Source organism: Streptomyces sp. NPDC091416 (assembly GCF_044756845.1).
Lineage (GTDB): Bacteria > Actinomycetota > Actinomycetes > Streptomycetales > Streptomycetaceae > Streptomyces.
This window is the reverse complement of the sequence record NZ_JBIVTU010000023.1, coordinates 1-57,671: the sequence shown is the minus strand read 5'-3', so window position 1 is coordinate 57,671 and position 57,671 is coordinate 1. Positions and strand designations below refer to the sequence as shown.

The 57,671-nt window shown below is 65.5% G+C and carries 39 protein-coding genes and 5 pseudogenes; 26 read left to right on the top strand and 18 right to left on the bottom strand.

Annotated features, from left to right (window positions below):
• Position 1 precedes the first annotated feature (1 nt).
• Positions 2–2,140, top strand: coding sequence for a hypothetical protein (locus ACIQMX_RS39285; RefSeq protein ID WP_402485640.1), 2,139 nt, complete (start codon positions 2–4; stop codon positions 2,138–2,140).
• Between the two features lie 41 nt (positions 2,141–2,181).
• On the opposite strand, the gene ACIQMX_RS39280 is transcribed toward ACIQMX_RS39285, so the two are convergent.
• Positions 2,182–3,228, bottom strand: a complete 1,047-nt coding sequence (locus tag ACIQMX_RS39280) for a TniQ family protein (RefSeq protein WP_402485638.1) — start codon at positions 3,226–3,228, stop codon at positions 2,182–2,184.
• Positions 3,229–3,322: 94 nt separating this feature from the next.
• Between ACIQMX_RS39280 and tpg the strand changes: the two genes are divergently transcribed.
• The 3 genes from tpg to ACIQMX_RS39265 all read left to right on the top strand — a co-directional run bounded on the left by tpg (position 3,323) and on the right by ACIQMX_RS39265 (position 5,301).
• Entirely contained in the window at positions 3,323–3,898 is a 576-nt protein-coding gene (tpg, locus tag ACIQMX_RS39275) for a telomere-protecting terminal protein Tpg (RefSeq protein WP_385353052.1), read from the top strand.
• A 37-nt stretch (positions 3,899–3,935) separates the two neighbouring features.
• On the top strand, positions 3,936–4,880 hold the full coding sequence (locus ACIQMX_RS39270) for a hypothetical protein (protein WP_402485635.1): 945 nt from the start codon (positions 3,936–3,938) through the stop codon (positions 4,878–4,880).
• Positions 4,881–5,118: 238 nt separating this feature from the next.
• On the top strand, positions 5,119–5,301 hold the full coding sequence (locus ACIQMX_RS39265) for a hypothetical protein (protein ID WP_402485634.1): 183 nt from the start codon (positions 5,119–5,121) through the stop codon (positions 5,299–5,301).
• A 116-nt stretch (positions 5,302–5,417) separates the two neighbouring features.
• On the opposite strand, the gene ACIQMX_RS39260 is transcribed toward ACIQMX_RS39265, so the two are convergent.
• Positions 5,418–6,008, bottom strand: a complete 591-nt coding sequence (locus ACIQMX_RS39260) for a hypothetical protein (RefSeq protein ID WP_402485631.1) — start codon at positions 6,006–6,008, stop codon at positions 5,418–5,420.
• A 198-nt stretch (positions 6,009–6,206) separates the two neighbouring features.
• On the opposite strand from ACIQMX_RS39260, the pseudogene ACIQMX_RS39255 reads away from it, so the two are divergent.
• The 7 genes and pseudogenes from ACIQMX_RS39255 (at position 6,207) to ACIQMX_RS39225 (ending at position 10,763) form a co-directional block, all read left to right on the top strand.
• Positions 6,207–7,062 (top strand): annotated as a pseudogene (locus ACIQMX_RS39255) (IS5 family transposase).
• The gene (locus ACIQMX_RS39250; RefSeq protein WP_402485628.1) at positions 7,059–7,208 is read left to right on the top strand and encodes a hypothetical protein; all 150 of its coding nucleotides are present in this window, start codon (positions 7,059–7,061) and stop codon (positions 7,206–7,208) included. Before ACIQMX_RS39255 ends, ACIQMX_RS39250 begins: the two are co-directional and overlap by 4 nt.
• Positions 7,209–7,280: 72 nt before the next feature.
• Positions 7,281–7,457, top strand: coding sequence for a hypothetical protein (locus tag ACIQMX_RS39245; protein WP_402485625.1), 177 nt, complete (start codon positions 7,281–7,283; stop codon positions 7,455–7,457).
• A gap of 371 nt (positions 7,458–7,828) precedes the next feature.
• Complete coding sequence (locus ACIQMX_RS39240; RefSeq protein WP_402485622.1) at positions 7,829–8,329, top strand: hypothetical protein; 501 nt, start codon at positions 7,829–7,831, stop codon at positions 8,327–8,329.
• On the top strand, positions 8,329–9,042 hold the full coding sequence (locus ACIQMX_RS39235; RefSeq protein ID WP_402485620.1) for a helix-turn-helix domain containing protein: 714 nt from the start codon (positions 8,329–8,331) through the stop codon (positions 9,040–9,042). Before ACIQMX_RS39240 ends, ACIQMX_RS39235 begins: the two co-directional genes overlap by 1 nt.
• A 175-nt stretch (positions 9,043–9,217) precedes the next feature.
• Positions 9,218–9,784, top strand: a complete 567-nt coding sequence (locus tag ACIQMX_RS39230) for an RNA polymerase sigma factor (protein ID WP_402485618.1) — start codon at positions 9,218–9,220, stop codon at positions 9,782–9,784.
• Positions 9,777–10,763, top strand: a complete 987-nt coding sequence (locus tag ACIQMX_RS39225; protein WP_402485615.1) for a hypothetical protein — start codon at positions 9,777–9,779, stop codon at positions 10,761–10,763. Before ACIQMX_RS39230 ends, ACIQMX_RS39225 begins: the two co-directional genes overlap by 8 nt.
• A 65-nt stretch (positions 10,764–10,828) precedes the next feature.
• Here ACIQMX_RS39225 and ACIQMX_RS39220 read toward each other — a convergent pair whose 3' ends face one another.
• On the bottom strand, positions 10,829–11,392 hold the full coding sequence (locus tag ACIQMX_RS39220) for a peptidase inhibitor family I36 protein (protein ID WP_402485612.1): 564 nt from the start codon (positions 11,390–11,392) through the stop codon (positions 10,829–10,831).
• A 473-nt stretch (positions 11,393–11,865) separates the two neighbouring features.
• Between ACIQMX_RS39220 and ACIQMX_RS39215 the strand changes: the two genes are divergently transcribed.
• The 3 genes and pseudogenes from ACIQMX_RS39215 to ACIQMX_RS39205 form a co-directional block, all read left to right on the top strand.
• Positions 11,866–19,314, top strand: coding sequence for an RHS repeat-associated core domain-containing protein (locus ACIQMX_RS39215; protein ID WP_402485659.1), 7,449 nt, complete (start codon positions 11,866–11,868; stop codon positions 19,312–19,314).
• Positions 19,315–20,081: 767 nt separating this feature from the next.
• Entirely contained in the window at positions 20,082–21,143 is a 1,062-nt protein-coding gene (locus tag ACIQMX_RS39210) for a Dyp-type peroxidase (protein ID WP_402485610.1), read from the top strand.
• A 676-nt stretch (positions 21,144–21,819) separates the two neighbouring features.
• Positions 21,820–22,613, top strand: a pseudogene (locus ACIQMX_RS39205) (IS5 family transposase); the annotation flags it as partial.
• Between the two features lie 32 nt (positions 22,614–22,645).
• Here the strand turns inward: ACIQMX_RS39205 and ACIQMX_RS39200 are convergent.
• Positions 22,646–23,047, bottom strand: a complete 402-nt coding sequence (locus ACIQMX_RS39200; RefSeq protein WP_402485607.1) for a hypothetical protein — start codon at positions 23,045–23,047, stop codon at positions 22,646–22,648.
• A gap of 1,369 nt (positions 23,048–24,416) precedes the next feature.
• On the opposite strand from ACIQMX_RS39200, the gene ACIQMX_RS39195 reads away from it, so the two are divergent.
• The 3 genes from ACIQMX_RS39195 (at position 24,417) to ACIQMX_RS39185 (ending at position 27,319) form a co-directional block, all read left to right on the top strand.
• Entirely contained in the window at positions 24,417–24,680 is a 264-nt protein-coding gene (locus ACIQMX_RS39195) for a helix-turn-helix transcriptional regulator (RefSeq protein WP_327170101.1), read from the top strand.
• 155 nt (positions 24,681–24,835) lie between these two features.
• Complete coding sequence (locus ACIQMX_RS39190; RefSeq protein WP_402485603.1) at positions 24,836–25,702, top strand: DUF6083 domain-containing protein; 867 nt, start codon at positions 24,836–24,838, stop codon at positions 25,700–25,702.
• Positions 25,703–25,852: 150 nt separating this feature from the next.
• Positions 25,853–27,319, top strand: a complete 1,467-nt coding sequence (locus ACIQMX_RS39185; RefSeq protein WP_402485656.1) for a UvrD-helicase domain-containing protein — start codon at positions 25,853–25,855, stop codon at positions 27,317–27,319.
• A gap of 53 nt (positions 27,320–27,372) precedes the next feature.
• Here the strand turns inward: ACIQMX_RS39185 and ACIQMX_RS39180 are convergent.
• Positions 27,373–27,627 (bottom strand): annotated as a pseudogene (locus ACIQMX_RS39180) (DUF6207 family protein).
• 119 nt (positions 27,628–27,746) lie between these two features.
• Positions 27,747–27,878, bottom strand: a complete 132-nt coding sequence (locus ACIQMX_RS39175; RefSeq protein WP_402485600.1) for a hypothetical protein — start codon at positions 27,876–27,878, stop codon at positions 27,747–27,749.
• Positions 27,879–28,550: 672 nt separating this feature from the next.
• Here ACIQMX_RS39175 and ACIQMX_RS39170 point away from each other — a divergent pair.
• Positions 28,551–29,126, top strand: coding sequence for a hypothetical protein (locus ACIQMX_RS39170; RefSeq protein ID WP_402485598.1), 576 nt, complete (start codon positions 28,551–28,553; stop codon positions 29,124–29,126).
• A gap of 259 nt (positions 29,127–29,385) precedes the next feature.
• Complete coding sequence (locus tag ACIQMX_RS39165) at positions 29,386–30,726, top strand: hypothetical protein (RefSeq protein ID WP_402485595.1); 1,341 nt, start codon at positions 29,386–29,388, stop codon at positions 30,724–30,726.
• Positions 30,727–30,762: 36 nt separating this feature from the next.
• On the opposite strand, the gene ACIQMX_RS39160 is transcribed toward ACIQMX_RS39165, so the two are convergent.
• The 3 genes from ACIQMX_RS39160 to ACIQMX_RS39150 form a co-directional block, all read right to left on the bottom strand.
• Entirely contained in the window at positions 30,763–31,152 is a 390-nt protein-coding gene (locus tag ACIQMX_RS39160) for a DUF6193 family natural product biosynthesis protein (protein WP_402485592.1), read from the bottom strand.
• Positions 31,153–31,167: 15 nt separating this feature from the next.
• Positions 31,168–31,494, bottom strand: coding sequence for a hypothetical protein (locus tag ACIQMX_RS39155; protein ID WP_402485589.1), 327 nt, complete (start codon positions 31,492–31,494; stop codon positions 31,168–31,170).
• Between the two features lie 196 nt (positions 31,495–31,690).
• Positions 31,691–32,365 (bottom strand): HNH endonuclease family protein, encoded by a 675-nt coding sequence (locus ACIQMX_RS39150; RefSeq protein WP_402485585.1) that lies wholly within the window; start codon positions 32,363–32,365, stop codon positions 31,691–31,693.
• 608 nt (positions 32,366–32,973) lie between these two features.
• Here ACIQMX_RS39150 and ACIQMX_RS39145 point away from each other — a divergent pair.
• Positions 32,974–33,450, top strand: coding sequence for a hypothetical protein (locus ACIQMX_RS39145; protein ID WP_402485582.1), 477 nt, complete (start codon positions 32,974–32,976; stop codon positions 33,448–33,450).
• A 109-nt stretch (positions 33,451–33,559) separates the two neighbouring features.
• On the opposite strand, the gene ACIQMX_RS39140 is transcribed toward ACIQMX_RS39145, so the two are convergent.
• From ACIQMX_RS39140 to ACIQMX_RS39120, 5 genes are all read right to left on the bottom strand, one after another.
• Complete coding sequence (locus tag ACIQMX_RS39140) at positions 33,560–33,793, bottom strand: hypothetical protein (protein ID WP_402485579.1); 234 nt, start codon at positions 33,791–33,793, stop codon at positions 33,560–33,562.
• Positions 33,794–34,069: 276 nt separating this feature from the next.
• Positions 34,070–34,420, bottom strand: a complete 351-nt coding sequence (locus tag ACIQMX_RS39135) for a hypothetical protein (protein WP_402485577.1) — start codon at positions 34,418–34,420, stop codon at positions 34,070–34,072.
• A 275-nt stretch (positions 34,421–34,695) separates the two neighbouring features.
• The gene (locus tag ACIQMX_RS39130) at positions 34,696–36,774 is read right to left on the bottom strand and encodes a LamG-like jellyroll fold domain-containing protein (protein ID WP_402485574.1); all 2,079 of its coding nucleotides are present in this window, start codon (positions 36,772–36,774) and stop codon (positions 34,696–34,698) included.
• Between the two features lie 601 nt (positions 36,775–37,375).
• Positions 37,376–38,959 carry an FG-GAP repeat domain-containing protein gene (locus ACIQMX_RS39125; RefSeq protein WP_402485571.1) on the bottom strand — a complete coding sequence of 528 codons (1,584 nt, stop codon included), beginning with the start codon at positions 38,957–38,959 and terminating at the stop codon, positions 37,376–37,378.
• A 405-nt stretch (positions 38,960–39,364) separates the two neighbouring features.
• Entirely contained in the window at positions 39,365–42,691 is a 3,327-nt protein-coding gene (locus ACIQMX_RS39120) for a hypothetical protein (protein ID WP_402485568.1), read from the bottom strand.
• A 352-nt stretch (positions 42,692–43,043) separates the two neighbouring features.
• On the opposite strand from ACIQMX_RS39120, the gene ACIQMX_RS39115 reads away from it, so the two are divergent.
• Together ACIQMX_RS39115 and ACIQMX_RS39110 are read left to right on the top strand one after the other, a co-directional pair.
• On the top strand, positions 43,044–49,628 hold the full coding sequence (locus ACIQMX_RS39115; RefSeq protein WP_402485565.1) for an RHS repeat domain-containing protein: 6,585 nt from the start codon (positions 43,044–43,046) through the stop codon (positions 49,626–49,628).
• A gap of 12 nt (positions 49,629–49,640) precedes the next feature.
• Positions 49,641–49,835 carry a hypothetical protein gene (locus ACIQMX_RS39110; protein ID WP_402485562.1) on the top strand — a complete coding sequence of 65 codons (195 nt, stop codon included), beginning with the start codon at positions 49,641–49,643 and terminating at the stop codon, positions 49,833–49,835.
• Positions 49,836–50,232: 397 nt separating this feature from the next.
• Here ACIQMX_RS39110 and ACIQMX_RS39105 read toward each other — a convergent pair.
• Positions 50,233–51,016: pseudogene (locus tag ACIQMX_RS39105) on the bottom strand (IS5 family transposase).
• Between the two features lie 497 nt (positions 51,017–51,513).
• Positions 51,514–52,023, bottom strand: a complete 510-nt coding sequence (locus ACIQMX_RS39100) for an ATP-binding protein (protein WP_402485559.1) — start codon at positions 52,021–52,023, stop codon at positions 51,514–51,516.
• Positions 52,024–52,202: 179 nt separating this feature from the next.
• Here ACIQMX_RS39100 and ACIQMX_RS39095 point away from each other — a divergent pair, with 179 nt between their 5' ends.
• Positions 52,203–52,436, top strand: a complete 234-nt coding sequence (locus ACIQMX_RS39095) for a DUF397 domain-containing protein (protein WP_327170068.1) — start codon at positions 52,203–52,205, stop codon at positions 52,434–52,436.
• A gap of 93 nt (positions 52,437–52,529) precedes the next feature.
• Positions 52,530–53,462, top strand: a complete 933-nt coding sequence (locus ACIQMX_RS39090) for a helix-turn-helix domain-containing protein (RefSeq protein WP_402485556.1) — start codon at positions 52,530–52,532, stop codon at positions 53,460–53,462.
• 16 nt (positions 53,463–53,478) lie between these two features.
• Here ACIQMX_RS39090 and ACIQMX_RS39085 read toward each other — a convergent pair whose 3' ends face one another.
• Positions 53,479–54,300, bottom strand: a complete 822-nt coding sequence (locus ACIQMX_RS39085; protein ID WP_402485553.1) for an SAM-dependent methyltransferase — start codon at positions 54,298–54,300, stop codon at positions 53,479–53,481.
• Between the two features lie 539 nt (positions 54,301–54,839).
• On the bottom strand, positions 54,840–55,901 hold the full coding sequence (locus ACIQMX_RS39080; RefSeq protein ID WP_327170065.1) for a helix-turn-helix transcriptional regulator: 1,062 nt from the start codon (positions 55,899–55,901) through the stop codon (positions 54,840–54,842).
• 1,437 nt (positions 55,902–57,338) lie between these two features.
• Between ACIQMX_RS39080 and ACIQMX_RS39075 the strand changes: the two genes are divergently transcribed.
• Positions 57,339–57,467 (top strand): hypothetical protein, encoded by a 129-nt coding sequence (locus ACIQMX_RS39075; protein WP_402485550.1) that lies wholly within the window; start codon positions 57,339–57,341, stop codon positions 57,465–57,467.
• A 109-nt stretch (positions 57,468–57,576) separates the two neighbouring features.
• Positions 57,577–57,671: pseudogene (locus ACIQMX_RS39070) on the top strand (Mu transposase domain-containing protein); the annotation flags it as partial.

Here is a 57,671-nt window from a genome sequence, read left to right as displayed (position 1 = left end):
CGTGGATGCCCTGTTCGACTCCGATGAGGTCTTCATCGCCAAGCCGCGTCCGAGCATTCCGGTCCCGGCCGAACGCGCCAGGTTGCGCGCAGCATTCGAACTGAATGCATGGCAGGTCGCCGACGCGTGCGGGATCACCGAGGAGACCCTGCTGGCCTGGGAGCAGGGCGCGTCATCCCCTCTCGGAGACGAGGCAGCCACCTACGGCTACCTCCTGGACACCCTGCAGGCACGGCTGACCGGCAAGGCACAACAATGGCCGGTGCCGACCCTGCTCCCGGACTGGGCCGCCCTGGGCCGCCTGAAGCTCGAACTGCCCAGCAGTGCCGACGGAGAGGAACCTTGCCGGCGCTGCCACGAGCCCACCACGCAACGCGTCGGCGGCCGCCCCCAGCACCTGGGTACCCGCTGCCCCGCCCCGGGCTCCCAACGTCCGCCCGCCCCTGTCGTACCCGCCGTAGTCCCACAGCAGCCCGCCCCGGCCGCCCCTTTCTCCGCCCCTCACGCCGCTCAGCAAGGACCACCCGCGCGGTACCTGTGCTATCCGGCGGCGCGAGGACGCCACTACAGCGACGGACCTCTGGCCGTACTCGAAGCAGACGGCACCGGCCTGCTGGCCCACCTGGCCGACGGACGTGTCCGCCTCTGCCCCGTCAGAGACCTGCCCGGCCTGCTGGAATGGACCCTGCGTGCCCCGCTCGGAGCCGCACCGTTCCGCGCGGAGGGCCTGCCCAGCGGCCCCCTCCTGGTCCTCACCCCCACCGCCCTCACCCGCCTGGGGCTGCCCACAGCAGCCCCCGCCCAGGCTCAGCGCCACCCGCGCAGCGACCATGTCCTCCTGCGCCAACTCCGGACCGTCGGCTGGCAGAGCGACGACCAGGGCCTGGGCCCTTGGATGCGCCTGCACCCCAGCGCCGGGGACCCGGCCTGCGAGAGCGTTCACCTTGCGGTCACCGCCTGGGGAGCTCTGCACCACGACGCGTGGCAGCTGCCCGACGATCTCTCGCCCGCCCAACTCGCCCTCGTAATGGGCCAGTACGCGCACCTCGTACGCACCCCTACCGGAGAGCCCGGCGCCTGCGGCCACCGCCTCATGAGCGATCTACGGCCACCCGAGCACCGCCACGCCGTCACCCGCGCCCTGCTTGCTCGCGGAGTGCCCAGCGCCCTGACCGCCCGCACCGACCCGGCTCCCTGTGATGCCCCGACCGGACACCGATCTGCCGGCGAAGACACCCTTGCCGACATTGACATCGACTGGTGGCGGCTCCCCACCCCCGAGGAAGCCTCCTACCCTCACGTGGTGTGCTTCGCGGTCAACCTCCACCACTTCGCCGACAGCAACAACATCCGGGTCTCCGACGTGCCGGCCCGCCACGTCTACCACCCGGATTTCGACCCCAAAATTCCCGGCAGCTGGCTTGTCGACCTGTCCGGCACAGACCCAAACCCCCACCTGCCACCGGCCTTCGCCAGCAGCGGCCTGGCCTGGCACACCACCCCCGCTCTCGCCTACGCCACGATGCGCGGCATCAGGCCACAACCCGTCCAGGCCTGGCTGCGCCCCGGCAAAACGAATCCCTACTTCGATCCCTGGTACAAGCATGTGCGCCTGGCCCGACTCGCCGTCCTCGAACGTCTCGGCCTGACCAAAGACCCGGACACACCAGGCCTGCTCGCCGCCCTTCGCGATCTGCCCCGCGCCGACTGCGGGCAGCGGGCCCTGCTGAACGTCATCGACGCCACCGCGCAGGATGCCTTCACCGCCATGGCCCAGCCACCCACCCATCCCGACCAGGCGCTGCTGACCACCTGGCCCACCCCCGACGACCCCACCTGGCGTCCCGATCTGCGCGCCGCGGTCACCGCCAATGCCCGCGCCAACGTCCACCGCAAACTGAGCCGAACCGCCCGCGACGGCCACTTCCCCCTCGCCGTCGCCGACGGCCACCTCCTCTACGCCACTCGCTCCCCGGACCTGACCGAGATCACCGAGGCACCGAACTGCGATTTCAGGATCGGCCTCTCACCCGGCCAGATCAGGCCCGTCGCCGTGCGCCCCATGCACTGGTACCAGGCCCAGTGCACCGACAACGCCAACGCCGCACGCGCACTCAAGAACTCCTGCGCAGCCTGGTGAGCACCCCAGCCGTCCCGGGCACTGCAGCACTATCCCCGTACCTACTCCAGCGCGGAAACCGGGCGTCCCAGCCGCCACGGAAGGCAGGACGCGTCCTCCAACGGCCCCTGCTCGAAACCGCCCACGTGAGGCTCGAGAACCGGCAGCCGCTGAGAAAGGTAGTCAGGCGGCGGCGCCTGCTGACCCAAGCGCGCCACCACAGGCTCATCCACACCGTGCTGCAGCGTCCACTCCCGAAGCGCCCGGTACCCGCCGTACTCCATGGGCGCGCTCATGCCCAACCGCTCACCCACGAAGGTAATCCAGTGCCGCGACACCCACCCCGGCGCCCCGTTATCGAACTCCCGCCCCCACCGCCGCTGCCGCTCGTACACAGCCATCGCCTCAGCCACCACCACCGCCTCCGGGTACACCACCAGCGGCACCGACCACTCCTGCCGCCCCGTTCCCAACACCCCCTCACGCCGAGCCCACACGGTCTCGGACCCCATGAGCCTGCCCTGCCACCAACAGGCGGTCACCTGCAGCGCATCAGCCAGCAACACCCGCGCGTACGGCCCCACACGCTGCCGCATTCGCTGCCACCGGCGATGCGCACAGACCACCTCCTCAAGGCCAGTCAACCCGACCTGGGCGGGACCGCCCGCCGCACCATCACGCAGCCAACGCCCGTGGCGCACACACACCTGCCAGACCTCACGGCTGGCGCACCAGACCGGAGCCACAATGTCCTCACGCCGCGCCAGACACCCCACACACGGCTCCAGCACCGTCCACCGAGGCGGCCACGGCGCCACCCGCACAGGCCTGCTGCCGCGCTCCCTGACCGCCAACGTCGGCAGACTCCGCCGCAACTCTTCAGGGGTACGCCAGGCCATAGCGGCCAGCCGCTCAACACCTTGATCCCTCAAGAACACCTCATGCGCCCGGGGATCCACCCACTCCTCCACCCGCCCGCCACCCGCCGCCTCCCGTAAGAGCACACCGACCGGACGATCGTTCACCCGTGCCAGGCGACGGATGAACGACCCCGTCGCCTCACCCGGCACCGGCCGCAACCCCACCGGCTGCGGCCCCGCCTGCTGCATCCCGCCCCCTCAACCCACCACGCGCTCCTCACCACAGACAACGACCCACCACGCTCACGGCAACGCGCCCCCTCCCGCAGAAAACCACGCCCCCATGCCCCCACCGACGACCACGTCCATCACCCACGCACTCGACCTCGCCGACGCCCGCCACTGGACCCGCAAGCCGCCCACACGGCCTGCCACACGCCTGCGCTACCTCCTCACCGCCCAGGATCCCGACCTCCTGGCAGCCCGCATCTTCGCCTTCCCCGCAGCCGTCGAACGCTGGGCCCAAGGAGACGGCCTCGACAACCTCACCACCACCCACGCCCGCCTCATCGAGCGAGAGATCTACCGCAGCTGGCAGCCTCGCGCCCGCCGCCGAGCCCACCAACAGATCCTCGACCACGACGGCTCCGTCACCGCTCGACTCCACGCCCGCTTCACCTACACCACCCCCAACGGCGAGTTCCCCGATGAACGTCTGCGCAACATCACCGAGGACATCCCTGCCGCCCACGCACGCCGCCTTTTCAACGCCCGGCACACCGAATCCGACGACGACGAACTACGCCGCATCCTCGCCGACGGAATCGGAGAGGCCTACTTCTTCCGCGCGCTGCCCCACGACCAGCAGCAGGCCGCAGTGACCATCAGCGACCTGCACCTCATCCAGTTCCACTACTGACACCGGCGGCCTGCCTGGCCCGCCCCCGGAGCCAACCATGACCCACATCTACGCTTTCCAGGACGCCAACGGACAGTGGCACGGCGACCCCGACACCGCCCCGGCCAACCCCGCCGACAAGCCCTCCCGCGGCTGGCTCACCTACGAGCCCGTCCCTGGAACCCCCGAAGCCGACAGCCCCTTCGCCGGACAGACCCTCGCCGTCCTATACGGAGTCACCGACCTGGAACCAGGCCCGGTCACCTACCAACTCGACAGCGGCGGCCGCTTCCAGGCCACCTGGTACGTCCACACCCTGCTCGCGAAACCGATCGGCTCAGCCGCTATCCCTTTGCAGAGCCAGGCTCCCGCTCCCACACCCTGCCTGGAAGGCAGCCTCACCGAGAACGACCGCTACTACGCCCTCACTGCCACACGCGACGCAAGCGGCCACCTAACCATAGAAATCACCGTCACCAGCCACCACGGAGAAATCCAGGCCGAACTGCGCGGAACCGTCAACATCGCTGACCTCCACCCCCTTGCCCGACTCCTGCATACCAGCATCCCCAGCCCTGCCCCACCAACCGGCAACCACCGGCGTACCTGGAGCCCACCCGAATCCGCCAGGCTGACCGACCGCTACCGCGAGGAACGCGACTTCGGTGTCCTCGCCCAGGAGTTCAACTGCCGACGAGCCGACATCTACCTCCACCTACGCCACCTGGAACTGATCGCCGACCCCGCCCAGCAGCGTCCGCACCAGCCCACGCAACCCACCACCTCGCCCCTCCAGCAACAGCGGCGCCTCCAACACAGCAACTCCCACGCCCGCTGGACCGAACAGGAAGAAGCCCAACTGGCCCGCCGCTGCGCCGACGGAGCACCGGTCGCACAGCTGAGTAAGGAGTTCGGGCGCAGCGAACTGGCCATCGAGTCCCGCCTGCTGAAGACCGGGGCTCACGGCCCCGCAGCCGACCAGGCAAGACTCAAAGTTCTATGAGACCCACAACCGGGCCACCTGACGTGTACAGCACCGCGAGGCGTTTCACTCCCTGCGGGAGACGTCCACACACGCGGGGTGAGCAGAAGACCACGGCACGCTAGGGTGCCTTGAGAATCTCGTCCTCAAGGGAGCCGTCCGCGTGGACACGTCTTTGGCACACAGGTTGCGCGCCACCGTGGCAACGCTCTTGCACGAAACCGGCGAGAGCCAAGCAGGACTGGCTGACGCCATCCGCGTGAGCCAGGCACAGGTCAGCCGCCGCCAGAGCGGAACAGCCGCGTGGGGCCTCGACGACTGCGACGCCCTGGCAGCACACTTCGGCATCGACGTGATGGATCTGCTGGCCGGCCCCTCTCCCGCATTCCAGGCCCTCCAGCTGGTACGCGCACAGGAGGGGCAACAGAACGCGAACTGTTGAACACACCCTCAGTTGGCTACAGACCTCTTCAGCGCCGGCGCCGGGGGTTGCCGGGGCGACGGCAGCAACCAGCTGGCACTGCCAGGAGCGACTGCCCGACGGTGTCGCCGGCGGTTTTACGCGAATCTGCTGGGGTGGATTGGGGATGCCGCGGCAATCGCGTTCCTGAACGCCCACGGCACCGTGAATTCCGTCGGGGTCGAGAGGAGACATCCCTTAGCCTGGCGACACAAGCAGTAGTTGATGTCCACGTCGATACCGAATGCCGTCCCTGCGCAGATGGTGCCGTCGTTCACTTTCCCGTGCACCTGCAGAGTGAGACGGGCGTTCTCCCTTGCGGCTCGGGACAGGTCGTCGGCGCTCCGGTGCGTGAGGGAGCGTGCTATCTCGAGCCCATATTTGACCACCTGGGTGCGCTGGCGGGGCACGCTTGATGGATGGGTGAGGAGCATCAGTCCATAGACCCGCGCCTTGCCGGCGCCGACCGTAGTGGCCTTGGCCAGATCGTCTGCCATGTACCGGCTGTACTTCCCTACCGTCGCCTGCTCCTTCCGCGCGAAGTCGAACGTGTACGCAGCCTTCATCTCCACCAGGGCCAGTGGCTCGAGAGTTGTCTCATTGAGGACGGCGAGGTCGGTGCGCCCCTGGGCGCCGTAGGGGCTCCATTCACGGGCGGTGATGTGTCCGGGAAGCGACGTGTGCAGCACCCAGGCCAGGCGGTCGCGGATCGGGTGCTCAGGTTTTGACGTGAGGGCGAGGTAGGCCAGCTCATCGGGAGCAAAGGACGAGCATGCCCTCTTGAGAGGGCGTTAAGTCCCGTTCCAGATGCTGTGGTGTCGCTCGTTCGTGGGTGATGGGGCGATTCCGCCCTCGTGTTCTGGCGTGTGCATGATGGGGTCGTGGTCATGGAACGGATGCCGTACGCAACCGACTTGACCGACAGGCAGTGGGCGCTGATCGAACCACTGGTCACCGGGTGGAAGCAGGCGCGGGTGTCGCGGTCGGCGACCGGGAATCCGGGCTCCTGCGATCTGCGGGAGGTCGTGAACGCGCTGCTCTACCAGAACCGGACCGGTTGTCAGTGGCGGCTCCTGCCACACGATTTTCCGGCCTGGTCGGCGGTGTTCTACTACTTCACCCTGTGGCGCGAGGACGGCCTCGACCAGCGGACACAGGAGATTCTGCGCTGCCAGGTGCGGGAGCGGTCCAGACGATTAGAGGGCCCGTCCCTGGTGATCATCGACACTCAGTCCGTCCGTGCGGCGGCCGGGGTGCCGAAGGGGACGACGGGACTGGACGTGAACAAGAAGACGCCCGGCCGCAAGCGTGGGCTCCCCGTGGACGTCATGGGCCTGATCATCGGCGTGGTCGTCCTGGCCGCGAGCGCGCATGACAACGAGGCCGGCATCGCCCTGCTGGACCAGGCTGCCGAACGATGCGGGATACGCCTGGAGAAAGCCCTGGTCGACCAGGGTTTCAAGGACGCCGTGGTCATCCACGGAGCGGTGAAGGACATCACCGTCGAGGTGGTCCGACGTAACCCCGACGACCAGGGCAAAGGCTGCGTTCCGCAGCCGAAGCGATGGGTGGTCGAGCAGGTCAACGGCACCCTCATGCTCCACCGCCGCCTCTCCCGTGACTACGACCACCGGCCCGACAAACGCGGCCTCCCGCGTCTACTGGGCATCCACCGCGGGCATGCTCCGCCGCCTCACCACCCCCACCGCCGCCTGGCGCGACGACGTGGAGCTGGCCGCGTGAACGTCGCCGAACTCCTGCGGCTGCTGCAGACCGAACACGACGAGGCCACCGCACGAGCCGACCACCTGCGCGAGCAGATCGAGCGGCTCACCACCGCCCTCGCCGAGACCGAGGCCCGCCTGACAGAGCTCACCGCCACCCGATAGACCATCGACGACCTCGCCCCGCCCGGCCACGAACCACCCTCCGCGCAGAACGGCACCGTCTACCAGCGCATCGTGACTACCTTCAACGAGCACCCCGACAAAGTGTTCCGCGTCCACGACCTGCACGAACACCTCGGCCTACCCACCGACGAGCCCTCGATCAACGTCACCCGCTCCCGCCTGGGACGACTCGCTCGCCAAGGATTCCTCACCCAACCCGGACGTGGCCGCTACCAGAAACGGACTTAACGCCCTCTGAGACGCGGAACTTTCCTGCTTTGGGCAGCCACCTGAGCCGCTCAGCGTGGACCCACCGGGTGTTTGCGAGGAAGGCGCACCCGGACAGGCTGCTGAACATCAGCTTCTCGATCCGCTCAAAGCTCTTTTCGAACTCGGCTCGGGTACGAGGTCCGGCGCCATGACGGACCTTGTTGCGGAGAGCGACCAGCTGATCGAGGTCTGCGATCAGGCCCTTCCCGCCCTTCTTCCGGGCTGCCGCCTCGACCAGGCCGGCTGCAGGATCATTGTGCTGACGCGCGTTCTCGACTACGGCTTTGAAGGCGCCGACCCAGTGCCCCAGGGAAACGCCACCTCGCGCAACAGACTGCTTCCACTGACTGATGGCCGGCCGGGCCGTCCGCGCCATCCTTCTGTACGGCATCGGCGCCTTCGCCCAACGCCCCCGCACCGTCACCGGCACCACCCCCCGCACCATGGAGCGCGACGTCCCCGCCGACGCCGAAATCATCGGCTTCAACGATGAGACCATCACCTGGCAACGCCCCACCGGCTTCACCCGCGACCCCAACGCCCACCCCGAATGGGCCGCCCACATCTGGTCCTCCGCCCGCTCCGCCCTGCTCACCCAGCGCCACCGCGACGACGACACCTACGCCGGCGCCCTCCACGCCCCGCCCGGCACCGTCGTCGCCTTCCGCACCGACGCCGTCTACCTCACCCAGCCTCAGGCCTGGCCCTACCACGGCCAGCCCGGCGACTACCTACACAAGGGACACCTCACCGGCCCCCTCACAGCACCTGCCACCGAAGACGAACTCCTGACCATGCGCGACAAGGGCCGCACCGCCCTGCAGAGCGCATCCAGCAACGGGGAGTCCTGATGCCGCCCCGACGCCGAACCGCCCCCGCACCGCTCCACAACGAAGCAGCCCGGCTCGCCGACCGGCTCCAGGCAGTCGGCTACACCAAACGCGACATCGCCCGCATCATCAACCGAGACCCCTCTCTGGTCTCCCAGTTCTACACAAAGAACAAAGGCGCAGCCTTCGTACCCGCTCTCACCCACGTCCTCACCGCCATTCAGAGCGCAGGCATCACCGACACCACCGAACTCGCCACCATCGCCGCCCAGCACACCACCCGCCGCACCACCGCAGCCGGCGCCAAAGCCCGCGTCCGCACCAAAGCAGTCCTCATCACCTCCACCGGCACGGGCACCGGCCGCGCCGGCGCACAAGCCATCGCCTCCGGCTCCGCCCGGCTGCGCCCGCTCATCGCCGAAGCAGCCCGCCAAGGCCTGCGCCTCGCTTTCACCGTGCGTCTCGCGAAAGGCGGATACCTGCACGCTTCAGGCAGCCGCACCGACTCGCCCGGCATTCGCCGCGACGTCATACAACGCGCCGACCACACCGAAGAACGCTCCTACGGCTCAGCCACGACAGGCGGCTTCGCCGCCACCGACTTCGCCCAACGCGTCGACCAAACAGGCGGCGACGTCACCACAGCCGTCTACCAATGGCTCGTCGAGACCAGCCGCATCCGCCCCGAAGCCCACATCACGCACCTCGAGATCCGCACCTGGCGTCCCCGCTGACGCGGCCTAGCCACCCACCCACCTGGTGCTGGCGGCTGCGTTCAGACGAGGCGGCAACATGACGTTGTGAGTCCCTCTGGCTGTTGTAGGTCGTATGAGTGGGCAACGATCTCTGAAATCTTTTGCCACCTGTAAGTTCCTACCGTTCGTGGACACATACAGGCTGGAGGGGGATGTGGACTCAACCGATGAGCAATGCTTCACAGAGCTGTATCGCCAGCACTACGGGGCTGTTGATGCGTATGTGCGGAGGCGCGTGCACCCGGACCACGCGGTCGATGTCGTAGCCGAGGTATTCCTCGTTGCATGGCGGCGACTGAAGGATGTCCCATTTGGGATGGAGTTGCCATGGTTGTACGGTGTGGCCAGAAAAATTGTGGCCAATTCCTACCGTTCGGACGGACGTCGCCTGCGCCTCGTGGAAATGCTGGCAGCTCAGCCTCACCGTGATGTCGGGGATCATTCCGATGCCATAGCGCAGCGGCAAGCAATTTCCCATGCGTTCGATGGTCTGAAGAGGGTAGACCAGGAAGTGCTGCGCCTCACCCTCTGGGAGGGGCTCACTTTTTCTCAGGCTGCCACGGTGCTGGGTTGCACGGTTCCTGCCTTACAGGTACGTCTGCACCGTGCCAGGAAGCGGCTAAGGCGAGCAGTCGAAACTTTGGCCGACGATGAACCCGACCTGTCCTCGTCTTCGAAGTGGGGAAACAGTCCGGTGGAGTGGGGTGGTAGAGATGCGTGAAATTGAGGATTATCTTAAGGATCTTAATCCTGCTGATTCTGATGCGATGCCAGATGAAGCGGCGCTACAGAGAATTATTTCTAGCAAGCGAAAATCTAAGACCCCCGCCAGGTACGTCCCTACTTTGCGGCAGCGGTGGGCTCTGGCTGGAGCCGCGCTGCTAGTTGTGGCTGGAAGCCTCGTGATGTCTCAATTGGATGGGGTTCCGCCACAACCTGCCCTTGCGATGACGCCCGTCGCCTTGAACTACGAAGCCACTGATTGCTCAGCCACTGAAATGCTGAGTAAGACTGCAGAGCGGACGAAATCGCTTCACGAAAATCAAAAATCTGACGTGACACACCGGTTTGTCCAGGACAGTTGGTCCTTGTCGACGCGCATTGATGGTGTTCAGGTGACCTCGGCAGTGATTCCTGAACATCGGGAGACGTGGGTATCACCCGACGGATCCCAGAGATGGAAGGCTAGGACGCAGAAGCCGGAGTTTCAGACGGAAAAGCAGCGCAAGGAATGGCAGGACTCCGGCGCTTTGGGCGACACCCCGAAGGTGTTCTCTGGATCTGGCGAGCCGGCAGATAGACCAGCGCCAGCAGCGCCACCGTCATCAGGAGCGGAGGGCATGCGAAAATGGCTCGCGCAAGGACTGCCACAGTTTGGCTCTGGGGAACTCTTCAGCCGCATCCGAGAGGTATACCTTGATCACAACTTCTCCCCGCAGCAGCGAGCAGCGATCCTTCAGGTAGTGGGGGGCGCGTCAGACCTGACGTGCAGAGGCAAGGTGACCGACCGTGCCGGGCGTACGGGTATCGGCTATTCAGTGAATTCTGCATACCGCGGACTGGACACCCAGTACACCCTCATATTTCACCCCGAAAATGGAGTTCTCTTGAGCTATGAAGAAGAACTTACCGGGTCCGCCGGGGCGCTTAACGTGAAAACTCCTGCCATCATCTCCTACGTCACTTACATAGTGCACTAGAGGAGTACGCAAAGAGGGGGCGCGGATTTCCGCGCCCCCTCGTCGGCGGTCAGATTATCCTGCGGTCAGCTTGTGACGAAGTAGTCGGCTCGGTTATCATCAGCGTAATAGACGGAGGAGCTGCTCGAGTGGTTCTCTTCGGTCCAGAGATGTGTGGGATTGTTCACCCAAAAATCTTCGTACACTCTAATGGTCTTCCCTCCCTTGTTGGACCACGATGAAGTCTCGTTGTCAAAGTCATACGCTGAGAAGTAGACGCGTGACGTGTGTGCCGCATTCCACTGCAGACGCCGGCCCCCAAAATTGGTGTTCTGGTAGAAGCAGTACCAGTCGTTGCCGAACACTTGCGTCGGGCAATTATCCGAAGCGAGGATCGTGGCATCTCCCTGCGTGGCTTCGCTTTCGACGGTGCCCGTCGTCTTGCCGGCGACCTTAGCCTGTAGCCGCTGCGCGGCAGGGCTACTGATGGGAGCCTGGGTCTCTCCGGGCAGCGGGAAGGCCATGATTGCTTCCCCGCCTTCCCAGGCGATCTCATTCTGGCTTATCTGAACCCCGCCCTCGGTGCTCGCCAGGACTTGATTGATCTCTTGCTGCAGCGGAGTCAGGCTTTCCGCATTCGCACTGCTCATGGGCGATAGCCCAAGTGTCAAGGCTCCGGCAACCGCAAGCATTCGGAATTTTCGCATGAGTTTCCCCTCCCACGTTGAGCGCGTCCGCGTTCAACGATGGGTGACTTTACCCATGACGGTGGAGGCTGTGTGAAGGCCTCGTCGAGTCGAAGAATATGGCCGAATCGGGGAGCGGTTCTTTCTGCTGTTTCCTCCCTTCGCTGACGAGTGAGTGCTGTTCTATTTGTCATGGTTGGTGTAGTCCTGGAGCGTAGGTTTTTTAGTAGCTCTGGGCGCTTAGGTGCCCGCTAGGTGGCATTTGGTCTAGTGGTTCACCTTTGCCGGATAGCGGCGGGAAATGATTTCCGGTCATCAAGTCAACGGTGCTCATGTACATGACCGAATGTGTGTATGGTGTGACGCTCCGCGCGGGGAGTGTGGAGTTCATGCGCTAGCTATGGCTTGTGAGAGTGCTCTGGGGAGGGCGCGTGCGTATGCACGGCGAGCGGTCTGGTGTGTTTCTTGGTGCCCGTCGGCGACTGCTGACGGTGGGGGCGCTGGTGCTGGCACTGGCGGTTGGCACGGTGTCGGCGGAAGCCACGCCGCCCAAGCCCACGCCCAGCAGTTCTGGGACGCCTTCGGCGGCCGCTTCAGCACCTGCGCCCGCGGGCAGTTCTGCGCCAAGTCCTGTGCAGTCGCCCGCGTCTGAGCTTGCGGGAAAGTCCAAGCAACCCGCCAAGGCAGCCGCTGCGCCGGATGCGCCGACCGTTGCCAACGCTGTGTACGCATACGACGCGGTAGGCCGCCTGGTCGGGGTTACGGACCCAAGTGGAGAGACGGCTCGGTATCGCTTCGACGAAGCCGGCAACCGCCTGGGGGTGGACCGGTACGCCTCGAGCACTCTCTCGGTGCTGTCGATGGTTCCTGTGCGTGCCCCAGCTGGGGCAACGGTGACCCTGTCGGGGACCGGCTTCTCCACAACTGCCGCGGACAACTCCGTGTCCTTTGGCGGACATGCGGCCGTGGTCACCTCAGCGACGGCCACCCGACTGATCGTTACGGTGCCGGCGGCTGCGTCAGACGGGCATGCGTCGGTGAGCGTAGGAGGTTCGACCGAGCAGTCGCCGGAGTCGTTCACCCTCGCGTCCTCCGGACCAGTCGTGACGACGATGGAGCCGACGTCCGGGGCACCAGGCTCTCAGGTGGTGCTGTCCGGCTCAGGGTTCTCCTCCACTCCGACGAATAATCTGGTGCGGTTCAATACAATGCTGGCCGAAGTGGTCGGTGTCACTGCAACGTCGTTGACGGTGAAGGTTCCTGAGGCGGCGACGAGCGGCCGCGTGCGTATCGAGACACCTGACGGCACCGCAACCACGGCAGCAACCTTCCTCATTACGGCCGGCAGTGATGACGGCACATTCGAAACCACGGCGACTACCTCCGTCACGGACGACACTCCGCCGACGGTGGCCGTCACCACGCCCGGCAGGCGTGCGCAGGTCCTGTTCGATGCCGAGCAGGGCGACGACATCGGTTTCGGAATCAGTGCCTCGACGTTCAACACGAACATTCCGCTTCGCCTGTATGACCCGCAGGGTGTTCAGGTCGGTGGCTCAGGTTCGGTGAACAAGGAGGGCGGCTCCTGGCAGGTTCATGGCCTTGCCGCTACCGGTACGTACTCCTTGGTCCTTGACCCGGGGCCCAACAACATCGGTGCGGCAACCGTCACGGTCTCCAAAGCCTCTGGCGGCGTTCTGGACCTGTCTGCACCCACTGCCGACACGCCCATGCTGAGACTGGGCCAGGAGGGGCATTGGACGCTGACCGGCGCCCAAGGCGACTCGCTCAGTATTGGCATCGACGCGACCAGCATGGCGAAGAACCTGTCCATGCACATCGAACTTCTGGGGCCGGACGGACAGGCCGTGGACACCGCCTATGTGACGGGCGGCTCCAAGGGCCAACTGGACGTGGAAGCCCTGCCGTCCTCGGACCGCTACGACCTGTGGCTTGACCCGGCCCCCGGAGCTACCGGCACAACCAAGGTGACAGCTTCGCACTATGCGGACGCCGGACAGTTGGCGGTGACAGGCCCGGCTACAGACCTCACCATCGCCCGGCCCGGCCAGAACGGCATCGCCCACTTCACGGCACAGCTGGGCCAGCGCATCTCGCTGGGCTCCACATCCACAGGCTTCCCGTCGTACACGAGCATGGAAGTACACGGACCGGACGGCAAGATCGTCGACAGCAGCTTCATCGTCTCCGCCAACCAGAGCGATGAATGGGACAGTCCTGCCCTGACGACCAGCGGCACATACACACTCAAGGTCGTGCCCCAGGACAACGGCACCGGCACGATCACCTTGACCTTGTCCAATCCCACCACCGCTGAGATCACCACTACCGGCCCGACGAGCAGCGTCACTATCGACCGGGCCGGACAGAACGCCGTGCACACCTTCCAGGCCGTGGCAGGAGATGACCTGTCGCTGGGCTTCACCAGCAACACCTTCACCCTGCTCCTGTCCATCACTGTCCTCGCGCCCTCAGGCACGAAGGTCATCAACGGCCAGAGCCTGTCACCCGGGTACGCGGCCAGCTTCCCGCTGCCGGACCTGCCCGAGACCGGCCTCTACCGCGTGGAGATCAACCCGTACAAGGGGACCACCGGAACAGTGAAGGTGACCCTGTCGGCAGACGCCGTCACCGCAATAGCGATCGACGGCACAGCACAGACGGTCGGGTCCACCCGCCCTGGACAGCGCATCCGTGCCGAGTTCACCGCTCCTGCCGCCAAAGTGTTCGGCCTCGCCGTCACGGACAACACCCTTGCCTCCTCCGGTGAGGCCTACCTTGTAGGACCCACCGGCGGGAAGGGAACCTATCTCGGCTACATCCCTGACCACTCACCCGCAGCGCTGTACATATCCGGAGCCACACCAGGCACCAAATACACCGTGGTGATCACACCCGGCGACGCAGCAACAGGTGAGGCGAAACTCTGGCTGTCCAACCCTGTCGTGGCCGGTACCCTGTCAGCGGCCCAGCCCTCCGCCAGCGCAGAGATCACCCGGCCCGGCCAGCAACTCCAGTACACCTACAACGCCACAGCCGGAGACGGAGCCGCATTCCTGCTCAGCGCCAGCACCCTGACCAAGGTGACCAGGGTGGCGCACTGGGCGCCCGGTGCCAGTACAGACGTCCGCCTGGGCTACCTGTCCGGCACCACCTTCGACGCGACACTGCGCGCGCCCCTGGCTGCTGGCACCCACACCGTATTGCTGCAGCCCGATGAGCCTGCCACCGGTCATGCAACGGCCACCCTGGTGCCCGACACCGACGGCGGCACGCTGGCGATAGACGGCGGCAGGAGCAGCGCCTCCATCACCACGCCGGGGCAGAACGCCCACTACACCTTCACCGGGACCAAAGGTCAGAAACTTACACTCGGGCTCGACACGCCGCCGGGGCCCTGGGAGCTGTCCCTGTGGGATCCGACCGGAAAGTGGCTCTACAACGCCACATACATGGGCGCCACCACCGTCACTAAAGCCCTCTCGGCACTGCCCGCAGACGGCACCTACACCCTGACGGTGAACCCGGCCTCGATGAAGACCGGCACCTACAGCCTCGGCCTGACCACCACCCCCACAGCTGCCCCCGCCAAGGCTGCCGCTAAGCCCGTCTCGCATCCCAGCGACACAGCCACGACCAAGAGCACCACGAATCCAACACCAGGCATCGTGCCCACCGGCGCAGATGCCTGGCAGCCGGGCACAGCCAACATCAAGGGCCGCGACTGGGTCACCGGCCGCGGCGACGGGCCTAAGCCCCCTGCACAACTGCGTGCCCCGCCAGGCACGACAGCACTCAGCGGACACGTGCGGAAGCTGGACGGCAAACCGCTGGCCAAGGTCACCGTGCGCATCGGCAACAAACACGGGCACACGGACGCCCAAGGTCGCTTCCTTCTGACCGACATCAACGAGGACGCCACGACCCTGGTCGTCGACGGGGCGAGCGCCAACACCAAGAAGCGTCAGTACGGCCGGTTCGACATCCGCATCCATCCGAAGGCCGGCCAGAGCACCGACCTGGGATTCCCGGTGTGGCTCACACCGTTGGACACCAAGCACACCGTGTCCTTCGCCGCGCCGGCGAAGAAGAACGTCACGCTGACCACCCCGCAGATCCCCGGCCTTGAGGTCCGCATCCCCAAGGGATCGGTGGTGCGGGACGAGAACGGCAAGACAGTCACCGAGCTGGGAATCACCGCCATTCCGATCGACCGGCCGCCCTTCCCTCTGCCGAAGAACGGTGTGGTCCCGGTCTACTTCACGGTGCAGCCGGGCGGCACCTACGTGTTCCCCAAGGGCGCACAGATCGTCTATCCGAACTACACCCACGAAGCCGCCGGCACCCGGGTCGACTTCATGGACTACGACCCCGAGGGCAAGGGCTGGCACATCTACGGCCACGGTCAGGTCAGTGCCGACGGCCGGCAGGTCGTCCCTGACGCGAAGACCCGCGTCTGGTCCTTCCACGGCGCCATGTTCAACATCTCGGACCTCGTGCCCTGGGACCTGACCGGGCTCAAGGACGTCATCGACTGGCTGTCAGGGGACCCGGTCGACCTTGCCACCGGACTGCTCACCGACTCCCGCACCGACCTGGGCGTCACCGACCCGGTCGGATCGGCCGAGGTAACCCGGACCTACTGGCAGGGCGACACTCACCGGCGCGCTTTCGGCATCGGACGAGACCTGTCCTACAACGCCTTCCTGCACTCCGAGAAGCAGTATCAAGAAGTCGACCTGTATCTGCCCGGCGGCCAGAAGGTCCACTTCACCCGCACGTCGCCGGGCACCGGATACCTGGACGCGGTCTTCGAGCCCGTGGATACCCCCACGGGCTTCCGCGGCTCGAAAATCCTCATGAGTAAAGCCCAGTGGGAGCTCCGGCTGCGCGACGGCAGCGTGTGGGTCTTTCCCCTGTACTCGCCGCTGAAGGAGATTCGAGACCAGCACGGCAACACCCTCAGATTCACCCGCCGATCCGGCACCAAGGGCGAAATCACCCGCATCACCACACCCGGCGGCCGCTGGATCTCCCTCGCCTATGACGAATTGCACCGGGTGCGTGAGGCCCGGGACAATGCCGGCCGTACCACGTCCTACACATACGACACCGCAGGCCGGCTGGACACCGTCACCGACCCGGCGGGCAAGGTGAGTTCGTACACCTACGACGGCACGTCGAACCGGATCGCCACCGCGAAGGACGCCCGCGGCATCACGTACATGACCAACACGTTCTATGCGGACGGGAAGGTCAAGGACCAGGCACTCACCGAAGGCGCGAAGTACTCCTTCGCCTACACGGAAACGGGCACCGGCCAGATCACCTCCAGCGAGGTGACCCAGCCCGGCGGAGCAGTACGCCGGGTCGAGTTCGACACGGACGGCTACGGCGTCCTGGACACCGCAGCCTACGGCTCGTCACTCGCCCGAAAAACACAGTACGTGCGCGGCCCGAACCACCGCATCGACGCCGTCATCGACCCCTACGGGCAACGCACCGAGCTGACCTACGACGCCAACGGGTATGCGACGAAGTCTGTCGAGCTGGCAGGTACAGCCGATGCCCGTTCCTCCGGCACAGTCACGTACGACGGCCCCTACGACCAGCCGACCAAGGCAACCGACCCACTCGGCAACACCACCCTTTTTGGCTACGACACAGACGGCAACCTGCAGACGGCCACCGACCCCGAGGGCCGCAAGACCACCCTCACCTACGCCCCCGACGGCCAGGTCAAGACCGTCACCGACAACGCCGGGGCAGTGACGGAGTACACCTACCGCAACGGCGACCTGGTCTCGGCCAAGGACGCCGAAGGACGGGTGTCGACCCAATTCACCGACGCCGCCGGCAGAGCGACCGCCCTCACCGACACGGCCGGGTCACTCACCACCATCGCCTACGACAAGCTGAACCAGCCCCGCACCGTCACCGACGCCCTGGGACAGACCACCGGCTACGACTACGACGACAACGGCAACCTCACCACCCTCACCGACGCCCGCAACAACGCGGTCAGTTGGTCCTATGACAACGCAGACCGCCCTAAATCGGCCACCGACGCCGTGGGTGCCCAGGCCACGTTCGAGTACGACACGGCAGGGCTTCTGAAGAAGGCGACCAGCCGCTCTGGGAAGGTCGCGACCGCGACATACGACCTCCTGGGCCGGGCCAAAGCCGGCCAGTACGGCGTCGACATCGCCGGCCAAGCCGAATCCAGCGTCAGCTACGACTACGACACCCACGACCTGCCCAAGCAGATCACCGACAGCCAGGCCGGCAACCAGAGCTTCACCTACGACACCTACGACCGGCCCAAGACCGTCACCGGCCCCACCGGCACGGTCAGCTACACCTACGACGCAGCCGACCGACGTAAAACAATGACCGCGGGCGGCCAGAGCACCAGCTACGGCTTCGACAAGTCCAGCATCCTCACCTCCGTCACCTCCGGCACCCAGGAAATCGGGTTCGGCCTGGACGCGGCGGGCCGTGAGAAGACCGCCACGATGCCCGGCGGTATCACCCGCACCACCGGCTACGACAAGACCGGCACCATCAAGTCCATCGCCTACGCCAAGGGCGCCACCAGCATCGGCGACCTGAACTACACCCGCGACGCCCGCAGTCTGCAGACCGGTCTCACCGGCTCCCTCGCCAACGTCGCACTGCCGGCCGCCGAGACAGGCACGGTCTTCGGCAAGGACAACCGCATCACCACCTTCGCCGGTCGCTCCTTCACCTACGACGCCGACGGCCAGCTCAAATCCGACGGCATCCGCGACTACACCTGGAACGCACGCGGCCAACTCTCCGGCCTGACCAAGACTGGCCAGAACAGCACCTTCGCCTACGACGGCCTGGGTACCCGCTCCACCAAAACCGTCGGCGGCACGACGGACAAGTTCCTCACCGACGGCAGCAACCCACTCGTCGAACAGAACGGCTCGGGCGACACGACCGCGACCGTAGCCACCTCCGGCCTCGACCAGTACCTCACTAGAACCGAGAACGGCACCACCCAGGTCTACCTGACCGACGCCCTCGGCTCAGTCATCGGACTCGCCAACAGCGACGGCACCATCGCCACCACCTACGCCTACGACCCCAACGGCAAGACCACCACCACCGGCACCGCATCGTCCAACCCCTACACCTTCACCGGTCGGGAAAACGACGACACCGGCCTTCTGTATTACCGAAACCGCTACTACGACCCCGAGACCGGCCGCTTCATCTCCCAAGACCCCATCGGCCAGGCCGGCGGCACCAATCTCTACCAGTACGCCCTCTCCTCACCCACCACCTACACCGACCCGAGCGGCAACAACCCCATGATTGCGGCGTGCGCGGCCAACGGGTTGATCGACGGTGGTATCGACTGGGCCATCCAGCGCCTGTCAGGGCGCAAGGTCAACTGGGGACAGGTCGGCAATGCGGCGGTCCTCGGCTGCGCAGCTGGCATGCTTGGCGTCGGGCTTGGTGCCAAGGCAGGGCCCGGTCTTCGGAGCACGACCGCATCAGGATCTGGACGGCGACTTCCTATGACTACGGAATGCGTCTGCCGGATTGCCGATAAGTATCGAATAGATATAGTTGGGATTTCCATCAAAATTGACAAGTCCAGAATTGGGTACTACGGATCGACTTCTCCGCAAAGTGTAATTACGTTGACCCGAGAGGCGTTCAAGAATGAACAGCAGCTCGCTCGAACGCTTGCCCATGAGCGCTTTCATGTGGATCAGATTCGTAAAGGTATGGGTTACCCAAAAGATTATGATTCGGGTAACGCTTGGGAAAGTGCGGCCGAGGCGTTCGAGGAATTCTGGTGGACAACTATCGGGAAAGATTTGATGTGAAGGATTCATCGGCGTCGCACTCAGAATGGATGGATGCGTATCAGCGTGCGTATGTGGGTGACAGGACTGTCTGCTGTCCAAGCTGTGGATCCAAGGAACTTCAGCTGGTCTTCCTGGTTACTTCTCCAGGGATCGAACAAGGTTCCGCAAACTTCTGGTGCGATTCGTGCCTCTTGGGGTTGATGCCGATGCATGCTTATGTACCGAAGGGCAGGGTGGTCATTTTGAGGAATGCTGCACAGATTCCAAACTATGCGCTGGTGCGGGAAAGCGGGGTGGAGTAGTTTCAAAACCATGGTGCCACTTGGGGCTATTTTGCTTTTCGGAACCCCGGCAGTGTGGGTCGGAGGGCTGGGCTCGCCACTCGGTAGCCCTCGTGAAACTCTCAGATTCCATGTGAAATTGCGTAGTAGTCGCGACTGGATTAGCTGGGTGTTGGTCACATGATTAGAGGAGTGGTGTATGCCCAAAAAATTGACACGAGGAGGTATAGCTGAGCTCTATAGCGCGACACGTCTATTCGACCTTTCGACGGCAAGATCAGCCAGTTCATTTCCTCTTTCTGGCTGCCAAGCGGAGGTAGTTTCACTTCTCCCCTTGGCTTAGGTGCTCAATAGAAGGAGGTATTGTAATCGTGATGGGTGGCCGACCTTGTACTGCAAGAGTCCTTTCGAGCATTTCGGAAGGGATGTGTTCGATGATTGATGAATTTTACCTATCTGCTAGCTAGGTAATTCCGACTTTTGGGGGGTTCGTTGAGGCGGCGAATGATAGTAGCTGGCTCGGCGGCTGCGGGGTTGACAGTTGTTGGGGGTGGGGTTTTCTTTGGGCGCCAGGCTTATCGCAATGCGGCGGAGGTGGCTTCCCTGAACCGACCCCATTTGCGCGGGATCGTGCCAGCGCCCCATGCGGTGTTGATTGCCCTGCAACGACGTAGCCAGAATGTCGAGGTGAGGCAACGGGAGTTGCGCCAAGTGGTTTTCGAGGTGCGGGCGGCAGGGGCTCATGGGCAGGACGCTTGGCTCGGGCTGGGGTCCGGACTGTTCCGGGGAAGAACGGGCGCCCCGAGGCAGTTGACCACTATGCCGGGGTTCGCCGGCGACGTACTCGATCCAGCACAGTCGCACGGAGACCTACTAATCCAGATCGCCGGGCGAGATGGCTCCGATGTACGCGCGGCTATCGAGGGGGTCTTGAGGGGTCTGCCTGGCTGGCGGTTGCGCTGGCGCATAGAGGGATTCCGGGCTGAGAACAGGGTCAAGGATGGGCGCGGGCTCGCGCGCAATCCGTTCCATTTCGCTGATGGATTCGGCAATCCTGACAATAGGCGCGGAATCGCTGACCGTGTTCTGGTGCGGGCCGACCAAGGCGAGCCCGATTGGGTCGTCGGTGGCAGCTACCAGGTCATCCGTATAGTTCGCTTGGCGACCGAGTTGTGGGACAAGGACACTATCCACGAGCAGGAACGCATCATCGGGCGTAGGCGTGACGGGCGGTGGCTCGACGGCACGCCCAGCGATGAGGAGCCGAACTTCGCCGCAGACCCGAAGGGCAAGGCAACACCTCTGGATTCGCATGTGCGGCTCGCAGCGCCCGACCGCCGCAACCCACCACCTGTCGTCCGCCGGAGTTATAGCTACGACCATGGGAACGGCGACACCGGGCTGATTTTCTCCTGCTTCCAGCGGGACCTGGCCAAGGGGTTCGAAGCCGTACAGAAGCGCCTTGAAAGCGAAGCTATGGCCAAGTACCTGCTCACCACCGGCGGCGGCTACTTCTTCATCCCCCCTCCGGGTGACGCCTGGATCGACGCGGCATTTGAATCCTGACGGTCTTCCAGATCTGCATCGTCACCGACGGCGCGGATGGCAATTTTGGCGACACCGAGCGCTCGGTGGTTCGCGAAGCCTGCTTTACAGTCGGCATCTTACGTAACGAACTCGATCGCAGACGTGCATACGGTGCTGTGCAGACGCCGCACCGCCACCTCGTCTCCGCCCGGATCGCCCGCGTCGGTCGACGCTCGTGCTTCCACCTATTCGAACGCCGCTGGTATTTAGTGAGGGGGATTACTGCACCGTTTCAGTTACCTGTCCGGTTGCAGCATTGATGGATCTCTGGGTGGGGTGCTGCATTCTGTTTCCAGCGGATCTCGCGAAGGGTCGAGGCCCTACAGGAGCGGCTGGAGGACGAGGAAAGTGCGTACTCACCATTGGAGACGGGTTCTTGACCTCGCCGCCCGGAACCGCATGGAGAGATGCTCCGTTCAATTCTGATCCTACAGGCGGCACCTTTTCAGGATATTCATCCGACTCGGGTAGATGTGTGCCCGCGCCCTTTTCCTCCGTCCAGTCGTAGCGGCGTTGGCTCCGCCTGATCGGGTCATGAAGCGGGACCTTCAACGGTGGGTTCTCGCGGTGTCGATGTCCTGAGCTCGTAAAAGGATCTTGCTGAGCAGACCTGGTGGGGCGTGACCGTTGTGACGATCCGATCGTTCGGGTGAGTGTGACGACTCGACCGTGGATCGTGGATGACGACTTGTGGGCAGTGATCGAACCGTTGCTGCCGCCCCGGCCCGAGCAGTCGCCGGGGCCGAAACCGGTGTCGGACCGGTTATGCCTGCAGGGCATCCTGCACGTCCTGTGCCAAGACATCGCCTGGCAACTGTTACCGCTGGAGCTGGGGTTCGGTTCCGGGCAGACGTGCTGGCGGCGCTTGGACCGTTGGCAACAGGCAGGGGCCTTCACAGAGTTGCACCGGATCCTGCTCGCGAAGCTGAACGCGGCCGGCAAGCTGGACTGGTCACGCGCCTGCGTGGACGGCTCCCACGTCCGCGCGAAAAAGGGGGTGCCGCCACCGGTCCGTCGCCGGTCGACCGGCGCAAGACTGGCAGCAAGCATCACCTGATCTGCGACGGACGTGGCACCCCGTTCAGGGTCATCACGACCGCGGCGAACGTCAACGACATCACCCAGACCCTCGCCCTGGTCGATGGCATCCCAGCGGTGGCCGGGCGCGTTGGCCATCCCCGCAAGCGCCCCGAGGCGGTCCTGGGCGACAAGGCGTACGACTCCCGGGCCGTCCGTCGCGAACTGCGCACACGAGGGATCATGCCGGTGATCTCCCGCAAGGGCTCTCCGAACATCAAGGGCCTGGGGAAGCTCCGCTACGTCGTCGAGCAGACCTTCGCCCTACTCCACCAGTTCAAGCGCTTGGCCGTCCGCTGGGAACGGCGCCCCGAACTCCATGACGCCTTCGTCTCGTTGGCCTGCAGTCTGATCGCTGGAGGCGACTGGAGAAGCGCCAATCATGATCACGCCGCTAGCTTTAACTACAGCTCACACCACTCACCCAGAGCACTGACCGCTTGCGTATGCGAGAAGTAGTGCACCAGGTTCCACGCTCGATCGATATCCAGGACGAAGTCACCCGTGAACGTGACGAGGTCGTCCGTGATCGGGACTTCGATCTCGTCACCCGAGGGCACGGTGCCGTCTCCTGCGAGCAAAGACGTCCGCTCGGCGTCACTCATCAGATGGACGACCGCGTGATCATCTCGGAAGGCCAGGGTCAGCACAGGGAACTCCCTGTTCGGCAACCGAACCTCGATGTACCCCTGACCACGGGAACGCAGGTCATTGAAGCGGCCCGACAGGTCCTCAGCCCCTGAATCTGTCTCAACCGGAGAGAACAGCCCCGACGCCGGCAAGGTCCCCACCCACACAACGCTCATCCAGCTCCCCTTCTGCACAGGTCATCGCCCACGACCCAGGGCCACGCTCCCACGACCCACCACGACATGACGACCGGGACTGGATCGCATGATCGTGTTACGAGCTCTTTGCTGCAGGTTGAACGGTGGAGGGATGGCCCCTTCGCCTCTGTTGACATGCAGTGGTGTGAGTGATGGTCCACGTCAGGTCGCCGCTCTGCCGGCTGTGCGACCAGCGCTGGAGGACCTGCGAGTCGACGAGCAGGTTGAGCTCGTAGTGCAGTTGCTCTGGAGAGAGGCTGGTTGTTCGGTAGAAAAGACCTTCCTCGGCCAGTGCGTGAGGGCTGTCGGCGGAGAGATGGGCGGCGAGGGTCAGTGCGAGGAGACGGGAGGCTGGCCTGGTGTTACGCAATTTCAGAGTGTGACAGGCACGTAGAGCCCAGTCCGCGGCGCGGCAGCGGCTGCTTCGCCCAGGCGCCTGGGTGAGGAGCGCGGGGTCTGTCAGGTATCCCATGAATCCCGAGCCTGCGCGAAGCGGGGCGGAGGAATCGCAGTGCAACCAAGCGGCTTCTTCCAACTCCGCGCGAGCGGTTGCGTGAACGCCTGTCCGCATGCCCCGGAGTAGGCCCGTAGGGATATGTACGCGGCCTGTCGATGTGGAGCGCAGGGCGCACTGCAGGGCCAGCAGGCGGGCTGACGGGCTGGTCTGTCGGGGGAGTGCGGAAGCGAGGTAGCTGAGCATCTCGCGGACGCGGACCTGCTCGGACGGCCCTTCAGGCCCGCGCCTGTCACCCATCCGGGCCGAGACCTGTGTGGTGTGCGTCGCCGATGCGGTGTTGAGGTCGGTGTCCGGAACGACCGCGGCGTGGGTCGTGGCTGCTGCGCAGGCGGCGCAGATGTCTGCGAGACGCCAGAGCCGGCCGCCTTGCTCCCGGGTGAGGACGAGTAGGACAGGCCCCGCACAGCCGCGGTGGCGGGGGTGCCAGCGGCAGCCGTGCGGATGGCACTGACAGGTGCGCAGATGCGGGGGCAGAGCGTCGTGACGTGCATGCCGCGCGAGATGGGCCAAGGCCTGGCGTGCCGCGGCCCGTACGGATGGGCTGCCGGGCGGGCACTGGGGGCAGTGAAGGACCGGCCCTCCTCGCTCGGGGCGCAGTTCAACCGTCCAGGTGCGCCGCACCGCTGGTTGCGTCGTGCAGAGCCTCATCTGATGTGTCTTTCTCCTGATCTTCGGCGAGCTCGGTCCCGCGTGCTATCCCGCTGGGTGGGGGAGTGGGGTGGCGGCACACCGTAGTGCAGACCTTTGCCCTGCGTGGCGGTGTGGCGACCTGCAGAAATAGGGCAGAGGTCTGCACTGACAGGTCGGGGGTCTGCGCCTTCGGATAATGAAGTGACGATCTTCCCGCCCGACCCGAACCTCACCGCCCTCCGGCTGGAGCTGGCACGACTGAGGAGCGAACGCGGCTGGACCTACGACGAGCTCGCCGCCCGAACCGGCCTGGCCAGGCGCACGCTCATCGAAATCGAGCAAGGCCGCACCATCGGATCGCTCAAGACCTGGCACGCCATCGCCCACGCCCTCGACGTGCCCGTGGACCATCTCATTGCACGCCTCTGCGAAGGCCATCAGCCGCCGACCGAACCCGCCCCTTAGCCCCCGCTCCCCGGACTGAGAGATCACCCGATCCAGTCGCGGGCGGGAACCTCCGTTCGGGAAACCGTGCAGGCGTTCCGCGATGTTGAGCCATCTGCAGGACACCTCGGCACGGTTCCCGCAGGTTCGGTGTGTCGCCTGCGACCTTCACCGCCATGTGCTCCGCCACGACCTCACCAGGTCACCGCTGGGACGGCACTCCTGCCCGTTCCCCACGCCTGCGCTCCCTGCGCGTCGCCCACGACAGCCCCACCCGCCTCGTCCGAAGCGCCCAGCCCGGCCGCTGCCGCGACTGCGGCAACCGCATCGACTACTTCCCCCACACCCCCGCGGGCCATGACACCACCGGACGTGTCGCCAGCCTCCACCCGCACGAACTCCCTGCCAGCGCCGTTCCCGCCCACCTGCGCTGGCACGTCAGCTCCGGCACCGCCCACCCCGCCCACGACGGCACCCCCTGGTGCCGCATCCCGCACACCGCCTTGTGCCCCGCACGACACGCCCCCGCAGCACCCACCCCCCAGATCACCGCACTACGCCGCCACCTCGCCCTGCACACCCGCCGTCTGATCAACAACGGCACCTTCACCGCACACCCCGCCCCGCCGGCACCCGCATGGAAGCCCGCAGCCGCCGAGCAGTGCCGGCCGGCCAGACCAGTCGTACAGCTCCTGTGCGTCCGATACCTCGCCATGCATTCGGTCGACGCCATCCGGTGCGTCTCGCAGACCCGCCAACGCCGACGCTGCACCCGCACGGTCCTCGACACCAACACCCCTGCCGGAGTCTGGACGCTCCTGCCCGCCGCACCCCCCAGCGGCCGCCAATGCGCCCTTCCCACCGGCCTGATGGCCGTCTACGACCTCACCCACCTGCCCTACAGCGAGCAGCTGCGATGGCGCCACCAGCACTGCCCCGACCACACCGCATCAGGGGCCGCCGACCTCGCCCTCGCCGAATGGGAACCCTTCGACCCCCTACTGCACCACCAGCACATCCACACCCGACCCCACAGGGCCTGAGCCCGTCCCCACTCGGCTCTTCTCCGCGACCCTTCCCGCACCCGTTCTGCAACCAACAAACGGGGCCCCTCACCCGTGCGGCCTCATTCCCCAATGCCGCCGCCGGCCCCGGCCCATCCCTACGCGCTCGATCAACGGAGACTTCCCGTGCTGACCCCGACCGATGAACAGGCCGCCGCCGCCGACCACTTCCACAACGGAGAGCACCTCACCCTCCAGGCAGGCGCAGGCACCGGAAAGACCAGCACCCTGGCACTCCTTGCGCACCGCTCCCGCCGCACCGGCCGCTACCTCGCCTACAACAAAGCCATTGCCCAGGACGCCGCCACACGCTTCCCCTCAACCGTCACGTGCAAGACAGCCCACGCACTCGCCTACGCCGCCATCGGCCACCGCTACCGCACCCGCCTGAACGCACCCCGCCAGCCCAGCTGGAAAACCGGCCACGACCTCGGCATCACCAAAACCATTCGCATCGGCGACCGAGACCTCACACCCCGCGCCCTCTCCTACGCGACCCTGCGCACCGTCACCCGCTTCTGCCACTCCGCAGACCCAGCCCTCGCCGACCACCACGTCCCACCCCTGCGCAGCCTTGAAGGCGCCGTCGACCACGGCCAACTGACCGCAGCAGTGATGCCCTTCGCCCGCAAAGCATGGTCAGACCTTCAGAACCCCGACGCTGGCATGGTCCGCTTCGGTCACGACCACTACCTCAAAATCTGGGCACTCACCGAACCGAAAATCCCCTCGGACTACCTTCTTCTCGACGAAGCCCAGGACACCAACCCCGTCGTCGAGCAGATCTTCAACGCCCAACGCAACCACGCCCAGCTCGTGATGGTCGGAGACTCCGCCCAAGCCATCTACGGGTGGCGCGGCGCACGCGACGTCATGGCAGCCTTCCCCGGCACACGCCTCACCCTGACCCAGTCCTTTCGCTTCGGCCCCCGCCTCGCCACCGAGGCCAACCGCTGGCTCGCCATCGCCGACGCACCCCTGCGCCTGACCGGCAGCGACACGATCCCCACCACCCTTGGACCATCCGAACAACCCGACGCCATCCTGTGCCGCACCAACGTCGGCGCCATGCGCGAAGTCATCCAACTCCTCGAAGCAGAAAACCGGGTAGCCCTCACCGGGGGAGGCGAATCCCTGCAAGCACTCGCCCGCGCGGCAGACGACCTCAAAACAGGCCGGCGAACCTCCCACCCCGAACTCCTCCTCTTCCCCACATGGGGCGACCTCCAGGACTACGCAGGAAACGACCCCGCCGGAGGAGACCTCCAGCCACTCGTCGACCTGGTCGACACCCACGGCACCGACGCCATCCTCAATGCAGTCCACCGCCTCGACCACGAGGGCACCGCCGACATCACCGTCTCGACCGCCCACAAAGCCAAAGGCCGTCAATGGGAGACCGTCCAGATCGCCGCCGACTTCACCCCGCCCCGCGACAGCGACAAGAAGGACGACAATGGGCGCCCCGTCCCCGGACCCATCGACCCCGCCGAAGCCCGGCTCGCCTACGTCGCAGTCACCCGCGCCCGCCACCAACTCGATCTCGGCGGACTGTCATGGATCAACAACCACCCCGACGGCACCCCCACCACCTGACCCCGCGCCGCACCCGCAGCGCCACCGGGCGCCCGGACCCGCCACTCTGGCCTCTACAACTGGGCACCGGAACGCCGCGTGTCCACGTAGATGCGGGCCCTGACCCCGGGCACTCCAGGAATCCTCCGTACGACAGTCACACCGGACGTTGCCCAATGCCGGTCGAGGACCGCCATCACAGTGTGGGCGGTCTCTCAATGCTGCTCGAGGGAGGCCATTACCAGACGCGCGGTTGCCTCGTCGGCCGCGGTGATGTCGAGGACGACCAGGCCTGGTTCCTGCACGTGCTGTGGATCGATGAATTCCATGGCTGTACGACGAGTGGCCAGCTGCAGAGTTGTGCTCGACGGCCGGTTTCCGTTCGTACGAGCGACCCCGACTACGCCCCTGCCGCGGGAAAGGCGACTCGGCTCCGTGCGGGCAGTGATCAGTCCCACCAGCTTTCGTCGGCGTGCCAGCGTTGCACCCATTCCAGGAACCCGGCCGCTTCCGGCATCGGATAAGGGTAGGCACCGACTTCGGAAAGCACCCAGACCTTGCCTCGCTGGGGACCGGTCACGACCAGGACCCAATAGCACGGCCCGTCGTCGGCGCCAAGCACGACCGAGCCGTTGCTGAAGACGTCGGCTACGCGCTCGTGATGGCCGACAGCCAGTGGTTCACCTTCCCAAGCCCAGGCTTCTCGAAGGGGGAACGACGCGCCAGGGTCGCGGTCCCTGTCGTACGGCTAGTGGGGCGGGAGCCATCCCAGAGGCAGGAGCCCTCCGTCCTGCGGCGGTCCCAGAGACGACCCGTTGCTGATCTCCGCGATCAGACTCCGGTACGGCTCCGGAAGCACGACCCTGTGCTCGGCTTCCCAAGCCGAAACACCATCGTGTCCCAAGGCCGGCTCACGCCACTGCGTCTCAAACGCGGAACGCAGAAACTCCAGCGTGGCCTCGGACGGGTACTGGTCAGGTGATGTGGTTGTCACGGCAGCATGCTTACAGAAGCGACTGACAGACCCAGTGCGGGGTCACTGCGCTCGAACCTGCGGGCGAGAGTCCGGTCCTGCTGCCGGGGAACTGCGCGAACATCGACACCACGGCCAGCGCAGCGCCGCCACTCTCTCCCAAACCCGTCGCAGGATCTGCCGTTCACCACTTCGAGGGTTCACCGTTCACCGCACTGTGGGCTGGTGCATGGTCAGAGGGGAGTCATTGTATTCGGGTACAGGAGTGGGGTGGGCGCGATGTGGCAGACCGTAGAGTTCGGCGCCGCGCATGAAGGGCGGCCGGGCGCCGTCCTGGCCGACGGCACGGAGCCGAAGCCGGTCTACTTCGATACCGGCAGCGGTGGTCACGTGCACCAGAGCAGTGACTGGTGGATCTACGACGGAACACTGCGCGCACCCCTGGCCGCCCACCTGCGGGCGTCATGCGGCTGCGGATGGCGGGGCGAGACGCGTTACCCGCTGGACTGGGACCAGGTGGACCGCCGCAGCCCGGACCTGTTCGACACTACCGGCCCCGAAGAAGACTGGGACCAGCACATCAGGGACGTAGAAGCCCGCGCCGTACCGGTACCCGACGACCTTGCCACCCTCATCGAGCAGATCGAACGGCGCCTCGGGAACCTGGCCGGCGACGCGCCCCTCGCTGCGTTGAGGGCGATCAGTCGCCTCGAACACACCATCACCGACGCCGGCCGAACGGCAGCCTTCCACGCAGAGGCTGGGACGAGGGACGGATCCGTAATCGGGCCCGGACTCGGCCTGCCCGAACGTGAGGCCCGTCAACGGCTGCTCCGCTACACGCTCCACCGCTGAGGGAACGCAGGGCCATTCTCAGCGCGGCTGAGTCTGAGGCCCGTCACCCGCGGGGACGTTGTGGCACCCAACTCCGTGCGACTCCGTTGTGGACAGGATGGCGGAACTCCACTCGTCAAGGGCCCCTCAGCCGCTTTTCGAGTGGCTTGGTTCGGGCCGATCCGGGCACGTTGTAGCCGATCGGCTTGCTGAGCGACCGGAGATCCGGTGTGCCGTCGGTCTCTCTGTGGCTGTCAGTGGGCGGTCGTAGGCTCAGCCCGTGAATATTGATGATCTTGAGTGGCAGTCACGGGGGCTCGGCGGATACCCGCCCGTGTTGGTCGACCTGCTGGTAGAGCGAGGGCACGTAGAGCTGCTGGTCCGGGCGGCTTCAAAGGGGGCGTGGTCCTGCGCGACGGCGGCAGCGCGCCAGCTGTGCAAGACAGCCGACTTCGAGCGGGCTCTGGGCGTGCTGGAGCCGTTTGTCGAGCTTGGCTGGGAGCCGGCACGCTGGGCGGCTGCCGACATTGTGCTGCAGGCCGGGCGGATACAGCAGGCGCTGGACTGGGTCCGCCCGGACGATATGGGACTGGCGTCGGAGCGCACGTGCCGCGATTTCGCGGAGCTGCTGGTCAAGGCAGGGCAGGTGGATGAGGCAATCGCCGTCCTCACACCGCACCTGGACCGGGCGTGGCCGCTGTCCGTCCTGGTCGAGCTGACCGAGGGACAGAACCGGGACGAGCGGGTCCTGGAACTGCTCGCGCCGCGAGCCGAGCGAGTCCGCAGCGTCCGCGGTGAGGAACGATGGGACCTTGAGACCAGCAATGCGCAGGACCTTCAGGCCCAGGTCCTGGAACGGGCGGGCCGCGCGGATGAGGCCGTCCGAGTACTCGGGGCAGACGTAGCAGCCGGTCGCTTCCTGGTCCAGAACACACTCACCGCCTACGCCGAACTCCTCCAGCGCAACGGTCGCATGCAGGAGCTGCACGAGCTGGGCACCGGGGAGCACGCGCAGGTTGGCTTGCCGTACTACGCTAGGGCCCTCGAAGACCAAGGCCGTGCGGATGAGGCCGAGACGATCCTGCGACGCTTCATCGCGGCCGACGAGTGGGACCGCTTCCGCTGGCCATTGATCGAACTGCTCGGGCGCCAGGGCCGCATCGAGGAAGCCGTCGAGGTGGGACGACCCACGTTCGACCACCACGACAACTGCCTTCTCGAGAGCGTGATCCACCTCCTTGCAGAGGCCAGGCGTTTCGACGACGCCCTGGACATCCTCGACGAGCGCGATCCCGAATACATCGACGAGCACCCATCCTGGTTCCACACGAACCGGATATGGCTGCTGGGTGAGGCAGGCCGGAACGAGGAAGCCCTCGCCTACGCCGCGAAGCTGCCCACGGACCTGTACGGACTGACATCCAGCACCGCATGGATCCTGGAGCAGTCAGGACGCGTCGAAGAGGCCCTTGACCTGCTCCAGGCAGATCCCGACGTGGACGCGTGGGAGGCGGCCGCACTCCTCATTAGGCACGGACGCGCAGACGAAGCGATTGACAGCATGCCCTCCATCGCCGAACTCCGCGCAGCCAGCCGGTGGGGACAGCGGCGGCCAGGGTGACAGCCAGGCCGCTCACTTGCAGCCCCAGCACAGTCTTCAACATCGTGGGAATGCGCCGTCGGGAAGACCCTCGAGAATGACCACCACGGTTTCAGCCGCAGTGCCCAGTTCGTGCAGCCGCCCGTCGGCCAAGCGCACCCGGTACCGGCCGCTCCCGAGCGGCATGGCTCGCGGCAGATCGTGACAGATGGGCGGCGCGGCCCGGCGGCTGAAGGTGAGCCAGTGCATGCTCCGTCCCGGCGACAGCACCCGAAGCCGCTCGTGCGTGAAGGCGGCTTCGACGAGGTCGTGCAACCCCGTGTGCGGTGCGCACGCAGCGGCCTCGCGCAGCTGGCTCCACCGCACCGGCACAGCCTCGCCGCGCTTGTGAGCCCTTGCCAGCTCCCAGGTCCGCAGGAAGGGCCACTGGGCGATGAGTTCGCCCACTCGCGGCCGCTCCAGCTAGGAGTGCAGCGCCCCGACAACCTGGGCCAGATCCGGGGTACTCCCGGAAGCCATGCGGACGCCGCCGGCCCAGCAGTCGACGATGAAACAACGTTCATCGAGTGCCAACAGGACATACGCCGAGTGGCTGTCGGATTCCACACGCACGGCCACATGGCGCCAGCCTGGTGAGGACGTCAGCTCGACTACGAGCCCGTGGCCCGCATCTTCGGCCACCTCCTGCAGAGCGTTCTGCAAGGAACCCGCCTGGGCGACCTCGGGATAGAGCATCACGTAGTCCTGCATGGGGCCGTTCGGCGCCGCGCCACCGGGAAGCTCGTACATATCATCAAGTTTGCCAGGACGGGCTCGGCCGAGGGCCGCGGGCAGCCGCTCTCGACGAGCGGTCAGGACCGGTTGACCGTACGGTCGGTGTGGGTGCCCTGACAGGACGGCATTCAGGGTGGGCCCTGCGGTCACTTCGCACGTACGCAGGGCCCCCTGCCGCCCGGATGGTGGGGAATTCAGAGTTGCCGGCCTGCTACTTCCCAGCCGCAGCTGCCGGCTCGTACTCAACGGTCTGCTGCCCACAGTCCGAGGCGAGCTCGGTCAGCGCCTCGACCTCAGGTGAATCTACGGTCAGCCCCCAGCGGAGCTTCGTTGAGACCCAGTCCGCAGCGTAGGTGCAGCGCGCGTCGGCCAGCGGCGGCAGCCAGGTCGAAGGGTCCTGATCGGCCTTGGAACGGTTCGTTTTGGCAGTGACAGCCACCAGGGAGCGTTCGGCCCCGAGGTCGTTCGCATAAGCCTCACGTCGGGCTGCAGTCCACTGCGAGGCACCGGAGTCCCAGGCCTCGGCAAGCGGGACCATGTGATCGATATCGAGACCCCCGGGTGCGGTGAGGGTGACGCCGTCGTAGTACGAGTACCACTCACCTGCAACGATCTTGCACCCCGCCTCAACGGTGACGGGGACGAGCGACTCTGCTTCGAGTACCTCCTGCCTCGTGTTGCAGGAGTCCTTGTCCGCATCGACCCAGTGCTTGAACTTCGTGCGCTGGTAGCCGTCGCGGGACTCGGCTGCGAGCGGCAGCTGCTCAATCGCTTCGGTGAGCGTGAGGACCTCGGCCGGGGCCTGGGCGTGGGCAGGGGCGACGACCAGCAAGGGAAGGACAGAGAGCGCAGCGGTGGCAAGGACCTGCGCGGACAGTTTGATCATGAAGCCTTGGTACCGGCCACCATCAGCGGCAGGACGGAGAATCGCTGCGCCGTCACCCGGGGGAGTGGGAAGTCGTACAGGATGCGCGCAGAAGCGCCGCCGCCCCGGAGAATGCCGGGACCCTGCCCGGGAGCAAAGGCTCCGAGGTCGGCGTCGCCGACACCAGGGCGGTTCGCTTACAAGGGTGGCTCTAAGCAGGTCAACCGCTGGAGAAGCGCTTCGAGGGCGGCGGATGCCGGCCGGAAGGTTGTGCGGGTGGAGAAGCCAATTCCGTAACTGTCCGACGCACTCTTGATCACGCCACCTCCCCCTGAGCCCCGCCTGATCTCCATGGCCGGACAGGATGAGGTCACCATCCACCTGCGGCCCGGAGTGGTGTCTCCTGCGCGGGCTCGGTACTCAAAGGATCCACTGTGCTTCATCGCCGGACAACGCCCCTGACTCTCGTGCTCTTGGGGCTGATGCTCTCCGCGTGCTCCTCGAGCCAGTCCGGACCACCAAAGAGCGGCCCGCAGGTAGTCCGCGATCGGCTGGCCGCAGCCAGCGACGCCCCGTACTCAGCCGAGCTCAGAGCCATCACGCAGTCCGGGTCCAGACGACTCCAGCTCATGGAGGGACGGGTCAACCTCAACGCACCCTTCACAGGGCGCACAACAGACACAACCGAGCAGTACACCGAAGACGTCGTGATCACCCGCCAGAAGGTGTACCGGCGCGCCACCAAAACGCACGGCACATGGCAACAGTTCCCCGCTTCGGTGGCTAAGGGGGGCATACCCACCGACCGGCTCCCGCAGTACGTACGGCTCATGCTCGCCCACAGCACCTCCGTACACCAAGGCGGCGAACCTCTACGCGTATCGGCCCGCCTCACCCCGAAAGACATCGAATCAGTCGACAGGACCGTCGGGCACAACCTGCGACCCGCCACCACCATCGACGCAGATGCATGGATCGACAACCAGGGCCGAGTCGTACGCGTACGCCAGAAGATCCACTTCGCGACCGGCCCCGACATCGAAGCGACGATCACCTTCACCGACTTCAACAACCCCACACCAGTAAACGCACCCGCTGCACAATGAACACCAGCCAGCCCACTGAGCGACCCGCTGCGCCACGCGGCCGGGTGTTTGGCGGGGCCGGCTTCCATCTCCTGTGCAAGCGCGTCCTGCTCTGCTGGTGAAGCACGGGTCAGCCAGCATCATCAAGGAGCCCGAGGCCTTCCGGGAACCCTTCCAGGAACTCCTTTCGCGCGGGGTCGGACTCGGCTTCGGTCAGACCGATCAGTTCGCTGCGTTGATCGCTCGGTAGCGTGCTGACCAGGTGGGTGACACCCTCCAGGACCTTGACGGCATCGGCCGGATCCATCTGCTCGTCGTCTTTGCCCTCGATGAACCACAAGACATCGACCAGAGCCGCGGTCAAGGCGTGAGTAAGAGACGAGTACACGGGCATGAATGCGGTCTCCCAGCAGGTCACGGCAGCAGAGTCCGGCCATCCCACCACATGCCCCTGACATCCCACTCAGTCAGCCCTCCACGGAAAGTGGAAGGTGTCCAGCGCCTGCATTTCGTTTGCACCATCACGCGCCTGGACCTCGGGCCCGCTGCTCCTGAGGTCGGGTCCGTCAGAGGAGAGTGGTTGTGGCAGCGGTCTGCCCGTGGCCCTGAGGTTTCTGCATGTCCGTGTCAGCAGGGGCGCTCATGGCAGGTACTTGCGCACGTCGATCCAGGTGCTGAGCTGGTCCTTCGTCGGTTCTGACGGGATGAGGTGCACCAACTGGTTCACGTGAGCCGTCATGTTCTTGTGCCGCCGAAGTTCACCGATCCGTTCTGCCAGGAGGTCGTGCCGGCCGGTGGACAGCGAGAGGGCCCGGTCGGGGGCGAGGATGAGCACGGCCAGCGTGTCGGCGGCCAGCGCCTCGGGGTCCCAGTCCGGGTCGGTGGCGGCGCCGACACGCTGGATGATCCAGGTGCAGAGCGCGAAGTTCTGGCAACTCTTTCGGGCATCGTTCCAGGCCGTGCCGCCGGGAAGCCGCTCGTTGGCCTTCAATGACAGTGGGGCCCAGCGCAGCCGAGCGCTGTCCGAATCACCGCACTGTAGGCGCGGGACTGGGCGATCATTCTGATGAGCTCCAGCTCGTGGCCGTCCTGGGCAGTGCAGGCGCTTCCTCGCGTCCTGGTAGGAGGACGGCACTCTTGGCTCCTCTCTGACCTGCTGCTGGAGGAAGGGATGCCGTCAACACCGGGCCCGTTCACTGCGCTCACCCTGGTACTTCCGCAGGTCATTGCCCAAGAATTGGTTTGCAGGGGCGGTACCCCCGCCGGTCACTGTGCCGAAACGGTGAAGTGGCAGACTTCAGCCGTCGGCGACGGGGCGAGAGCTCCGTCGGCCGTTCTGACGTACCAGCCGTACTTGTGACCGGCGAGCAGCTTCGGCTGGACTGAGACCACGCCCTTTCCAGTCACCGGGCCGCTTGCGGAACCCGGGCCGCCCAGCCGGATCGGCTGGGGCTGTTGTGGGTCGGTGTTGTCCCAGATCGAGAACTCTGCCCAGACTTCGAGGGAAGGATCGGGATGGGCGATGTAGGCGGTCAGTTTTGGGGTGGTGGTGGAGACCGTGCCGAAATCTCCCGCCGTGTAGCTGCCGGCGTGGCAGCCGGGGCCCTTCTCGTCCGTTGCGGGGGCGGTGACGGTCTGTGTGGGAGCGGCGAGCGATCTGGCTGCCGAAGCGGCCTGGGCCGAGGTCATGAAGTAGTCGAACACCTCGACCGACTGGAGGGAGCCCTTCCAGAAGGCGTTCGAGTGCCCGGAGACCTTGTCCCGGCCTACGGTGAAGTCGCCGGCGGTCTGCCAGGTCGTGGGGTGGTTGGCGGAGCCAGCAAGCACGCCGTCGACGTAGAGGGCGACGGTCCCGCTCAGTGCGTCGAACGTGCCCGTGAGCCGGGTCCAGCGGCTGGGTACGGCGGCTGTCGCGGAGATGGCCTGGTCCATGTCCCAGGTCGCGCTGTCGGCCTTCGGTAGACCGAACCGCCATGTCCTGTCGGGCTGGTTGTACCAGAGCATCATGCCGCTGATGACAGTCCCGTCCTGAGCCAGCACGACTGCGGTGCCCGCGTCGGGCTCGACCTTGGCCCAGGCGGACACGGTGAAGCTCCGCGTGGTGTCCACCACAGGACCGTCGGCTGTGATCACCCCGGACAGCCCGTCGAATACCGCGGCTCCGCCATGGTCAGTGGTTCGGCCGACGCCGCTCGTGGCAGTGCCCGTATGGTCTCCAACTTCCTGGAGGGGCCAGTTCAACCGTGGCCCTCCGCGGAGCGTGCCGAGGAGCGGAGCGTGGTCCGAGGGGGCGTTCGCGACGCAGGCGGACCCGGTGGCCGTGGTACAGCCGGGCTGGGCGGACTTGGAGTAGTCTGCGCTGTCCGCCAGCCGAGTCAGTGAGTCACAGGCGCCGAACCCGGCGCTGGCGAAGAGGTAGTCGATCTTCGAGATCTGGGTCGTGCCTCTGACCAGAGTGCCGTCTGTCGCCGCTGACCACTGGTTCGTTACTTTGGTTGTCCCGTTGACCATGTCACCCACGTGGTAGGCCTGCTGATCACATTCAGTCATGGCCCCGTAGAGCGGCTGCAGATTGTTCCGCACGCTGGTATTGAAGTCGCCGCCCAGGACCACCCTTCCGAAGTCGGCGACCTGACCGGCGACGGTGTCGATCTGGGCCTGGTAGGCCACGGCAGCTTCGTCGGGCTGCAGGGAGGTGTCGTAGTTGGTGAGGTGCGTCGTACACAGGTGGGTTTCCCAGCCGGTGACTCCGGCGCAGAGCACCTTGCCGCGATTCTGCTGCGGGCCCGCTGGTACCGGCAGTGGCGTCTCACGCGACCAGTTGATGTCACCCTTCGCCAGGATCGCCACACTCACGTCGCCCGACAGGCTGCCCCGGCAGGCGGAGTCTCCGCCGGCGCGGGGAGTGGAGGCCGAAACAGCCGACCAGGTGGCCCCTGTCTCGGTGAGCAGGCCACGTATCTGATCGAGCTGGCTGGCGCCGCGGGTCTCGTCGCTGTGCAGGGCCCCCGCGCAGACTTCCTGGAGCAACACGGCATCCAAGTCCTCCTGGAGTACGAGGTCGGCGATCTCAGCCGCCTTCTTCAAGGTGTTGCTGTCATCGGCCAGCCGAGTATTGCGCTCCGGGCAGTATCCCGCGGCCCAGGGGCCCGCTCCTCCGGCCTCGCCACACACGTTCCACGTCATCACGCGCAGCGGTGCGGCGGAGTAGGCGCTCCTGCCTGTGTCGTTGTCAGGTTCAGCTTCCACACCGGCTGCATGCCCGGCCGTCGCTCCGCCGAGGAGAAACATGGTGACCAGTAGCTGGGCGGCCCTGTGCCACGGGTTGGGTCTCTTGATTCTCATGCGGGAACGATATGCAGCGTCGCGGCTCGCCGTTCGACCGGTACTCGTGCCATCTCGCTGGTGCCGGAGCGGCGAACTGACACGTCCGCGACGCCTGAGGCGCGGTGCACGGTACGCCGCACCGTCTGGAGATGGCGCGCAGCAGCGGCGTCGAACCGTGAGGCCATGTCGCTGCGGAGTCCCACCAAGGTTCGGCTCCGGGACCACTGGCCGGCCGACAGCCCACGAATCCCAGACTCCGGCGCTGGCGTTGTCCAGCCGCTGTTCTTACGGATCTGAAATCTTCCTGGACCGGCTCATCGCCTCAGTTGGTTCACCAAGTGAACCAACTGAGGCACAACGGGGTTGTTCATTGGCAGGGGTCAGACCTGTCGTCGATGGAGCAGGCCATGCTCGCGAGCGAGAGAGGAACATGGTTGCCAGGCTCGGCGTGCTGGGTGTCGGGCTCCCCGGTGTCGAGGAGGAGTCTGCATACCTGGGTTTCGGAGGTCTGCGCGCTCAGCAGCGTGCCAGGTTGTGCGGCCACCCGCGGCTATGAGTTGGGCTGCCTGTGGTGAAGAGGTCGCCGGGGCAGCCCTTGAGCGTGTGGTCGTTCGTTGGTTCAGTTCAGGGTGTTGTAAGTGTTCCAGCCGCCGCCGATTCTGGTGCGGGCTGCGAAGGGGGCGGCTGCCTTACCCGTGCCGCGGTAGAGCCACAGCGTTCCCGCTGTGTCGCGGGCGACGGCATCGGGCTTGCCGTCAGCAGTCAGGTCACCGGTGGCAGTGAGCTGGCTGTAGGCGTTCCACCCGTTGCCGATCTTGCTGCGGCTAGCGAAAGGGGCAGCAGCCTTGCCGGTGCCGCGATAGAGCCACAACACCCCACCGGCATCGCGGGCGATCAGGTCGGCCTTGCCGTCTCCAGTCAGGTCGGCGGTGCCCGCGAACTGGCTGTAGGCGTTCCACCCATTGCCGATCCTGGTGCGCGCTGCGAAGGGAGCGGCAGCTTTGCCGGTGCCGCGGTAGAGCCACAGCGCCCCGGCCTTGTCGCGGGCGATCAGGTCGTGGTTGCCGTCGGAGGTGAGATCACCGGCACCGGTGAGCTGGTTGTAGGTGTTCCAGCCGCCGCCGACGCGGACCTTCGCCGCGAACGGGCCGTAGCTCTTGGCCTGGTAGTACCACAGGGTGCCCGAGGCATCGCGGCCCACGAGCCCGCCGACGAGCTTGTCGGACGACCACGGTGCCAGCTTCGTGAGGACGTTGTAGCCCTGCCATCCGCTGCTCACAAGGCTGCGCGAGCGGAACGGCGTAGCGCTGTTGCCGGTGCCCTGGTACAGCCACAGTTTCCCGACGGCGTCACGGGCCATGACCGAGTACCGCTCCCGCACGGGAAGCCCGTCGACGGCGAAGGCAGCGTCTGCCGTTATGTCGTCCTGCCCCCAGGAATACACCTGATAGGCGGCGTGGGCCTCGATACGCCAGCTCTCCGTTCCCGGCGCCGAGGTCAGCGTGTACGTGATGTCGGTGTCACCCGGCGTCACCTCGCACGCGACCAGGAGGACCCCCTGGGTCAGCGAATCGCTGCGGTGGGTACAACTTGCGGATTTCCCTGCCGTTACCGACGTGACGCGGATATCGACCCCGTGGCTGTCCCATCCGTACTGCTTGGGCGCGGGGCTGAACCACAGCTTGAGGTGCCCGCCGTCGACCGCGTGGACACGCAGCGTCTGGGGCGACGCCTTACCGGCCTCGATGTGAGGGGTGTTGAAAGCAAGAGTGTTGAGGGCGACGTGCTCGGGCCGCTTCACGGTGAACGTCCCGGCTCCGTGCGTACGGTCGGCGGGCGTCGCGCCGGCGGTCTGCGCGGCCTGAACAGCGGCGGTGAGATCAGTGCCGGCCGGTGCGTAGACAGCGCCGTAGTAGCCCATCGTGTCGTGCGCCGTGTCCGCGGCGATCGTGACGGCCGGAGCGGAATGGTCACGGTCGCCGCCGACACGGCACAGGTACACGGCAGTGACCTGCGGCGCGGGCTTGCACACTTCCTGGGCCCCGAAAGCGAGTCCCGCTGGCAGGCCTGCGCCGTCACCTGCAGGGCCGGTCAGCGGCTTGGTGGCGAATGCGTAGACCATGGTGCCGTCCAGGGTGGGTCCGGACATGGCAGCGTTTGCCCACCAGCCCCCGTCCGACGGCCGCAGGACGACATTGTTCACGTGGACGATGGGGAGGTCCTGGGCGCTTGCGGGCCCTTGAGCGACACCGGTGGCGGCTGCCACGAGCGCACTGATGGATCCTCCGACGGCCGCTACGCGGCCGACGTGCTTGCGTCTGCGCATTTGTGTCCTCAGGTGAAGGGGGTGGCAGGTGCTCTGCTGGGATGAGTGTGTATTGATGAGTACGTGCTTCGTCCGCGTCTCCAGCGGAAACCGGACGGCGGAACGCCACATAGCCTGGCGCTGGTCACACGTTCAGCGTCAGACATGTGCGACCGTCAGCCAGATACCTACAGGTGGCCCCTGAACTGAAGAGGAGCCACCTGTAGGTATCCCGCAAGCGAGAATTGTTCAACGGCTGCGCTCAGGACGGGTGTTGTCCGTCCGCCCTGCAACAGCTGGTCGTCAGAAGATACCGGTGATGACAGTGTCCCAGCCGCTGAGTCCCACCAAAGTGGGGTACTTATGGCTGGGGTACTGATGGCTGGTGCGCACACCGGGATAGAAGAGCAAACAGCCGGAGGGGCAGGTCGTTTGCTTGGTTGCACCTGTGCCATCGATGTAGTCGATGGCGAGGTTGGAGTCGGCCGGTGTAGTGGCCCACACATCACCTAGCTCGTCGTCGGTCTTCGGCTGGAACTGGCGATAGGTGATAGGCGTGCCTGCGTCCGGGTCGCTGTAGGTGCCTGTCGTTACTGTGCCCTGGATGTTGCCTTGGGATGCGAGGTGCGGACGGTACTGCCAGCCGCCGCTTCCGTAGGGGATCCGGATGCCCAGTGAGTAGACGCCGTTGGTGATCTTACCGGGGTAGAGGTAGAGCTGGCCGGTGCCGGGGTCGCGGGCGACGATGTCCTTGATTCCGTCGGGGCCCTTGACTTCGTCGGGCTCCGGGATGCCGTCGCCGTCCGGGTCTGTGTCGCCGACCTGGTCTCCGATGGTGAGGTTGGTGTAGTCCTTCCAGCCCTCGATGCCGAGGTTCACGCGGGTGTTCAGGCTGAAGGGCTCATGTTGATTCTGCCAATGGTTACCGGGGCTGCCGAACGTGTTTCCGGTGTAGAGCCAGAGCGCAGCGTTCGAGCAGGCATCGTTGGTGCATTCGATGGTGATGAGGTCGTTGCCGTCGGCGTGACCTTCCGTTTCGTTCTTGTCTATGTCGCCAGGCAGGATGATCTGCCGGACGCGGCGCCAGTCATCGGCATCAGTTGGGTCCATCTTCCTGTGGATCAGCGGGGTACGGGTGGTGAAGTTGGGTGTGCCCAGACCGGTGCCGCCGTAGACCCAGAAGGTGTTGTCGTCGAGGCGGACCACGAAGTCCTCGTAGCCGTCAGGCGCTGCTGTCGGGCTGGAGACGTCAACGAGGTCGCCATGGTGAGCGATCAGGGCATCGCCCCAGCCGCCGGTTCCGACGGTCTGAGAGGAGGAGACCTTGCCGGTGCCGTCTCCGGAGTACAGGCGCAGCTTGTTGAGGTCGTCGGTGGCGACCATGTCGGCGTAGCCGTCGCCGGTCAGGTCGCCGGGCAGGTCGGCGTGGGCCAGACCCGAGCCAGGGTCTTTCCCGGGGGCGTAAACGAACTCAGACTTTTTCGTGCTGAGAGTGAGTGAGTCAGCATCTCCGCCAAGGGGGGAGTGGTTGCCGGCGATGTCGTAGGCAACCACATGGAGCGTGCTGGTGGGCCAGCTGATGGGCTTGATGTCGATGAACGCGGTGTGGTGGTCGGCCCCGACGGGAACCCAGGTGCCATTGCTACAGCGGTTACTTGAGGCGGACAGCTCCACCACCATGTTCCAGCAGAAGCCAGCGATGTCGTTCGCGGAGTGATAGAGCTTGAGCCGGGCGGTCTTGCGAGCCTGAAACGCGCCAGCGACCGCATTCCCCTCGACGTCCGTTACCTTAACCGCCCCTTCGGGGCCATTGAGGTCCACCTTGAAGGCACAGGATGAGGTGTAAGCACTGGTGGTGCCCTCGTCGTCCTTGGCCCGGACCTTCCAGGTGTACGACCCGTTGGCGAGCTTGCTATAGGGCACGGTGACTGAGGCGTACTGACCATCGGCCACCTTGCTGGAGGGGAACGACATCGCGACACCGCTGGAGTTGGTCACGGAGAACTCACCGGTGACCTTTCCGCTGTCCTTATCCCTGAGCCTCGCGGTCAGAGCGATACTGCTTCTCCCGATCACGCCACCGCACGGCACCTGCTTGTTGCCGTCGCCGCCCGGGGCCCAGGATCCTTCATACGCCTTGGCGGTTCCGGCGACCACTTCGGGCTTGAAGTTGTAGGTGACTTCGAGAGCCGGACTGTTGGAGAACCGCTTGAACGACTCGGTGTTGCCCTCGTAGCCGCTGTCGGCGCGAAGGCCCAGGGTCAGTGCGCTCCAGCCCTTGTCAGCCGCTTCCTGGACGAAGGCTGTCAGCGCAGCGGACTGGTACTCGACACCCTTGTCCCCCGGGCAGAAATCGTCGTTGCCATGGGCGTAGGACTTCGAATCCAGCTTGGTAGCCCACATGCCCGACTTCTGGCTGTCCCAGGTGGGGGTGTTGCTGATGCCGCCGGTGGACCACAGCTCCGTAGGCCCAGCAAGAGACGCGTTGCAGCCCCAGGAGTGCGTCTCGGACAAAGCGAACTTCGCATCGGTGATGTCAGAGCCAGCCAGACCATCGGTGTCCATCGCGAAGAAGGATCTGGTGGCGCCAGTCCCGTTGAAGCCAACCCGCGGCTCGTCGCTCGGCGTTCCCGAGTGCCATCCCACCCCATTCGGGTACGCGTCACCCGGCGTTGCCGCGTACACCACCGCCCACTTCTTCAGGTGTCCACCGGTGAACGGCGGGTCCACCACCAGGGGGAACTGGTCCGCCGTAGCCAGCAGCGTGGGGTCCGGGGTCAGCGTCAGAGTGTTGCCCTGCAAGTCAGCGCCCACTGGCGCAGTCTGAGGCTGCCCGTCATCAGCAGATGCAGCCACTCGCGCCGCACCAGTCAGCGGCTCCTCGCCGGCAGAGGCCGGCTGCTCCCACATCTTGGGGCGGGGGGCGCTGAAGACGACGTTGCCGTCTACGTCCGTAGCGGTCAGGTTGTCGTCGGCGTCATCGGTAAGGGTGACACCGGTGGTTGCGATGTTGAGCTTGATGCTTTTGACCGCGGGATTCGCCGCGGCCTGCGGCGTGTTGATGATCAAGTGCTCGGCGAAGCCGTCGACTTCGGCTATGACCTTCAGGTCGACGTCCGGCAGGACCGACTTGTACAGGGCCGTGTTCCCGTCCAGGACAGGCTCCGGCAAAGCGGTGGGCCAGGACAGCGACAGCTGCTTGTCGACCTTGGTCATAGTCGCCAGCGGGGCGCTCCCGCCGCCGGAGAAGGCGATGCCGAACGTGGAGGAGGCAGGGCCGATCGTGCCGTCGGCCCGATGGACCATCGTGGCATCGGCCTTCTTCCATACGCCCTCATACCGGGACCACATGGGAGTGGAGTACTGACGGCGGGTAACGGTGCCGTCCGGGTTAGCGAAGACCTCTACGGTCTCCTCCCGCCGGTCCAGGATCTCCACGCGCTCGCCGGTCTGCGCAGCGATGTCGAACGCCTTGGCTTCGGAAGCCGGCTCGTTCGAAGGCGCACTGTCAGCCGCTGCCGTTGCGGCAGGCAGTGCGAGTGTGGTGAGGGCCGTCAGCGGAAGTCCCAGGGCCAGAAGGAACGCTATGGAGCGCCTGCTTCTTCGTCTCGACGTGTGCGGATCTGTCATGAGGCGCCTTCCTGAAGCATGCGCATGGTGCATGAAGGTTGCAGGTTATTCACACTATGGAGGATTTCCCAAGCGCGTTGGGGCATTGAACCCTGAGCGGATGAGTCGCCTGCCACCAGGGCTGGCTGTCGATGTTCCCCAAGTTCAATATGTGCCGTTTTCCGTCTCTAGCGGACGCTTCTTGCCTGGTCAGACCCTTGATCCACAATGATCCACCGTGAGTGAAGCCCTTCACGAAGGGGAGGTGAGGCGGTTCAAAAATTGCCCGTTTTGAACTCTTGTGCAAAGGCCACCCAATCGGCTTTGCTTTGCAGGCTCTTCACAAACATGCAGGTCTAGGGGTGGGGTTTTCATGCAGTTCCGCGGTGCCTTCGGCATGCCGTTCTCCACCCACCCATACCTGCGGTTGCGCAGCGCCCGCACCGCCTCAGTAGGCCTGCTCTCCGCCGCCCTGAGCCTGTCCCTGCTCTCAGTACCCGCGTGGGCTGAGCCCGGTGACGGGTTCTCACTTCGGCCAGCACAGAAGACCGCCCCGGTGCCGGGCAAGGATCTGAGCGTCAATCGGACGGTGAACACATCCCCGTCCGATCGCAACCTGTGGCAACCACCAGGCAAGATTGCCTGGCCAGCTGCTGGACAGGCGGACGTTGCCCTGCCAGAAGCAGCCGACCGCACGGCAAAGCACTCCGCTGCCCGCAGCCGGGGAGTCAAGGCGGGAACCCTGCCCATTCACATTGCCGAGCCGACCAACTCCGTCACCAGCGCCAAGACCCGCACCACCGGCACCGCAAGCCCAGACCACGTGCGCGTGAAGCTCGCCGACCGCAAGACCACACAGCAGGCCGGCATCCAAGGCCTGCTCATGACGATCGAACCGACTGACACCGACACCGCCTCCACTGCGGCAGACGTTCAGGTCGACTACGCCGCCATCGAGCCGGCCTTCGGCGCCGGCTGGTCCTCCCGACTGCGACTGGTCCAGCTCCCCGCCTGCGCACTGACGACCCCGGATAAGGCCGCTTGCACCAAGGGCCTGCCTCTGGCGACCGAAAACAACACCGCTAGCCGGACGCTCACTGCGACCGTGGAGTTCCCAGCCAAAGACAGCACGGCTAAGCAGTCCCTCACGGACGCTGTGAATGGCAGCATGGTGGTGCTGGCAGCCGAGGCGGCCCCGGTCGGAGGGGAAGGATCGTTCACGGCGACCTCGCTGTCCCCATCCGGCTCGTGGTCAGCCGGCGGGAACTCCGGTGGATTCGGCTGGAGCGTTCCACTCATGGCGCCGCCTGTACCGGGAGGGCTGCAGCCGAAAGTGGAGCTGTCGTACAACTCTTCCGTGATGGACGGCCGGACGTCTTCGACGAACAATCAGACGTCGTGGATTGGGGAGGGATGGGACTACTCGCCGGGGTTCATCGAACGTACCTACGCGGGTTGCGAGAGCGACAAGCAAGGCGGCAACAACACGGAGAAGGTCGGCGATCTCTGCTGGAAGTCGCAGAACGCGACGCTCTCCCTGAACGGCACGTCGACCGCTCTGGTGTGGGATGCGGGCAAGAACACTTGGAAACTCGCCGCCGATGACGGTTCTCGAGTCGAGCAAATCTTCGGCAGCGCCCCCAATGACGTCAACGGCGACGAGGACTACGAGTACTGGAAAGTAACCTCGCTGGAGGGCACGCAGTACTGGTTCGGCAAGAACCGCCTTCCCGGCTGGTCCAGCGGCAAGGAGGAGACGAAATCCGTCTTCACCGTCCCGGTCTACGGCAACCACAGCGGCGAGCCGGGCCACAAGGCAGACTTCGCCTCCTCCGCGGCAACGCAGGGATGGCGCTGGAACCTTGACTACGTCGTCGACTCACACAACAACGCCATGGCTATGTACTACGGCAAGGAGGCGGGCTACTACGCGCAGAACAGCAAGATCGAGACACCCGTCTCCTATATCCGTGGCGGGTACCTGAACCGGATTGACTACGGTCTGCGCGCCGGTGCCGTTTACACCACAGCCAATCCGGCCGGGCGGGTGTCCTTCGGGACCGACGAGCGGTGCTTCTCCACCTGTGGCACCTTCGACTCCGACCACGCCACCAGCTGGCCGGACGTCCCCGTCGACCTCAACTGCACCGCCGGCAAAGAATGCCTGACCGCCTCGCCGACATTCTGGTCCCGCATCCGGCTGACCGACATCAACACCTTCGCCCTGCAGGGCACCACCATGCAGCCCGTGGATACGTGGACGCTGGACCAGTCGTTCCCCGGCACGGGTGACATCTCCAAACCCGCGTTGTGGCTGAAGTCGATCCAGCACACCGGCAAGGCAGGCGCCCTGGCGGACCTCGCACTGCCGAAAATACTGTTCGGCGGGACACCGATGCCGAACCGGGTGGACTCGGCCGAGGGACGCCCTCCACTGAACAAGTACCGCATCACCCGGATCGTCAACGAGACCGGTGGCAACACCCTCGTCACCTATAGCCCCAAAGAGTGCAGCCCCACGAACAAGCCGTCTTCCCCGGACCAGAACACCAAACGCTGCTACCCGGCCTGGTGGACGCCCGATGGTGCGGTTGACCCCGTCAAGGACTGGTTCCACAAGTACCTGGTGACCCAGGTAATTGAGGACGACACCACCGCCGGCACCGGATCGGCATCCAAGACCACCACCTACGAATACGAGAACGGGCCGAACTGGCGCCGCGACACCTCCGAGTTCAGCCTCGACAAGCACCGCACCTGGAGTGTCTTCCGCGGCTATGGAACCGTCCGGACCCTGACAGGTGCCACCAACCGAACCAAGACCGAGACAAGCTACTTCCTCGGTATGGCCGGCGATACCCTCGCCGACGGAAGCACCAGGCCCGCAGCGAAGATCAACGGCATCACAGACCGAGAGGACTTCGCCGGCAGAGCCGCTCAGACCCGTACCTACGACAAGGACGGGACCACCGGCAAGGTGGTTGCCAAGACCACCTACACACCTTGGCAGTCCGACCCGACCGCCACCCAGAACATCACCGGTATCACCGACCCCGACAAGCCGAGCACGTCTGGCCCAGTGCTGCCCGACGCCGTTGCCCATCACGCGGGCACAGTCACAGAAGCTGCGGCAACGCTGCTGGATGACGGCACGTCCTGGCGCACACTGACCACCACTCGCCTCTACGACCCGCTCTACGGCCTGGTAACTGCCGAAGGCGACGATGGCGACACCGCGCATGGGGTAAAGCCGCAGTGCACCCGTACGCAGTATGTAACTCCCGACACCACTAACTGGCTGATTGCCTTCCCTGCGCAGGTCACCGCAGTTGCCCAGGCACCATGTGGCCTGGGCTACCTCAACACAGCCATCACAGGGTCCACGCGAACCTCCTATGACGACCAGGCCTCGGGATTGGCCCCCAAGCCCGGACAAGCGAACATTACGAAGACAGAACAAGCATCCAAGCTGGACATCAACGACCAGCTGGTGTGGGAGACGACAACCCAGACCACCTATGACCAGTACGGACGGACACGTACCGCTGCAGGCCAGGACAGCCAACCCATCACCACGGCCTACACCCCTGCAACTGGCCCCCAGCCCACTACCGTCAAAGTCACCAACCCCAAGACACACGAGACCATAACCACCATGGACGGGCTCCGTGGCCTCACTTTGAAGACCACGGAACCCAACAACCGCACTGCCACCGCTGAATACGACGCGCTGGGGCGCCTAACAAAGATCTGGAGCGCAGGCCGCGCCACAACCACAAACCCCAACGCCACCTTCACGTACAACATCTCCGCCACCGCACCGTCCACCGTGACAGCGAAGAACTTGTACGAGAACGGAACCTGGGGCACCAGCGTCACGATCTACGACTCGCTCCTGCGCCAGCGCCAGACACAAGCAGATGCTGTCGGCGTCACCGGCAGAATCGTGGCCGACACGTTCTACGACACACTCGGCCGCCCGTTCCAAGCCAACGCACCCTTCTACAACGACCAGACCGTCTCGACCACTTTGCTCAGCGTCACCCCGAATCAGATCCCAGCCTCGGTCATCACCGAGTACGACGGCCAGGGCCGCCCCACCGCGACGGCTACCTTGTCGTTGAACGTAGAGAAGTGGCGCACCACCACCACCTACGGTGACACCTGGACGTCTACCGTCCCGCCGACCGGCGGCACCGCGACGCTGGAGCTCTCCGACATCCGTGGCCGCACCATCGAACGGCGCACGTACAAGGACCGCAACCCGCTCATCAGCGCAGCGGCAAGCCAGTACGAAAAGACCACCTACGCCTACGACCGCTCCGGCAAGCTCGCGAAGGTTACCGACGCATCCAGCCGAAACGCGTGGACCTACACCTACGACCTGCGCGGGCGACAAATCGCCACGACCGACCCCGACAAGGGTGCCAGTACCATCGGCTACGACGCCGACGGCCGCCTCGCCACCACCACGGATGCCCGCGGAACCACCCTGGCTACCACCTACGACGAACTCGGCCGAAAGACTAGCCTCCGCACCGGTTCGGCTACGGGTACCAAGCTTGCCGAATGGGCATACGACACCGCCGCGGGCGGCAAGGGCCTCTTGGCCTCCGCCACACGCTATGACACCTCCGCGAGCCCAGCCGCCGCATACAAGACCACCGTGGCAGGCTACGATTCCGCCGGCCGAGCCACTGGAATAGCGATGACGGTGCCCTCGGTGAGCGGCGAGGAGAAGCTCGCAGGCACCTACTCCATCGCCAGCGCCGCCACCGCGGTCAGCGGCCTGCCCACCACTGCTGCCTACAGCACCAGCAACACCAACGCGGCAACCGCGCTACCCGCCGAGACCGTCACCAACCACTACGGCGCCCAGGACCAGCTCGGCGTTGTCGACGGCACTCTTTCCCAGGTCTACATGACCGGCGCTAGCTACACACCCTTCGGTGAACTGGCCCAGGCCTCCCTCGGCAACCTCGGCACCCGCGTGGTCCAGACCCTCGGCTACGACACGGTCACCCGCCGGCTCGCCTCCTCGATCGTCGACCGAGAAACATCCGGGCCCCAGACCCTGTCGAACATCAAGTACAGCTACGACACCGTCGGCAACATCACCCGGATCCGAGACGATCAGAACGACGGCGCCATCGCCGACGACCAGTGCTTCACCTACGACTGGGCCCGCCGCCTGGCCGAGGCATGGACCACTGCAGACGCGTGCACCACCAAGCCCGTCAACGGATCCGGCACACCGACGCTCGGCACCGTCGACCCGTACTGGACCAGCTGGACCTTCACAAACTCCAACGACCGGGCCACCGAAACCCAGCACAAGGCCGGCCCGATCACAGCCGACACCACACGCAACTACACCTACCCCACCACCACCGGCGCCGCCCAGCCGCACGCCGCACGCACCGTCACCGCCACCGGTGGAACCACGGGTGCAGAGACCTACCAATACGACGCCACCGGAAACCTGACCAAGAAGACCCCCGCCGCCGGCCCAGTGCAGGACCTCACCTGGAACGACGAAGGTAAACTCGCCACCTCCACCGCCTCCGGCGCAACCACCAAATTCCTCTACGACGCCGAAGGCACACGCATACTCAAGCGCGAGCCGACAACGACCACCCTTTACCTGCCCGGTGGCCAGGAACTCGTACTCACCAAATCCACAGGAGCCCTAGCCGGCACCCGCTACTACAACGTTCCCGGCGGCTCAGCCATCCGCACCAGCAATGACGGCAGAGTCCGCCTCCTGGTTGCCGACCCGCACGGCACCAACCAACTCTCCGTCAGCGCCACCACCCTCGCCGCCAACCGCCGCAAAACCCTCCCCTACGGGGCACCCCGCGGCACCGCCCCCACCTTCTGGCCCGGCCAAAAGGGCTTCGTCGGCGGAGACATCGACACCACCACCGGCTACACCCACATCGGCGCCCGCGACTACGACACCACCACCGGCCGCTTCATCTCCGTCGACCCCCTCCTCGAACTCGACAAACCCCAAACCATCGGCGGCTACGCCTACGCTGCAAACAGCCCTGTCACCAACTCCGATCCCAGTGGCCTAGGAACAGCATGCGGCCCCGGCACCGATCTCCCCTGCCCCGACAACGGATCACAGGGGCAAAGCGGGCAAACACTTACAAAAGAAAGGCCCGAACCGCCCAAGGAGACGCCTGGTAGCAACGACAGCGGAAGTTCAGCCGACCCGATAGACACCCGTACCACTGTCGGCGGCATACCCATCCCCCCACCCAAGGAATTGTATACAAAGACGCCCTGGAACACCTACGAAGAGGCCTACCACCTTTGGGCAGAGAACATCTGCGTTTCGGGCGATCATCAAGACTTCTGCGCCGCCGCTGATGAGGTAGGCCTACTCGATTCGGGCCACTCGTGGGGTGGGCTCGTCATGGCAGCCGTCGCTACTTGCGCTTTGGCGGCTGAGGTCTGTTTCGGTCTGGCCGTTGATGCCGCAGTTGGTGAGCTTCAGGTTGCCTCAGGAGGTTCGATTGGGGCAGGTGTAGGCCTATCAAGGATGAGTGGAGAGCTCAGGGGTCTATACGGCAAGCTCGAAGCCGATAGTTCCCATGTCGTACCCAGCGAAACGGCCGCGCTGCGAAGTGTTATGGATAGCGCTGTCGATGGGCGACGCTTGAATGCGCAGTTGATTGGCGAACAACTGGCAGGAGTTGACGGCCACGCCTTCCGGAAGCATGTTGTGGAACGGAATGAGTTTCCGGGAATTCAAACGCGTAAACAGTTTGCTTCGATGATCGAAGATGTAGTCCTCAATGGGGAGCGGCGGGTTGGCCCCCGTGGGCGTAGTGCATACTGGCGTAATGGTGTAATCGTGATTCGAGACCCAAATACTCGCGATGGGGGAACTTCCTTCGTCCCGAAAGAAGGTTACGATTACTTCACTAGACACTTTCAGCAGGGATAGAAGGGGTATTCAGTGAAGGTGGAAGACTGTGGATCTCAGGTCATAGTTGAGATGGAGAGGGAGGAGTTCTTCCTCGTCGTATCACTCATGAGTGAAGCACTTGAGACTGGCGACGAGCGAGACTTCGAGACACGTGTGGGCGCATCCATGGATGAGGTTCGGGCTCTCCTGCGAAGCCTGCCTGACCTCCCGCTGGGCAGCGGCTAAAAAAGAGCGTTGTGTCCCGGCGGGGGTGTTTGGTAAGTCGCGCGGTGTCAGCGGGTTGGGGCCCCGCACCAAGGCGTGTGAGGATCCGCCCGTGGAGTGCGATGTGTGTGGACGGGCGATGTGGCGAGTGGTTCGAGGTCGCGCGGCCGCCGTACTTGCCCATGAGCATGCGTTGGGAGAGGGCCGTCGCGGACGGCCTTCCGGCCGACGTGTCCCACGCTTTCGGCATCTTCGACAGGACGCTGTGCGGAATCCCGGAAGCCGGCATGTCGCCGTCCGATCACTGGTGGCTGCCGGAGCGGGAGAACGTCTGTGGCGCCTGCCGCGAGGTGGCAGGTGTCATCGATGGCCACAGGCGATGAGGGGTGAGGACGCGCGGGTCAGCGTGGCCCGGCGGCTATGAGTCCTTCCAGTTCGGAGTCGACTCTTGTGTGAGCCTGCGGTTCATCAGGTCGATCATCGCGAGGCGGATCATGGCTTCGGAGTGGTGTGGGTGGGTTTCGTAGGCGCGGGCGATGCGGCGGTGGTGCATGAGCCAGCCGAAGGTCCGCTCGATGACCCAGCGTCGCAGAATCACCTTGAAGCCTTTCTGGGCAGGGTCGCGGCGGGGTGACTTCGGCGTCGATGCCGAGGCGGGCGCGGTGGTCGATGGCTTTGATGCGGTAGCCGCTGTCGACCCACGCCTTCGTGGCGCGGGTGGCCTTCGGCGATGTTCGAGAGCAGGCGGATTCCGCCGGCGTTGTCGGAGAAGCTGGCGGCAGTTACCCAGACGGCCAGGAGAAGGCCGAGGGTGTCGACGCGATGTGGCGTTTGTGGCCTGCGGTCTTCTTGCCCGCGTCGATGCCCTGGCCGGTTGCGGGCACGTTGGCCGAGGTCTTGATGCTCTGGGCGTCGAGGATGCAGGCCCTGGGCTCGGCGTCGCGGCCTTCGGCCTTCCGGACCAGGTGTCGCAGGAGTCCGTTGAGCTGGTCGAAGGCGCCGTCCTTCGGCCAGGCAGCGAAGTATCCGTATACGGTTTCCCGCGGGGTGAAGTCGTGTGGGAGGTATCGCCAGGCGATACCGGTTCGGTCGACGTAGAGGATGGCGTCCATGATCCGGCGTAGATCGTGCTCGGGCGGTCGCCCGATGTCCAGGCACTTACCTCTTCTTTCGGCCCGCCAAGCTGCCAGAGTTGCTTCCAGTAGTTCCTAACGGGCATCGGGCAGGTCACTTGGGTACGGCCGCTGTCTGCGAGGCATGTTTCTGTAGTACCGATGGCTGCCGTTCAGCCACAGGGCGCAAATCGGCGTGAACGGGTGCGTGTCGGGATCAGACAGGAGCGAAGGGGCCGAAATGGACCCTCGAAGACCGTCACCCGACCCATCTGCCACAACAAGCGTCTACCGCCTCAGTCGGCCCGAAGCGGTCCGTCACCTGAGCTGCAATGAAGCACCCCCGTCGGGACAAAACGCTCTTTAAATGAGCGCGTCGCAGAGCGAGCTCACTCCCGTTGCTCCACTCATCATGATCTCGCCCCGTGCCAGAACGGTGCAGGTGTCCCTGCCGCTGCTCGGGATCATTCCCAGCAGGAGTGGCTTCAACAGCGAGCCGCACGTGCCTCAGAGCCCGTACGTGGGAATGGTTCGGCGTCGAGGCTGAGGCACCGGAAGAGTCCGGCGTCCCCCGGCCGCGCCGTTGTTCAAATTCTCCCGCGGGCTGGAGCGGGAGGCAGCGCGAGCCGTGCCCAGACGGCTTTGCCGGTGCTGCCGGAGGGTTTCCAGCCCCACCCCTCGCTGAGTGCCTCGACGATAGGAAGTCCGCGGCGTTCCTCGGCTAGGGGGGCGGGCGGTGTGAGGCGGGGCCTGCGTTGACTGTGGTCGTACACGACACACAGGAGGCTGTGCGGGCGTCGGGAGAGAGCCAGCCACACGACGGGGCAGCTGCCGTCGGGCAGGGGAGTACGGCGCCGTCCGTGGCGCACCGCGTTGGCGACGAGTTCCGATGCGATCTGTACGGCGTCCTCGCGCACGGGATCCAGTTTCCAGCGGTGTACGACATCGGCGGTGAACCTCCGCGCCTCCTTCAGGCACAGGACGTTCGTGCTGACACGGTGGGCGGCAAAGGGGGGTGCCGTGAGAGCAAGATGGGACGTGCCCCCGAAGGGGCCGCTGACACTGATGTACTGGCGCTGATGTGTTCGATTTCCCATGGACGGTTCCCCGTAAGTGAGCGTGTCGGCGGCTCACTGCATTTTGTCCCGCTACCTGTCGCGCTAATGCTCGTTCCTGAAAGGACGACTGAAATTTCAGCCCTCGCAGTCGCACGAACGTTCCCTGTGGTGGGTGCGGTGACGGTTGCGGCTGGGGGGCGGCCGGAGACGGAGAGAGCATGACAGTGCAGCTCAGCGGTGCGAGCGCGGAGATGATCGTCGGCGCGGTGTGGCGGAAGAGTGAGCGGAGCAATGCAGCGGGAAACTGTGTCGAAGTCGCCCGACTGGAGGGGGGCGAAATCGCCGTACGCAACTCCCGTTTCCCGGCAGGGCCGGCGCTGGTGTACACACCTGCCGAGATGGAATCGTTTCTCCTGGGCGTGAAGGACGGAGAGTTCGACTTCGCCCTGTAGGTGATCCGTGAGGTTCTGGCCAGTGCATGCTCCCTCCTTGCCCGACTGGCATACTGACGCCCCGAACAAGGGGCCCAGGGGAGGTAGTTCGGCATGACTGGCCAGCACAGGGAAATCCGCTCCATACGCGGTTTCGCGCCCCGGCCTCACCTCGGTGCGGCGGCCCACCGCCGAGCCCTCGGCGAGCATCTACGACGCTGCCGCACCGGCATCGGGATCACCGGAAAGACTGCGGCCCAGAGCATCGGAACGTCCGGTCCGACCGTGAGCCGGCTGGAGAGAGGCGACAGGACCGAGAACACGTCCCTGCACGCCACCGCACTGCTGCGCTTGTGCGGAGTGACCGACCTGCAGGAGCTCGCCCACGCACGGTCAATCGCAGCTCAGGGCGAACAACCGGATGCCTGGGAAGCCTACGGCAACTCCATCGTGCGCTGGGTGCAGCCGCTCCTTGCACTCGAACCCGCCGCCCAGCGGATCATGTCCTACGAGCCGCAGCTCGTTCCGGGCTGGCTGCAGACCCACGAGTACGCCCAACTCGTCATCCGTGCAGGCTTCCCCGACCTGCCGCACGCAGAAGTCGAAGCCCGGGCCCGGGCCCGCGTGAACAGACTAGACATGTTCCACCGCGACCAGGACCCGCCGGCCCTGGTCGCGATCATGGACGAAGACGTGCTGCGCCGCCCGGCCGGCAGCCCCGGCGTGATGTACCGGCAGATCCAGTACCTGATCCAGCTCCTCACTGGAGACCTGCGGCACCGCATCAGCCTGCACATCGCGCCGCTGTCGATGGGAATGACCGGCGCCGTGGGGCATCCGATCGTGCATCTGCGGTTCGCTGACGCATTGTTGTCCGATTTCGTCTACCTCGAGCAGAGCGAGGGGGCCCGCTGCGTCGAAGGTGAGGGCGAAGCGGAACGGTATCTCGCACGCATCGCCACGCTCTCCGGCATGGCGAACCCCGCAGACCTCACGCTGACGCAGCTGGAGGACCGGCTCGACGAGCTCGCCACCAGCCGCCCATGACCGGTCCGCCGCCGGCTCACGGCACCAGGCCAGCCCCGCCGAACTCCTCCCACTCAAAGCTCCGTTGGGGCGGAACAACGGGCACAGCGGCAGGACGCCACTGCGAGACCTCCACGAGGCCCGGCTCGACAACCGACAGTTCGTTGTCCTCGAAGTAGCGAGTGACGTCAGCCCGGGTACGCACACGGCCCCAGTGCCCCTGGGTCTCGCGGTCCATGAACGAGGACACCTCCTCACGGACCTGCTCGCTCTCGCTGACCAACTGGCAGATGACCATCACACTGCCGCTGGCCAGCTTGCCCCTGACCCTGCGGATGAGGTCAACAGGCCGGTCCGCATCCGGAATGCAGTGCAGAACCGAAACGAACAGCGCACCGACCGGCTCCCGGAAATCGATCAGCCGCCGCACCGGCGCACTCTCGAAGATCGCCTGAGTGTCGCGCATGTCCGCCTGCAGGACCGCGGTCCGGTCATCGGTCTCCAAAAGCGCTCCGCCCACGCTGCGCACAATCGGATCAGTGTCCACATAGACGACCCGTGAGGAGCCGTCCACACGCTGCGCGACCTGGTGCACGTTGTCCTGAGTCGGCAGGCCGGACCCGTGGTCGATGAACTGACGGATGCCGTACTCGTGAGCGAGATTCCGCACCACCCGCTGAAGGAAGGCCCGATTGTTGAGGGCCAGATCCTTCATGCTCGGGACCTGCCGTAAGAGGTTGTCACATGCCGCACGGTCGGCAGCGAAGTTGTCCTTGCCGTCCAGGAGATGGTCATACATCCGCGCGACACTCGGAGTCCTGACGTCCACACCGTACGGAAGCTGATTCTCGGCCGTCATCGCGTCCCCGGGAGAATTCACGGCGTGGCCAGGTCGGCCCCGCACCGGAGGTCGACAGCTTAGTGAAATTTCAAAGCGCGCACGAGACCACGATCGACTGAAAGCAGCCCTGACAGCGTCCCTCTTCCCAAGCGGTCGGCTTGGTCCACGCTGTAATGGATGCGGGGGAGGGACCGGCACCTGGAGGCGCAGCCGACTTCTGGCCGGCCATGCCCCGTCCGTGCCCCGACTTGCTCGGCCAGCCCGACCCCACGCACTTTCCCGCACGACGGTGAGAATCCGGGACGTCCGCCGACATGGACGAGGTGGCAGCTGATCCACGGCGTACGGCTTTGGTCCCGCACCGGCGTCCCGTGGCGTGACGTTCTGTGCGGCACAGCCCCTGGGGCCGGAGCTGCGAGCTGTCCGCCGCCGACAGCGCACCTGGCAGCGTCGACTCCACAGTGCGCCGGGATCACCCGCACGCCGCCGGTGCGCGGAAAAGAGGGGGATCTGCAAGAAGAGCCGCCCGGTGGTGCCGGCGCTGAGCGGGGCGAAACTCAGGCGGTCCTCTCACTGACCAGATCACCGACACAGGGGTCATCCGTCATTAAGAAGCTGTAATGGATTGCCTCCCACAGCGGCTTGAAGTCTGCTGCCTGCCCACCCAGTGCGGTGACCAGCGCACCCACAACCTCCCACTCCGGAACCGCATCACCCCGCAGCACCTGCGCAACGAGGGGCACGGGCACCCTTCCGTGACTGCGACGGTGGATCTCCTCGGGTGCGGGCCGTGCAGCAGCCAGGTGCAGGCCCCGCAACGCAGCCTTCAGCGAAGCGATGTACTCCGTCACTGTCTGCCGCGGTGGCTGCTCGATCCCGTGAGCTGCCTCGCACAACAGCCTCAACTCACCGGGCTCATGCCCAAGAATGCTGCACAAATGGCACACCAGGTCCCACGAAGGGATGCGCTCACCCGACAGGATCCTGGAGATGAAGGAGGGGGAGAGCATGGTGCGGTCCGCGATTGCACGGATGCTGAGGCCGCTTTTGCGTTGCAGGTAGGAAAGAGCCGCGGCCAGTCGTTGGCGCGCGGTGGCCGCCATCGGTCGTACCGGCTCCCGTTCCCCGCCTGGCTGGAGCGAAGACAAGGATCGAGTCGAGGGAAGCGGCGCGGCTCGCAGAGCGATCGCGCGATGATCCAGCAGCCGCCGCACCCGGTCCGGACTCCATTTAGTGCGGGCCGTCTCAGCAGTGACGTTCACCGCCCGGGCGATGTCGTCCCACTTAACCCCCCGGTCACGGTTGGCTCCGACCTCGGCAGCCAGGAAGAAGTCGATCTCCTGCTGGACGGCCCGGGCGCGCTGCACCAGACCCGCAAGATCCTCATCCGCATACGTCGCCTCAAGCAGGAGACCAGCCAGCCGGTGAGCCTCCGCAGCGATCTCATACCCCGCAGACCTCCTGCCCTGGCCGATAACCGGCCGCTCCCGGTCCCGACGCCTCTGCGCCTGACGTCGATGTCCCTCGTCACAGTACGAACGGCGTCTTCCCGGGCCGCTGGCGGCAGGAAGCGGCGCCCCGCAGAAACCGCAGACACGATTCGCAGCGTTCGTTGCCACCGCTTCCTCCTTCGTGCTGATCGCCGCCACCGGCGGTGCTGCCGAAGGCTTGCCGCCGGGCTCTATTACTCCCCTACTTGAGAGGTACCTTTCGCTGCGCCCCCTGTGGCGCCAGCCTGTCTGGCGCCACAGGGGGCCGACCTTGGGCCGGCAGACCTCAGTCGGCGCGAGCCCACAGCCAGGAGAACCGCGACTCACGGCAGGCCCAGGCAATCACTCCGGACCCTCCCAGTGCATACGCTGCGGCCCAGGCTTCCTCGGTCTGGCCGAGAAGGAGAGCCGCCAGCGCAAATACCCCTCCGAGATTCAGCGTGACAGCGCAGGCACGGAGTCGTGCGAAACCCGCTCCTCCGGCGCTACCGTGGGTACCACCCCGCGACGCCACGGCGCCACGGAGCGCATATCGAGAAGGCATGAGATTCCTCCAACGGAACTCGTACTGAACGAATGCGGTAGGGGGCTTGGTTCCTAGGTTTGCGGCCGGGCCCAGGCCCCCTCCAGGCCGTGACACTAACCCGGCCGAAGCCCCCCGCGCCACGCACTCATGCCGTAATCAGATATGTCTACCCGTCCCTGTGGCGCGAAACGTTCACGGATTCGTTTCTGGCGTTCCTGAGTAAATTGATATGCCGCAAGTGACCACTTGGGCGCGCAAATTGGAACAAGGAAAGTCGTGCGTTGATCGAATTTGATCGGGGGCGCGAAATCTGCTGGAAGATCCGGTTCTCTGGAATTTCAGTTCGACGCCAGACCCATACAGGCGGAGCGTCATTCGGGCCGCCCGCAGTCTCTGACCCGCGCAGCTTTAACGAGCGCATACGTGATGGTCGGTAAGGCGTCGAGGGCCTGGTGAGGGCTCGCTTCTCACACCTATCGCCTCGGCCATAGGTCCGGACACCTGGTGAATACGGGACAGGCCGGTGACGGTCTACCGGCAGCCGCGGTGATGCGCCCAGGCCCTCAGTTGTTCAAGCTCAGGACTCAGCCGTTGTGGGCGGCGACGCTCACGGGTCCGTAGAGGGACGGACTTTCGACCCATTGGTGAAGCCGTGAGCGGGGCGGGGGACGGGCGGCATGCCGTGGGCGCCTTCGCGACGTGCCGGATGGTGTCCGCCGAACGGCTCCCGACCACGCTCGTGGACCTTCGCTATGGAGTGATGCGTGACGTACCAGCGTGCTCTGGTTCGGTGTGGACCGCTGGATAGTCATCCGGGCTGTCGCCGAGGTGCGGCCCCTGCTCGCCGAGCGAGGGCGCGCACCATCAGCCTTGGCGTGCGGGGCCGCAACGAGGCGACCTCCGGGGCCTGGGTGCAGGCTGAACCGCTCCGGGGGACCGAGCGCTGCCGCCCGGCACCCCGGCGTGCGGTGCGGCCAGCCGTCGAGCGCGGCCGGGCCGTCAGCACGCCTGACCATGGGCGCCGCTGGCTGGACCGCTGCATGCCGTGCCTGATTGCCACCGCCCCGCGCAGCGGCCCGTCTGTGGCGCTCGCCGACATCCTGACCGTACTGCGAGAGGCCGCCGCCGAAGCGGGCGTCACCTTGAGAATCGTCTTGGACGAGGACTAGCGTCGTGGACCGTTACCGCCTGACCCTGATGATCGGACCACATCGGATCATGGCCGGGTGGTGGCCCGGCCCGGTCCCGGGCGGACCGTGGACCGCAGTCCCCGCACGTCCGCCGACCCCCTACTTGGTGGCCGAACGGCAGCTGCGGCACGTCGGCAAGGACTGCCTCGTCGCCTTCGACGGCAACCTCTACTCCGTGCCGGC

Bases quoted from the DNA above. Each gene is read 5' to 3' on its own strand.
- ACIQMX_RS39280 (WP_402485638.1), bottom strand. From the start codon at position 3,228: ATGCAGCAGGCGGGGCCGCAGCCGGTGGGGTTGCGGCCGGTGCCGGGT.
- tpg (WP_385353052.1), top strand. From the start codon at position 3,323: ATGCCCCCACCGACGACCACGTCCATCACCCACGCACTCGACCTCGCC.
- ACIQMX_RS39270 (WP_402485635.1), top strand. From the start codon at position 3,936: ATGACCCACATCTACGCTTTCCAGGACGCCAACGGACAGTGGCACGGC.
- ACIQMX_RS39240 (WP_402485622.1), top strand. From the start codon at position 7,829: ATGGCCGGCCGGGCCGTCCGCGCCATCCTTCTGTACGGCATCGGCGCC.
- ACIQMX_RS39235 (WP_402485620.1), top strand. From the start codon at position 8,329: ATGCCGCCCCGACGCCGAACCGCCCCCGCACCGCTCCACAACGAAGCA.
- ACIQMX_RS39225 (WP_402485615.1), top strand. From the start codon at position 9,777: ATGCGTGAAATTGAGGATTATCTTAAGGATCTTAATCCTGCTGATTCT.
- ACIQMX_RS39220 (WP_402485612.1), bottom strand. From the start codon at position 11,392: ATGAGCAGTGCGAATGCGGAAAGCCTGACTCCGCTGCAGCAAGAGATC.
- ACIQMX_RS39215 (WP_402485659.1), top strand. From the start codon at position 11,866: ATGCACGGCGAGCGGTCTGGTGTGTTTCTTGGTGCCCGTCGGCGACTG.
- ACIQMX_RS39210 (WP_402485610.1), top strand. From the start codon at position 20,082: ATGATAGTAGCTGGCTCGGCGGCTGCGGGGTTGACAGTTGTTGGGGGT.
- ACIQMX_RS39200 (WP_402485607.1), bottom strand. From the start codon at position 23,047: ATGAGCGTTGTGTGGGTGGGGACCTTGCCGGCGTCGGGGCTGTTCTCT.
- ACIQMX_RS39190 (WP_402485603.1), top strand. From the start codon at position 24,836: ATGTGCTCCGCCACGACCTCACCAGGTCACCGCTGGGACGGCACTCCT.
- ACIQMX_RS39170 (WP_402485598.1), top strand. From the start codon at position 28,551: ATGTGGCAGACCGTAGAGTTCGGCGCCGCGCATGAAGGGCGGCCGGGC.
- ACIQMX_RS39155 (WP_402485589.1), bottom strand. From the start codon at position 31,494: ATGTACGAGCTTCCCGGTGGCGCGGCGCCGAACGGCCCCATGCAGGAC.
- ACIQMX_RS39150 (WP_402485585.1), bottom strand. From the start codon at position 32,365: ATGATCAAACTGTCCGCGCAGGTCCTTGCCACCGCTGCGCTCTCTGTC.
- ACIQMX_RS39145 (WP_402485582.1), top strand. From the start codon at position 32,974: ATGGAGGGACGGGTCAACCTCAACGCACCCTTCACAGGGCGCACAACA.
- ACIQMX_RS39130 (WP_402485574.1), bottom strand. From the start codon at position 36,774: ATGAGAATCAAGAGACCCAACCCGTGGCACAGGGCCGCCCAGCTACTG.
- ACIQMX_RS39120 (WP_402485568.1), bottom strand. From the start codon at position 42,691: ATGACAGATCCGCACACGTCGAGACGAAGAAGCAGGCGCTCCATAGCG.
- ACIQMX_RS39115 (WP_402485565.1), top strand. From the start codon at position 43,044: ATGCAGTTCCGCGGTGCCTTCGGCATGCCGTTCTCCACCCACCCATAC.
- ACIQMX_RS39100 (WP_402485559.1), bottom strand. From the start codon at position 52,023: ATGGGAAATCGAACACATCAGCGCCAGTACATCAGTGTCAGCGGCCCC.
- ACIQMX_RS39095 (WP_327170068.1), top strand. From the start codon at position 52,203: ATGACAGTGCAGCTCAGCGGTGCGAGCGCGGAGATGATCGTCGGCGCG.
- ACIQMX_RS39090 (WP_402485556.1), top strand. From the start codon at position 52,530: ATGACTGGCCAGCACAGGGAAATCCGCTCCATACGCGGTTTCGCGCCC.
- ACIQMX_RS39085 (WP_402485553.1), bottom strand. From the start codon at position 54,300: ATGACGGCCGAGAATCAGCTTCCGTACGGTGTGGACGTCAGGACTCCG.
- ACIQMX_RS39075 (WP_402485550.1), top strand. From the start codon at position 57,339: ATGCCGTGCCTGATTGCCACCGCCCCGCGCAGCGGCCCGTCTGTGGCG.